The 56,278-nt window shown below is 64.8% G+C and carries 53 protein-coding genes and 4 riboswitches (1 of these 57 running past the window's edge); of the genes, 32 read left to right on the forward strand and 21 right to left on the reverse strand.

Annotation, left to right across the window (positions count from 1 at the left end; genetic code table 11):
• From AWB65_RS04205 to AWB65_RS04220, 4 genes are all read left to right on the forward strand, one after another.
• Positions 1–226 carry the 3' portion of an efflux RND transporter periplasmic adaptor subunit gene (locus tag AWB65_RS04205; protein WP_087665935.1) on the forward strand. It extends 959 nt beyond the left edge of the window, so 226 of the gene's 1,185 nt are visible here — the last part of the coding sequence; the start codon falls outside the window, past its left edge; its stop codon occupies positions 224–226.
• A gap of 54 nt (positions 227–280) precedes the next feature.
• On the forward strand, positions 281–3,478 hold the full coding sequence (locus AWB65_RS04210) for an efflux RND transporter permease subunit (protein ID WP_087654265.1): 3,198 nt from the start codon (positions 281–283) through the stop codon (positions 3,476–3,478).
• Between the two features lie 8 nt (positions 3,479–3,486).
• Positions 3,487–4,998 (forward strand): efflux transporter outer membrane subunit, encoded by a 1,512-nt coding sequence (locus tag AWB65_RS04215; RefSeq protein ID WP_087666041.1) that lies wholly within the window; start codon positions 3,487–3,489, stop codon positions 4,996–4,998.
• A 114-nt stretch (positions 4,999–5,112) separates the two neighbouring features.
• Complete coding sequence (locus AWB65_RS04220; RefSeq protein WP_200821662.1) at positions 5,113–5,325, forward strand: hypothetical protein; 213 nt, start codon at positions 5,113–5,115, stop codon at positions 5,323–5,325.
• Between the two features lie 16 nt (positions 5,326–5,341).
• On the opposite strand, the gene ppk2 is transcribed toward AWB65_RS04220, so the two are convergent.
• Positions 5,342–6,238, reverse strand: a complete 897-nt coding sequence (gene ppk2 / locus AWB65_RS04225; protein WP_087665937.1) for a polyphosphate kinase 2 — start codon at positions 6,236–6,238, stop codon at positions 5,342–5,344.
• Positions 6,239–6,418: 180 nt separating this feature from the next.
• Here ppk2 and AWB65_RS04230 point away from each other — a divergent pair, with 180 nt between their 5' ends.
• From AWB65_RS04230 to AWB65_RS04240, 3 genes are all read left to right on the forward strand, one after another.
• Entirely contained in the window at positions 6,419–7,189 is a 771-nt protein-coding gene (locus tag AWB65_RS04230) for a DUF1223 domain-containing protein (protein WP_087665938.1), read from the forward strand.
• 43 nt (positions 7,190–7,232) lie between these two features.
• Complete coding sequence (gene lhpI / locus AWB65_RS04235; protein WP_087665939.1) at positions 7,233–8,150, forward strand: bifunctional Delta(1)-pyrroline-2-carboxylate/Delta(1)-piperideine-2-carboxylate reductase; 918 nt, start codon at positions 7,233–7,235, stop codon at positions 8,148–8,150.
• Between the two features lie 80 nt (positions 8,151–8,230).
• Entirely contained in the window at positions 8,231–8,509 is a 279-nt protein-coding gene (locus tag AWB65_RS04240) for a hypothetical protein (RefSeq protein ID WP_235007497.1), read from the forward strand.
• Between the two features lie 5 nt (positions 8,510–8,514).
• Here AWB65_RS04240 and AWB65_RS04245 read toward each other — a convergent pair whose 3' ends face one another.
• Positions 8,515–9,060 carry a histidine phosphatase family protein gene (locus AWB65_RS04245; RefSeq protein WP_087665940.1) on the reverse strand — a complete coding sequence of 182 codons (546 nt, stop codon included), beginning with the start codon at positions 9,058–9,060 and terminating at the stop codon, positions 8,515–8,517.
• Positions 9,061–9,083: 23 nt separating this feature from the next.
• A riboswitch (cobalamin riboswitch) is annotated at positions 9,084–9,208 on the forward strand.
• A 40-nt stretch (positions 9,209–9,248) separates the two neighbouring features.
• Here AWB65_RS04245 and AWB65_RS04250 point away from each other — a divergent pair.
• Complete coding sequence (locus tag AWB65_RS04250) at positions 9,249–9,476, forward strand: CbtB domain-containing protein (RefSeq protein ID WP_087665941.1); 228 nt, start codon at positions 9,249–9,251, stop codon at positions 9,474–9,476.
• Positions 9,477–9,485: 9 nt separating this feature from the next.
• Positions 9,486–10,268 carry a CbtA family protein gene (locus tag AWB65_RS04255; protein WP_087665942.1) on the forward strand — a complete coding sequence of 261 codons (783 nt, stop codon included), beginning with the start codon at positions 9,486–9,488 and terminating at the stop codon, positions 10,266–10,268.
• A gap of 33 nt (positions 10,269–10,301) precedes the next feature.
• On the opposite strand, the gene AWB65_RS04260 is transcribed toward AWB65_RS04255, so the two are convergent.
• The 5 genes from AWB65_RS04260 to cobA are packed head-to-tail and all read right to left on the reverse strand — an operon-like array spanning position 10,302 to position 13,575.
• Positions 10,302–10,541: a DUF1289 domain-containing protein gene (locus AWB65_RS04260; RefSeq protein WP_087665943.1), complete on the reverse strand. Its 240-nt coding sequence runs from the start codon at positions 10,539–10,541 to the stop codon at positions 10,302–10,304.
• Positions 10,538–11,836, reverse strand: a complete 1,299-nt coding sequence (locus tag AWB65_RS04265) for a cobyrinic acid a,c-diamide synthase CobB (protein WP_087665944.1) — start codon at positions 11,834–11,836, stop codon at positions 10,538–10,540. The genes AWB65_RS04260 and AWB65_RS04265 overlap by 4 nt, the downstream gene beginning before the upstream one ends.
• 4 nt (positions 11,837–11,840) lie before the next feature.
• Complete coding sequence (cobO, locus tag AWB65_RS04270; RefSeq protein WP_087665945.1) at positions 11,841–12,443, reverse strand: cob(I)yrinic acid a,c-diamide adenosyltransferase; 603 nt, start codon at positions 12,441–12,443, stop codon at positions 11,841–11,843.
• On the reverse strand, positions 12,440–12,835 hold the full coding sequence (locus AWB65_RS04275; RefSeq protein ID WP_087665946.1) for a cobalamin biosynthesis protein: 396 nt from the start codon (positions 12,833–12,835) through the stop codon (positions 12,440–12,442). The genes cobO and AWB65_RS04275 overlap by 4 nt, the downstream gene beginning before the upstream one ends.
• A complete protein-coding gene (gene cobA / locus AWB65_RS04280) occupies positions 12,832–13,575 on the reverse strand; it encodes a uroporphyrinogen-III C-methyltransferase (RefSeq protein ID WP_087665947.1) in 744 nt (247 codons plus the stop codon). Before cobA ends, AWB65_RS04275 begins: the two co-directional genes overlap by 4 nt.
• A 138-nt stretch (positions 13,576–13,713) precedes the next feature.
• Positions 13,714–13,952, reverse strand: a riboswitch (cobalamin riboswitch).
• 55 nt (positions 13,953–14,007) lie between these two features.
• Positions 14,008–14,288: riboswitch (cobalamin riboswitch) on the forward strand.
• Between the two features lie 122 nt (positions 14,289–14,410).
• On the opposite strand from cobA, the gene cobW reads away from it, so the two are divergent.
• The 4 genes from cobW to AWB65_RS04300 all read left to right on the forward strand — a co-directional run bounded on the left by cobW (position 14,411) and on the right by AWB65_RS04300 (position 20,940).
• Complete coding sequence (gene cobW / locus AWB65_RS04285; RefSeq protein ID WP_087665948.1) at positions 14,411–15,478, forward strand: cobalamin biosynthesis protein CobW; 1,068 nt, start codon at positions 14,411–14,413, stop codon at positions 15,476–15,478.
• A gap of 4 nt (positions 15,479–15,482) precedes the next feature.
• Complete coding sequence (gene cobN, locus AWB65_RS04290; RefSeq protein WP_087665949.1) at positions 15,483–19,250, forward strand: cobaltochelatase subunit CobN; 3,768 nt, start codon at positions 15,483–15,485, stop codon at positions 19,248–19,250.
• Complete coding sequence (locus AWB65_RS04295; RefSeq protein WP_087665950.1) at positions 19,247–20,251, forward strand: magnesium chelatase ATPase subunit I; 1,005 nt, start codon at positions 19,247–19,249, stop codon at positions 20,249–20,251. The genes cobN and AWB65_RS04295 overlap by 4 nt, the downstream gene beginning before the upstream one ends.
• A 104-nt stretch (positions 20,252–20,355) precedes the next feature.
• Complete coding sequence (locus AWB65_RS04300) at positions 20,356–20,940, forward strand: vWA domain-containing protein (protein WP_087665951.1); 585 nt, start codon at positions 20,356–20,358, stop codon at positions 20,938–20,940.
• On the opposite strand, the gene cobJ is transcribed toward AWB65_RS04300, so the two are convergent.
• Genes cobJ through cobG form a run of 4 tightly spaced genes read right to left on the reverse strand, consistent with a single transcriptional unit; the run spans position 20,916 to position 25,186 of the window.
• Positions 20,916–22,574, reverse strand: coding sequence for a precorrin-3B C(17)-methyltransferase (gene cobJ, locus AWB65_RS04305; RefSeq protein ID WP_200821659.1), 1,659 nt, complete (start codon positions 22,572–22,574; stop codon positions 20,916–20,918). The genes AWB65_RS04300 and cobJ overlap by 25 nt on opposite strands.
• Positions 22,562–23,290: a precorrin-2 C(20)-methyltransferase gene (locus AWB65_RS04310; RefSeq protein ID WP_087665952.1), complete on the reverse strand. Its 729-nt coding sequence runs from the start codon at positions 23,288–23,290 to the stop codon at positions 22,562–22,564. The genes cobJ and AWB65_RS04310 overlap by 13 nt, the downstream gene beginning before the upstream one ends.
• Positions 23,287–23,913, reverse strand: coding sequence for a precorrin-8X methylmutase (locus AWB65_RS04315; protein WP_087665953.1), 627 nt, complete (start codon positions 23,911–23,913; stop codon positions 23,287–23,289). The genes AWB65_RS04310 and AWB65_RS04315 overlap by 4 nt, the downstream gene beginning before the upstream one ends.
• Complete coding sequence (gene cobG / locus AWB65_RS04320; protein WP_374729730.1) at positions 23,906–25,186, reverse strand: precorrin-3B synthase; 1,281 nt, start codon at positions 25,184–25,186, stop codon at positions 23,906–23,908. The genes AWB65_RS04315 and cobG overlap by 8 nt, the downstream gene beginning before the upstream one ends.
• 62 nt (positions 25,187–25,248) lie before the next feature.
• A riboswitch (cobalamin riboswitch) is annotated at positions 25,249–25,426 on the reverse strand.
• 96 nt (positions 25,427–25,522) lie between these two features.
• Between cobG and cbiE the strand changes: the two genes are divergently transcribed.
• Genes cbiE through cobM form a run of 4 tightly spaced genes read left to right on the forward strand, consistent with a single transcriptional unit; the run spans position 25,523 to position 29,290 of the window.
• Complete coding sequence (gene cbiE / locus AWB65_RS04325) at positions 25,523–26,719, forward strand: precorrin-6y C5,15-methyltransferase (decarboxylating) subunit CbiE (RefSeq protein WP_087665955.1); 1,197 nt, start codon at positions 25,523–25,525, stop codon at positions 26,717–26,719.
• Positions 26,719–27,816 carry a cobalt-precorrin-5B (C(1))-methyltransferase gene (locus AWB65_RS04330; protein ID WP_087666043.1) on the forward strand — a complete coding sequence of 366 codons (1,098 nt, stop codon included), beginning with the start codon at positions 26,719–26,721 and terminating at the stop codon, positions 27,814–27,816. The genes cbiE and AWB65_RS04330 overlap by 1 nt, the downstream gene beginning before the upstream one ends.
• Positions 27,813–28,568: a cobalt-precorrin-6A reductase gene (locus AWB65_RS04335; protein WP_087665956.1), complete on the forward strand. Its 756-nt coding sequence runs from the start codon at positions 27,813–27,815 to the stop codon at positions 28,566–28,568. The genes AWB65_RS04330 and AWB65_RS04335 overlap by 4 nt, the downstream gene beginning before the upstream one ends.
• Positions 28,565–29,290 (forward strand): precorrin-4 C(11)-methyltransferase, encoded by a 726-nt coding sequence (cobM, locus tag AWB65_RS04340; protein ID WP_087665957.1) that lies wholly within the window; start codon positions 28,565–28,567, stop codon positions 29,288–29,290. The genes AWB65_RS04335 and cobM overlap by 4 nt, the downstream gene beginning before the upstream one ends.
• 164 nt (positions 29,291–29,454) lie before the next feature.
• Here cobM and AWB65_RS04345 read toward each other — a convergent pair whose 3' ends face one another.
• Positions 29,455–30,219 carry a TerC family protein gene (locus AWB65_RS04345; RefSeq protein ID WP_087665958.1) on the reverse strand — a complete coding sequence of 255 codons (765 nt, stop codon included), beginning with the start codon at positions 30,217–30,219 and terminating at the stop codon, positions 29,455–29,457.
• A 671-nt stretch (positions 30,220–30,890) separates the two neighbouring features.
• On the opposite strand from AWB65_RS04345, the gene AWB65_RS04350 reads away from it, so the two are divergent.
• From AWB65_RS04350 to AWB65_RS04380, 7 genes are all read left to right on the forward strand, one after another.
• Positions 30,891–31,607: an ABC transporter permease gene (locus AWB65_RS04350; protein ID WP_087665959.1), complete on the forward strand. Its 717-nt coding sequence runs from the start codon at positions 30,891–30,893 to the stop codon at positions 31,605–31,607.
• A gap of 17 nt (positions 31,608–31,624) precedes the next feature.
• Complete coding sequence (locus AWB65_RS04355) at positions 31,625–32,527, forward strand: glycine betaine ABC transporter substrate-binding protein (RefSeq protein ID WP_087665960.1); 903 nt, start codon at positions 31,625–31,627, stop codon at positions 32,525–32,527.
• 12 nt (positions 32,528–32,539) lie between these two features.
• Complete coding sequence (locus AWB65_RS04360; RefSeq protein ID WP_087665961.1) at positions 32,540–33,193, forward strand: ABC transporter permease; 654 nt, start codon at positions 32,540–32,542, stop codon at positions 33,191–33,193.
• Positions 33,190–34,371 carry an osmoprotectant ABC transporter ATP-binding protein OsmV gene (locus AWB65_RS04365; RefSeq protein WP_087665962.1) on the forward strand — a complete coding sequence of 394 codons (1,182 nt, stop codon included), beginning with the start codon at positions 33,190–33,192 and terminating at the stop codon, positions 34,369–34,371. The genes AWB65_RS04360 and AWB65_RS04365 overlap by 4 nt, the downstream gene beginning before the upstream one ends.
• Before the next feature lie 147 nt (positions 34,372–34,518).
• Positions 34,519–35,658 (forward strand): OpgC domain-containing protein, encoded by a 1,140-nt coding sequence (locus AWB65_RS04370; protein WP_087665963.1) that lies wholly within the window; start codon positions 34,519–34,521, stop codon positions 35,656–35,658.
• Positions 35,659–35,714: 56 nt separating this feature from the next.
• Positions 35,715–36,683: an alpha/beta hydrolase gene (locus AWB65_RS04375; protein WP_087665964.1), complete on the forward strand. Its 969-nt coding sequence runs from the start codon at positions 35,715–35,717 to the stop codon at positions 36,681–36,683.
• Positions 36,684–36,737: 54 nt separating this feature from the next.
• The gene (locus AWB65_RS04380) at positions 36,738–36,911 is read left to right on the forward strand and encodes a DUF1328 family protein (protein WP_087654236.1); all 174 of its coding nucleotides are present in this window, start codon (positions 36,738–36,740) and stop codon (positions 36,909–36,911) included.
• Between the two features lie 4 nt (positions 36,912–36,915).
• Here AWB65_RS04380 and AWB65_RS04385 read toward each other — a convergent pair whose 3' ends face one another.
• The 4 genes from AWB65_RS04385 to eat are packed head-to-tail and all read right to left on the reverse strand — an operon-like array spanning position 36,916 to position 41,596.
• On the reverse strand, positions 36,916–37,929 hold the full coding sequence (locus tag AWB65_RS04385; RefSeq protein WP_087665965.1) for a helix-turn-helix domain-containing protein: 1,014 nt from the start codon (positions 37,927–37,929) through the stop codon (positions 36,916–36,918).
• A gap of 56 nt (positions 37,930–37,985) precedes the next feature.
• Positions 37,986–38,783, reverse strand: coding sequence for an ethanolamine ammonia-lyase subunit EutC (eutC, locus tag AWB65_RS04390; protein WP_087665966.1), 798 nt, complete (start codon positions 38,781–38,783; stop codon positions 37,986–37,988).
• Complete coding sequence (locus AWB65_RS04395) at positions 38,783–40,159, reverse strand: ethanolamine ammonia-lyase subunit EutB (RefSeq protein WP_087665967.1); 1,377 nt, start codon at positions 40,157–40,159, stop codon at positions 38,783–38,785. Before AWB65_RS04395 ends, eutC begins: the two co-directional genes overlap by 1 nt.
• A gap of 33 nt (positions 40,160–40,192) precedes the next feature.
• Entirely contained in the window at positions 40,193–41,596 is a 1,404-nt protein-coding gene (eat, locus tag AWB65_RS04400; protein ID WP_087665968.1) for an ethanolamine permease, read from the reverse strand.
• A gap of 217 nt (positions 41,597–41,813) precedes the next feature.
• Here eat and mnmH point away from each other — a divergent pair, with 217 nt between their 5' ends.
• Entirely contained in the window at positions 41,814–42,881 is a 1,068-nt protein-coding gene (gene mnmH, locus AWB65_RS04405) for a tRNA 2-selenouridine(34) synthase MnmH (protein ID WP_087665969.1), read from the forward strand.
• 28 nt (positions 42,882–42,909) lie between these two features.
• Entirely contained in the window at positions 42,910–43,962 is a 1,053-nt protein-coding gene (locus AWB65_RS04410; RefSeq protein ID WP_087666044.1) for a permease, read from the forward strand.
• Between the two features lie 220 nt (positions 43,963–44,182).
• Here AWB65_RS04410 and cydB read toward each other — a convergent pair whose 3' ends face one another.
• On the reverse strand, positions 44,183–45,184 hold the full coding sequence (gene cydB, locus AWB65_RS04415) for a cytochrome d ubiquinol oxidase subunit II (RefSeq protein WP_087665970.1): 1,002 nt from the start codon (positions 45,182–45,184) through the stop codon (positions 44,183–44,185).
• A 3-nt stretch (positions 45,185–45,187) separates the two neighbouring features.
• Positions 45,188–46,582 (reverse strand): cytochrome ubiquinol oxidase subunit I, encoded by a 1,395-nt coding sequence (locus AWB65_RS04420; protein WP_087665971.1) that lies wholly within the window; start codon positions 46,580–46,582, stop codon positions 45,188–45,190.
• Between the two features lie 486 nt (positions 46,583–47,068).
• On the opposite strand from AWB65_RS04420, the gene ypfJ reads away from it, so the two are divergent.
• The 3 genes from ypfJ to AWB65_RS04435 all read left to right on the forward strand — a co-directional run bounded on the left by ypfJ (position 47,069) and on the right by AWB65_RS04435 (position 50,497).
• Complete coding sequence (gene ypfJ / locus AWB65_RS04425) at positions 47,069–47,941, forward strand: KPN_02809 family neutral zinc metallopeptidase (protein WP_087665972.1); 873 nt, start codon at positions 47,069–47,071, stop codon at positions 47,939–47,941.
• A gap of 182 nt (positions 47,942–48,123) precedes the next feature.
• Positions 48,124–49,518, forward strand: coding sequence for an LLM class flavin-dependent oxidoreductase (locus tag AWB65_RS04430; protein WP_087665973.1), 1,395 nt, complete (start codon positions 48,124–48,126; stop codon positions 49,516–49,518).
• A gap of 70 nt (positions 49,519–49,588) precedes the next feature.
• Positions 49,589–50,497 carry a flagellar brake protein gene (locus tag AWB65_RS04435; RefSeq protein ID WP_087665974.1) on the forward strand — a complete coding sequence of 303 codons (909 nt, stop codon included), beginning with the start codon at positions 49,589–49,591 and terminating at the stop codon, positions 50,495–50,497.
• A gap of 15 nt (positions 50,498–50,512) precedes the next feature.
• Here the strand turns inward: AWB65_RS04435 and AWB65_RS04440 are convergent, their stop codons facing one another.
• The gene (locus AWB65_RS04440; protein WP_087665975.1) at positions 50,513–51,160 is read right to left on the reverse strand and encodes a DsbA family oxidoreductase; all 648 of its coding nucleotides are present in this window, start codon (positions 51,158–51,160) and stop codon (positions 50,513–50,515) included.
• Between the two features lie 264 nt (positions 51,161–51,424).
• Positions 51,425–52,765 (reverse strand): NAD(P)/FAD-dependent oxidoreductase, encoded by a 1,341-nt coding sequence (locus tag AWB65_RS04445; protein WP_087665976.1) that lies wholly within the window; start codon positions 52,763–52,765, stop codon positions 51,425–51,427.
• A 260-nt stretch (positions 52,766–53,025) separates the two neighbouring features.
• On the opposite strand from AWB65_RS04445, the gene AWB65_RS04450 reads away from it, so the two are divergent.
• A complete protein-coding gene (locus tag AWB65_RS04450) occupies positions 53,026–53,457 on the forward strand; it encodes an OsmC family protein (RefSeq protein WP_087665977.1) in 432 nt (143 codons plus the stop codon).
• Positions 53,458–53,510: 53 nt separating this feature from the next.
• On the opposite strand, the gene AWB65_RS04455 is transcribed toward AWB65_RS04450, so the two are convergent.
• Positions 53,511–54,431 carry a LysR family transcriptional regulator gene (locus AWB65_RS04455; protein WP_087665978.1) on the reverse strand — a complete coding sequence of 307 codons (921 nt, stop codon included), beginning with the start codon at positions 54,429–54,431 and terminating at the stop codon, positions 53,511–53,513.
• Positions 54,432–54,586: 155 nt separating this feature from the next.
• Here AWB65_RS04455 and AWB65_RS04460 point away from each other — a divergent pair, with 155 nt between their 5' ends.
• Complete coding sequence (locus AWB65_RS04460) at positions 54,587–55,432, forward strand: ureidoglycolate lyase (protein ID WP_087665979.1); 846 nt, start codon at positions 54,587–54,589, stop codon at positions 55,430–55,432.
• Between the two features lie 10 nt (positions 55,433–55,442).
• Complete coding sequence (locus AWB65_RS04465; protein ID WP_087665980.1) at positions 55,443–56,195, forward strand: SDR family oxidoreductase; 753 nt, start codon at positions 55,443–55,445, stop codon at positions 56,193–56,195.
• The last annotated feature ends 83 nt before the right edge of the window (positions 56,196–56,278 follow it).

The raw sequence follows: 56,278 nt of genomic DNA on the forward strand, positions 1-56,278 counted from the left end.
TCAGGACAAGAAATACGTGATGGTCGTCGACAAGGACAACCGCGTGCAGTACCGCGAAGTCACGCTCGGCACGCAGCAGGAAGGCCTGCGCGTCATCACGAAGGGACTTGCTCCGGGCGAGCGCATCGTCGTGAACGGTTTGCAGCGCGTGCGTCCGAACGATGTCGTGAAAGCGAACGGCGTCGCGATGGCGAACAACGCGCCGGCCCCGAAAGCGGCTTCATAAGCACCGTCAAACAAGCGGCGTCACAAGCGCTGCTCCAAGGCAAAAACAACTGTCATGAACATATCCAAATTCTTCATCGACCGCCCGATCTTCGCGGGCGTGCTATCGGTGGTGGTGCTGCTCGCGGGCGTGATCGCGATGTTCAAGCTGCCGATTTCCGAGTATCCGGAAGTCGTGCCGCCGTCGGTCGTCGTGCACGCGCAGTATCCGGGCGCGAACCCGAAGGTCATCGCCGAAACCGTGGCCTCGCCACTGGAAGAGCAGATCAACGGCGTCGAGAACATGCTCTACATGCAGTCGCAGGCGAATAGCGACGGCAACCTTAATCTCACCGTCACGTTCAAGCTCGGCACCGATCCGGACAAGGCGCAGCAGCTCGTGCAGAACCGCGTGTCGCAGGCCTTGCCGCGCCTTCCGCAGGATGTGCAGCTCCTCGGCGTCACGACGATCAAATCGTCGCCGACGCTGACGATGGTGGTCCACCTGAACTCGCCGAACGGTCGCTACGACATGACGTATCTGCGCAACTATGCGCTGATCAACGTGAAGGACCGGCTGGAGCGGATCGGTGGCGTGGGGCAGGTGCAGCTCTGGGGCTCGGGCGATTATTCGATGCGCATCTGGCTCGATCCGCAGAAGGTCGCGCAGCGCGGGATGACGGCGACCGATGTCGTCAACGCGATCCGCGAGCAGAACGTGCAGGTCGCGGCCGGTGTGATCGGTGCATCGCCGACGCTGCCGAACGTGCCCGTGCAGTTGAACGTGAACGCGCAGGGCCGCTTGCAGAACGAGTCCGAGTTCAAGGACATCGTGCTCAAGACCTCGCCTGACGGCGCGGTCACGCGTCTGCACGACGTGGCGCGTGTCGAACTTGCGGCATCGGAATATGGCTTGCGTTCGCTGCTCGACAACAAGTCGGCGGTTGCGATCGCGATCAACCAGCAGCCGGGCGCGAACTCGCTGCAGATCTCCGATCAGGTCCGCCAGACGATGAAGGAACTCAAGGCCGACATGCCGGCCGGTGTCGAGTACCAGATCGTTTATGACCCGACGCAGTTCGTGCGTTCCAGTATCGAGGCTGTGATCCACACGCTGCTCGAAGCGATTGCGCTCGTCGTGCTCGTCGTGATCGTGTTCCTGCAGACGTGGCGCGCGTCGATCATTCCGTTGCTCGCGGTGCCGGTGTCTATCATCGGGACCTTCTCGCTCTTGCTCGCGTTCGGCTTCTCGATCAACGCGCTCTCGCTCTTCGGGATGGTGCTCGCGATCGGGATCGTGGTGGACGATGCGATCGTCGTTGTGGAGAACGTTGAGCGGAACATCGAGTCGGGGCTATCGGCGCGTGAAGCGACCTATCAGGCGATGCGCGAAGTGAGCGGGCCAATTATCGCGATCGCGTTGACGCTGGTCGCCGTGTTCGTGCCGCTCGCGTTCATGTCGGGCCTGACGGGCCAGTTCTACAAGCAGTTCGCGATGACGATCGCCATCTCGACGGTGATCTCCGCGTTCAACTCGCTGACTCTTTCGCCCGCGCTCGCCGCAATGCTGCTCAAGGGCCACGACGAGCCGAAGGATTGGCTCACGCGTGCGATGGACCGCGTGTTCGGCGGCTTCTTCAAGCAGTTCAACAAGGTGTTCCATCGCGGCTCGGAAGCGTATGGCAAGGGCGTGACCAAGGTGATCAACCGCAAGGCGATCATGATGGGCCTTTATGCCGTGCTGCTCGGCGGCGCGGTGCTGATGGGCAAGGTCGTGCCGGGCGGCTTCGTGCCCGCGCAGGACAAGGAGTATCTGATCAGCTTTGCGCAGTTGCCCAATGGCGCATCGCTCGATCGCACCGAGCAGGTGGTCCGCCAGATGACGGATATTGCGCGCAAGCAACCGGGCGTGGAAAGCGCGGTGGAGTTTCCGGGCTTGTCGGTGAATGGCTTCACGAATTCGTCGAGCGCGGGCATCGTGTTCGTGACCTTGAAGCCGTTTCATGACCGCAAGACGAAGGAACTGTCGGCGGGAGCGATCGCGGGTGCGCTGAACCAGAAGTACGCGGCGATCAAGGGTTCGTTCATCGCCGTGTTCCCGCCGCCGCCGGTGCTCGGCCTGGGCACGCTCGGTGGCTTCAAGATGCAACTTGAGGATCGCGGGGCGCTCGGCTACGAAGCGCTCAACGACGCGACGCAGGCGTTCATCAAGCGTGCCTCGCAAACGCCCGAACTCGGCCCGACGTTCTCGAGCTATCAGATCAACGTGCCGCAATTGAACGTCGATCTGGATCGTGTGAAAGCGAAGCAGCTTGGCGTGTCCGTCACCGACGTGTTCAACACGATGCAGGTCTATCTCGGCTCGCTCTACGTGAACGACTTCAACAAGTTCGGCCGCGTGTATCAGGTTCGTGTGCAAGCGGATGCGCCGTTCCGTGCGAGCGCCGAGGACATCGGTCTGCTCAAGACGCGTAACGCGAACGGAGATATGGTGCCGCTGTCGTCGCTCGTGAAGGTCACGCCGACGTATGGCCCGGAAATGGTGGTGCGCTACAACGGCTACACCGCCGCCGACATCAACGGCGGGCCGGCGCCGGGCTACTCGTCGGGTCAGGCACAGGCCGCGGCTGAACGCATCGCTGCCGAAACGCTGCCGCGCGGGATCAAGTTCGAATGGACCGATCTTACGTACCAGCAGATTCTCGCTGGCAACGCGGCGCTGTTCATCTTCCCGATCAGCGTGCTGCTCGTGTTCCTCGTGCTCGCCGCGATGTACGAAAGCCTGACGCTGCCGTTCGCGATCATCATGATCGTACCGATGAGCATCCTGTCCGCGTTGCTCGGCGTGTGGCTCACCGACGGCGACAACAACATCTTCACGCAGATCGGCCTGATGGTGCTCGTGGGGCTTTCGGCGAAGAACGCGATCCTGATCGTGGAGTTCGCGCGTGAGCTGGAGATGCAGGGACGCTCGATCATGGAGGCCGCGATCGAGGCGAGCCGACTGCGTCTGCGCCCGATCCTGATGACGTCGATCGCTTTCATCATGGGCGTGGTGCCGCTCGTGATGTCGACGGGCGCGGGGTCGGAAATGCGCCACGCGATGGGTATCGCGGTGTTCTTCGGCATGCTCGGCGTCACGCTTTTCGGCCTGATGCTCACGCCGGTGTTCTACGTGCTGCTGCGCAAGCTCACGCACACGGAACACATCACGGACAAGCACGGCACGCATCCGCAGATGCGCGGTATCAAACCTTCGTACGAAGCGCAGTGAGGACAATGATGAACAAGTCGTTATCGAAACGATGGCTGGGGTTGTCGAGCCTCGTGGCCGCGATGCTGGTTGTCGCGGGCTGCTCGCTCGCCCCGACCTACGAGCGCGCCGATGTCAACGCGCCGGGCGCGTTCAAGGAAACGCCGGTTGAAACCATTTCTCCGGCCGAAGCGGGTACGTGGAAGACGGCGCAGCCGTCGGAAGAGGTGATGCGCGGCGAATGGTGGACGATCTTCGCCGACAGTACGCTCAACGATCTCGAACGCCAGGCCGCCGACGCGAACCAGAACCTGAAGGCCGCGGCCGCGCGCGTGAAGGAAGCGCGCGCGATCAACCAGACGGCGCGCGCGGGCCTCTTCCCGACGATCGATGCGGGCTTCGGCCCGACGCGCGAGAAGCTGTCGGCGGCATCGCAGCTTCAGCCGCAGGGCACGAACGTCCCGGCGCAGACGTTGTGGCGCGCGCAGGCGAGCGTGTCCTACGAAGTGGATCTGTTTGGCCGCGTCGCATCGACTGTCGATGCCGCGAAGGCCGACACGCAGCAGAGCGAGGCGCTGTTCCGCTCGGTGCAGCTTGCCCTGCAGGCGGACGTCGCGCAGAACTACTTCAACCTGCGCGAACTCGATGCCGAGATGGATGTGTTCACGCGCACCGTGACGTTGCGTGAAGAGGCGCTTAAGCTCGTGCAGCGGCGCTTCACCGAAGGCGATATCAGCGAGCTCGACGTGGCGCGCGCGAAGTCCGAACTCGCGACAGCACGCTCCGACGCGATGACGGTGCAGCGTCTGCGCGCGGCCTCGGAGCATGGTCTCGCGGTGCTGCTCGGCAAGGCGCCCGCGCAGTTCTCGATGGCGGCGAATCCGTTGAAGCCGGTCGAGATTCGCGTGCCGCCGGGCCTGCCTTCGTCGTTGCTGGAGCGGCGGCCCGACATCGCCGCGGCCGAACGCGCGATGGCGGCGGCGAACGCGCGCATCGGCGTGGCGAAGGCGGCTTTCTTCCCGTCGCTCACGCTGACGGGCGCGGGCGGTTTCGAATCGGGCACGCTCGGCGATTTGTTCCAGTGGTCGAGCCGCACGTTCCTGCTCGGGCCACTCGTCGGCACGGCGCTCTCGATGCCGATCTTCGACGGCGGCCGTCGCAAGGGCAATCTCGCGAATGCGCGGGCCGTATACGAAGAGGATGTGGCGAACTACCGGCAACAGGTGCTGGTCGCTTTCCAGGAGGTGGAGGACAACCTCTCGGACCTGCGCATCCTCGAAGGGCAGACGCAGACACAGGCGGACGCGGTGAAGTCGTCGGGGCGCGCGGCGCAGTTGTCGCGCACGCAGTACAACGAGGGCGCGGTCAATTATCTCGACGTGATCGATGCGGAGCGCACGGTGCTGCAGTCGCAGCGGGTGGCGGTGCAACTCGCGGGGACCCAGGCGGTGGCGACCGTTAACCTGATTCGCGCGCTCGGCGGCGGCTGGGGCGATGCGATGCCGACGCCGGTTGTCGAGCCGAGCCTGGCACAACGTTAAGCAGTGTCAGTTTGGCGCCATTGTTCTGAAACACGAACATATGTCTTCGTGTTGCGCGTCTTTATCGGGAGGCTCCCGCTCCGTAGAATTTGAATCATGGAATGGGAGCCTGCTATGAGAGCACTAATCGAAAGACAACTTTATCAACCGGCCATCGTCTTGCCGATGCTGGTGCTGATGCGCCTGATGGTGACACTCGATTTCAATCTGGCGCAAGTGACGCTGGTCGTGTTCGCGAAGGGATCGCAGTACGTGTTCAAGGCAGTGTTCAGGCCGCGCGCGCCGCACGCCGAATCGCGCGCGGTGTGCCGCCAATGCCACTGCTGAAGCAGGCTTTAATCGTTCAATAGATCTCCGGCACGATCATGCTCTCAGGCACGGGCTGCCGCAAATAATCATCGTTATAGACGCGCGCGGGCAGATCGATCGGGGCATGCTCGATGTCGTGATACGGCACCTGAGCGAGCAAGTGGTGGATGCAATTGAGCCGCGCGCGTTTCTTGTCCACTGCCTGCACGACCCACCACGGCGCCTCCGGAATGTGCGAGCGCTGCAGCATTACTTCTTTCGCCACCGTGTACGCCTCCCAGCGTCGCCGGCTCTCCAGATCCATCGGACTCAGCTTCCACTGCTTCAGCGGATCTTCGATGCGCGCCTGAAAGCGCACTTCCTGTTCGTCGTCGGTGATCGAGAACCAGTACTTCAGAATCTGGACGCCGCTTCGCACCAGCATTTTTTCGAACTCCGGCACCGAGCGGAAAAACTCTTCGTATTCGTCGTCGCTGCAGAAATTCATTACGCGCTCGACACCCGCGCGGTTATACCAGCTTCGATCGAACAGCACGATCTCACCGCCCGCCGGCAAGTGCGATACATAGCGCTGGAAGTACCACTGCGTTCGCTCGCGATTGTTCGGCGCGGGAAGCGCAGCGACGCGGCACACGCGCGGATTGAGCCGCTGCGTGATGCGCTTGATCGCGCCGCCCTTGCCCGCGGCATCGCGGCCTTCGAAGATCACGACGAGCCGATGCCCCGTATTCACCACCCAGTCCTGCAATTTCACGAGTTCGCCTTGCAGGCGGAACAACTCGCGGAAATAGACCTTGCGCGATTCGCGCGCTTCCTCGGAGAGCGCGCTTTCGCCATCGAGCAGGCGATCATCGACTTCCATCTCCAGTTCTTCGTCGTAACTGTCGATCAGGTCCGCTTCGAAGCGGCGCTGCCGGTCTTGCGAAATCATGGTGAGCTCCGTTGACGTTTGGGCGCACGCGGGGGTGCGGCGGTCGGCCGATTGTCCGGGTCGACGGTGTCAGGCGTGTGACATTCGCGTGACTCGGCGGCTTGCCCCAGTGCGATGATTGTAATTTCGGCTTGCCTCGCGCGACAAAGCAGTATCCCACTTTGAACGGAGGAGCATCGCATGCAGGCTTTCTTCATTCGTCTCGTGGCGGGCGCGCTCGCCGCCGTCACCGCGTGGCCGGCGCTTGCCGGCTCCTGCACGGCGACGAGCCCGGCGCATCGTGTGGCGCTCGTCGAGCTTTATACGAGCGAGGGCTGCAGCAGTTGCCCGCCCGCCGACCGCTGGTTGAGCAAGTTCGACCGTGCGCGCAAAAGCGATGCTGCCGTGCCGATCGCGTTGCACGTTGACTACTGGGACAGCCTCGGCTGGAAGGACCGCTTCGCTCAAGCGTCGTTTACGGGCAGGCAGCAGCGCCTGTCGACGCAGGGCGGGCAACGCGTCGTCTACACGCCGGAGGTGTTCGTCGCGGGCCGCGAGTGGCGCAATTGGTCGGATGGTTCGAGCGTCGATGCGCGCATCAGGCAGATGAATGCCGAAGCGCCGCTCGCCGATATCCGCATCGAAACGAGTACGCAGATTGAGGGCAGGCTCGCATTCGACGCCGCGTTCAGCGCGCGCCCGAATCTTCCCGCCGATGCCGTCGCGTACGCGGCCATCATCGAAAGCGGATTGCAGAGCCAGGTGCAGGCGGGCGAGAACCGGGGCGTGCTACTTCATCACGATCGTGTGGTGCGGCGCTGGATTGGGCCCGTGCGCATCGCCGATGGCCGCGCCAGACTGACCGGCGACTACGCGGGCGAGCCGAAGACGAAGTACAGCGTGGTCGCCTTCGTCGAAAACGCGGCGACGGGCGAAGTTCTTCAGGTGGCGGAAGCGGCATGCGGGGGTTGAGTCATCGGTAGAATGAGCCGCTGACCTACCACGCAAACCCAAGATGACCACCATCCAGAGTTTCGACGAACCCAATACAGCGCGCCTCCTGCCCTATGACCGCCTCGTGGCGACGCTCGAAGCCACGATGCTCGATTACGCCGACGGACGCATCGTGAGCCCCGAGCGCATGGTGGTGCCGCTCGCAGACGGCGCCGTGATGCTCTCGATGCCCGCGAGCGCCGCCGATCTCGCAATGCACAAACTCGTCAACGTGTGCCCGCGCAACCGCGCGCTCGGCTTGCCGACGATCCACGGCCAGGTGACGGCGTTCGATGCATCGACGGGCGTGCCGCAATTCATGCTCGACGGCCCGACGGTCACCGGCCGCCGGACCGCCGCCGTGACTATGCTGGGCATCAGATGCTTGACGGAACGCGCGCCCGGCGAGGTGCTCGTCATCGGCACGGGCAAGCAGGCGCTGCACCATGTCGAGGCGCTGGCGAGCCTTTATCCGGCGACGCGCATCCTGATTCTCGGGTCGCAGCCTGCGCGTGCCGAAGCGTTTTGCGCGGCGCATCGGGCGTTGTCGCCGACTCTCGCGCCGCTCCTGAGCCGGGATATCCCCGATTCGATCGATGTCGTCATCACGACGACCACCAGCAAGAAGCCCGTCTACACGCTCGCGCCGAAACCGGGGCGGCTCGTGATCGGCGTCGGCGCGTTCACGCCGGACGCGGCGGAAATCGCGGCATCGACGATTCTCGCGAGCGATGTCTTTGTCGACGATGCCGCCGGCGCGCGCCACGAAGCGGGTGATCTGATCCAGGCGGGGATCGGCTGGGACGAGGTGCAGCCGCTTTCGAACGTGCTGAAGAAAACGGCGCGAATCACGCGGCCCGTCGTCTTCAAGACCGTGGGATGCGCGGCGTGGGATCTCGCGGCCTGCCGCGTGGCGCGCGACGTCTTATCAGAAGAATAAGGGTGTACGCGGATTCGTTCGTCGCCTGGAATGGTCCTTGCTCGCTTCGGGTTCTTTGTTGCTTCAATCCGGACTAAACAATGAATCGTCGACAAGACACGCAGTGGGCATCACCCGCAGCTTCCTGGGCCGGAGCGCCCGCCGACCGGGCGACGCCGCCCGCCGCCTATTTCATCTCCGTGCTCGAACTCGCCACCGGCGAAAAGCTTGGCAACGACGAACGTCTGCGCGCCGTCGCGATGCTCGAAGCGCAGTTCGGCACGGGCCGTCCGCGCACGCTGTCGGAGGCGGTGCGCATCTGCGCGGGCGCCATCGACTCGTCGACGCTTCAGCGCATGGCGCGCGGCGCCAAGGCGTAGTTTCTTCACACGCTGGTAAGAATCGCAGGTATACGCACGCGCCATCCGGCGTCGTGACGTGTGAGTACGAGCGTCGACAGCGGCTCGAAATCCATCGCATAGACCGATTCGAGCGGTGCATCGAGCACTCGCGCGAGCGTGACCTTGAGCGCAAGCGCATGGGTGACGATCATGTGGGAGCCGCCTTGCGCGTATCGCTCGTAGCCGCTCATGATGCGTCCGGCCAGCGCTTCGAGACTTTCCCCGCCATGCGGCGCGCTGAACGGATCGGACAGCCACGCTTCCAGTCCTATGGCGTCTTCATCGTGCACGTCACGAATCGAACGGCCGTGCCAGCGACCGTAGTCGAGATCATCGAACGATTGATCGATCAGCGCTTCGTCATCGAATAGCGCCGCCGTTTCGCGCGCGGCCCGCGCCGCGCTTGTCACCACTCGCCGCTTCGCCATCACGAGATCGACCGCCTCGATTGGGTCGTCCGACGTCGGGAACCTGCCCGTCTTCATCGCGTGGGTCGCGGCGTGGCAAATCAAGGTGAGTTCGGTCTTCATGCTTTACTTTGCCGTCGATCATCTTAGAATGGCAAGCTTGCAGTGCGAGGAAGTCGGTGAAAACCCGGCACGGTCGCGCCACTGTGAGCGGATGCGCCGATCGAGGCGTGCCCGCGAGTCAGACCCCCGCTGCATCCTTCCTTCGTCTTCGCTTCATCTTTGGGACGCGTCTTTCCCTGGAGAACACTATGTCCGCTTCGGCCCATCTCGCTGCCCCAGTTTCGCCCGTAATCGATGCACCCGTACCCATTCCGGTGCGTGAAGTGCTGCCGTGGGCCATTTTTCTCGGCCTCATCCTCCTGATCGCGATCTATTTCGTCGGCGCGGAGCAGGGCGCGACCGCGATCTTTTCGGGCACCTATATCCACGAATTCGTGCACGACGGACGCCATCTGCTCGGTTTCCCCTGCCACTGAGGACGCACGATGATTCGCAATCTGTTGATACGCGGCATGCTCGCGGGACTGGTCGCGGGCCTCGTCGGCTGCGGCTTCGCGAAGACGTTCGGCGAGCCATCGGTCGCGCGCGCGATCGCGTTCGAGGAGCAGCACGAACATTCGCACGATCATGCGCAAGCCAGCGCCGATGCCACGCAAGCAGCCCACTCGCACGATCACGGTGACGACGAGGAAATCGTCAGCCGCGATACGCAATCCGGGCTGGGTCTGCTGACCGGCGTCGCGGTGTTCGGCACGGCGCTGGGCGGTTTGTTCTCGCTCGTGTTCGCGTTCGCTTATGGGCGGCTTGGCGCGTTGCGCGCACGCGGGACGTCCGCGATGCTCGCGCTCTTCGGGTTCGTCAGCGTGGCCATCGTGCCGTTTCTCAAGTACCCGCCGAATCCACCGGCCGTCGGAAATCCCGAAACGATCGGGCCGCGCACCACGCTCTTTTTCAGCATGATCGCGATTTCGATCGTGGCCGCCGTGCTCGCCGTGTGGTTGCAACGGCGCCTCGACAAGCAGCACGGCGGGTGGAACGCGACGCTCATGGCAGGCGCTGCGTATGTCGTGCTGATCGCGCTCGCGCAGTTCGTGCTGCCTTCCATCGACGAAGTGCCCGCCGGGTTCCCGGCATCGCTGCTGTGGAATTTCCGGATTGCGTCGGTTGGCATTCAGGCGTTGCTGTGGACGACGCTCGGGCTCGTTTTCGGCGCGCTCGCCGCGCGTGAACTGGAGCGCGCGCCGATACGCCGTGTGGCGCACGCCTGACGTTTCAAGGTAACGCGCAACGCAAGGCGGCTGCTAACCCAGCCGCCTTTTTGCTTTGCGCTCGATGAGCGCGGGAAAGAGCGCGAGCTTGCCGGCATCGTCCATCGTCTTCCATGCCTTGATCTCCGCGCGATCCCTGAAGCAGCCTTCGCAGAGGCCCGTCGTCTGGTCGAGGCGGCACACGTTCGTGCACGGCGAGCCAATCGGTTGTTGCGACTTCGCGCGCTCGATCGTGAAGGTGAGTTCGAATATCGTCGTTGTCGTCGTGTTCATAGCGGTTCGCCGCGGAAGAGCGCAGCGACGGCAGCCGGATTCGACGGCCAGTAAGTGTGCATGTAAGTCGCGGTGATCGGTCCATGCCGATACAACGCCTCGCCCTCGGCGCCCGTCGTTGCGTGCGTCGCGATGAGGTGCGGCTGAATCGGCGTGGTCATCGACGAATAGTGGAACGTGTGACCCGTTGCCATGCCATGTGAGGTATCGATGCGCTGCATCGCGAGGCGTGCGAGGCGTTTCTGCATGGCGGCATCGCCGGGCAGGAGGCCGAGCATCGCGTGCTGCGCGCCGTCGATGGTCCGCAGCGAATCGAGCAGATACAGCATGCCGCCGCATTCGGCCACCACGGGCCTTTCGCTCCGCACATGCGCCGTGATCGAAGCCGCCGTGCGCGCGTTATGCGCAAGCGTCGCGGCGTGCAGTTCGGGATAGCCGCCGGGGAGATAGAGCGCATCCGCGCCATCGGGAACGGGATCGTCCGCGAGCGGAGAGAACGTGCTGACGCGTGCGCCCATCGTTCGCAGCAAATCGACGTTCGCGGGATAGACGAACGAAAACGCGGCATCGCGCGCCACCGCGATATGAAAGCCTTCGAGCAGAAGCGGCGCTTCGGGCAGCGCCTGATCCTCGAACTGCACGACGGGCGGCAGATCGTTTAGCGCAGTCTTCCCGATCGCATCCGCCGCGCGATCGAGACGCGCATCGAGGTCGGCGATTTCAGCCGCCTGCGTGAGACCGAGATGGCGATCGGGCAGCGCGATATCGTCCGCGTTCGACAGATGCCCGCAAAAGCGCAGGCCCTCGGGAATCGCTTCGCTCAGCATCTGCGCATGCCGTGCCGACGCCACGCGATTCGCGAGCACGCCATGAAACGGCAAGCCGGGACGATAACGCGCGAGTCCAAAGGCAAGGGCGCCAAAGGTCTGCGCCATGCCGTGCGCGCCGATCACGGCGAGCACCGGGACGCCGAACGCGGTCGCCAGATCGGCGCTGCTCGGCGTGCCGTCGAAGAGGCCCATCACGCCTTCGATCAGGATCAGGTCGGCGTCGCGCGCAGCATCGGCGAGCAAGGCGCGGCACGCGTCCACGCCCACCATCCACAGATGCAGCGAATACACCGGCGACCCCGACGCGCGTTCGAGAATCATCGGGTCGAGAAAATCCGGCCCGGTCTTGAAGACGCGCACGCGTCGTCCGAGCCGCGCGTGATGGCGCGCGAGCGCGGCCGTGACGGTGGTTTTGCCCTGATGCGAAGCCGGGGCGCTGATGAAGAGAGCGGGGCAGGCGCGCATCGGCTCAGTACTCGACGCCGCGTTGTGCCTTCACGCCCTGCTCGCGATACGGGTGCTTCACGAGCCGCATCTCGGTGACGAGATCGGCGGCCTCGATCAGCGCATCGGGCGCGTGGCGGCCGGTGACGACGACATGCAGCGTAGCGGGCCGCGCGTTGAGCACGGCAAGCACTTCGTCGAGCGGGAGGTATTCGTACTTGAGCACGGCGTTCAGCTCGTCGAGCACGACCATCTGGTACTCGCCGCTTTCGATCATCCTGCGCGCCGCGTCCCAGCCTTTGCGCGCAGTGGCGATGTCGGCGTCGCGGTTCTGCGTGTTCCAGGTGTAGCCGTCGCCCATCGTGATGAAGTCGCAATTGGCGATCGCCGCGAGGAAATCGCGCTCCGACGTATGCAGCGCGCCCTTGATGAACTGCACGACGCCGAGTTTCATGCCGTGTCCGAGCACGCGCACGGCCATGCCGAACGCGGCCGTCGTCTTGCCCTTACCGTTGCCGGTGTTGACGATCAGGAGGCCCTTCTCATGATCGGCGGCGGCCTGCTTCTTCTCGTGGCCTTCCTTGCGACGCTGCGTCATGCGCAGATGGGATTCGGGATCGGTCTTCATGCGTGGCTCTTCGATGTGTTGAGTGTGATGCGGTCGGCGGCGATCGCGACGGTCACGCCGTCCGCAACCGTCTTCGTGACGACGATGCGCCCGCCGTGCGAGGCGAGCAGCGCGCAGGGTTCGCATACGCCGCCGACGTCGAGATGTTTTTGAACGTGCGGGGATGCCGAAGTTTCGACGCCGGCGATTTGCGCGGCAGTGAACAGCCGAAGCGGCAACGCGTGACGCGTGCAGAAGTCGAGCAACGCGGCTTCGCCGGCCTTGCTCTCGATGCTCGCGATCACGCGCACATCGTCGAGCGAAAGCGCGCCGAGCGCTGCATGCACAGCCGCTTCGATCTGCGCGACGCTCACGCCGCGCCTGCATCCGATGCCGACGGCGATCGTCCTCACGTTCGGTCCCCGAGCGCCGCGACCGAGCCGATCACGACGATCGCCGGTGCCCCGAGCGACGCGGTCTTCACGGCATCGGGCAACTGTTCGAGCGGCGCGCGCAGATGTCGCTGCTCGGGACGCGTCGCGGCGGCGATGGCGGCGCTGGGCGTCTGCGGATCGAGGCCCGCGGCAAGCAGCGCCGCGACGATCTCGCCGAGCCGCCGCATGCCCATATAGATGACGAGCGTCATCTTTGTCGCGACGAGCGCGTTCCAGTCGGGCTCGCGATTGCCGGTGTCGCCGCTTGCGCCGTGGCCCGTGACGAACACGACGCCCATCGCGTGATCGCGATGCGTGACCGGAATGCCCACCGACGCGGGCGCCGCGATTCCCGCCGTAATGCCGCTGATCACTTCGACGTGCACGCCTTCGTCGGCGAGCGCCTGCACTTCCTCGCCGCCGCGCCCGAACACGAACGGATCGCCGCCCTTCAGGCGCGCGACGCGGCGCCCCGCATGGACGTGCGTGAGCATCAGCTCGAAGATGACGGCCTGCGGCGTCGACGGCTGTCCACCGCGCTTGCCGACGTACGTGATGAGCGCGTCGTCGCGTGCGAACTTGAGGACGTCGGGATTGACGAGATCGTCGACGAGCACGACGTCCGCTTCCGAGAGCGCGCGCACGGCCTTGAGCGTCATCAGCTCGACGTCGCCGGGGCCGGCGCCGATCAGGTGGACGCTGCCTGGGCGTGCGGTCATGCCGCTGCTCCGCGAGGCTGCACGCGATGGAAATCGATAGCTGGATTCATGTGATGCGGGTTGAAATCAATACGACGCCGCACATCCGTCCCTCGCGGATGCGGCGTTTCGGCGAACCGCGCCGTTGAGAAGCACGCGTTTTCGCCACTTGCGCTGGCCGGTATCCGGGCTTGCGACCTCATGCCGTTCGCCTTCCCGCGCGTGCTGCCGCGCAGTGGCCGTGAAAGGAATGCGCGGCGCTCCAAGCTTAAAAAGCGCCGCCGGTCGCGTACCGTTGCGGGGACAGCACAGGTTGGCTCTATTTTGCTCCCTGTTTCCCGTTTGACTATGCCTGCTTCGAAGCGCATGCATGAGCACCAGACGCGGGCCAAAGATATCACAGGAATGGGGCCGCATGCCCCGCGTTTCTTGACGCTCGTGCGCTTGCAGCCTAGACTTGCTCGCAATTCTGGTGCTCGCGCGCGTGGATCTCTCGCGCGCGGTTAAACGGGAAGCAGGAAGCGGTCGGTCCTTTCACGGAACGTCCGCCAACTTGCGCTGCCCCCGCAACGGTAAGCGAAAGCCGCGCGCTTCGATTCATGCGCGGCAAAGCCGGCTTCGGTGCATGTGCTTTATTCAGCACATGCATGGCTCCACTGCGCAACGTGTTACGCGCGGGAAGGTGAAGCGGCGTTTTCGTCAGCCCGGATACCGGCCAGAAAAATCGGACACTATCGAACGAATCGTCGTCGCGGGGATGCGGCGCGCGATTTCTCCTCTCATCACGCTTTCCGGCTTGCGGGCATGCTGGTTCCGCACGAGTGAAAGCGCTGGCACCATACACACGGAGCAACGGATGCAAACGCGCAAAATCCCGGTGACGGTCGTTACCGGCTTTCTCGGCAGCGGCAAAACCACGCTGATGCGGCACATCTTGTCGAACGCGAATGGTCTGCGCATTGCGGTGATCGTCAACGAGTTCGGCGAGCTCGGCATCGATGGCGAGATCCTCAAGGGCTGCGGCATCGGTTGCGAAGACGAAGCGTCGTCGGGCGAGCGCAATCTTTATGAACTTGCCAACGGTTGCCTCTGCTGCACGGTGCAGGAGGAGTTCTATCCGGTGATGGAGCAGCTTGTCGAGCGGCGCGGACAAATCGATCACGTGCTCATCGAAACGTCGGGCCTCGCGTTGCCGAAGCCGCTCGTGCAGGCGTTCAACTGGCCGTCGATCAAGAACGCGTTCACGGTCGATGCGGTCGTCACCGTGGTCGACGGACCCGCTGCCGCAAGCGGCCAGTTCGCGGCGAACCCGCAAGCCGTCGATGCCCAGCGTCGCGCCGATCCGAATCTGGATCATGAATCGCCGCTGCATGAGTTGTTCGAGGATCAGTTGGCTTCGGCCGATCTCGTCATCCTGAACAAGACCGATCTGATCGATGACACGCAGCGGGCGCGAGTCGAAACGCTGATTCGTGGCGAAATTCCCGCCGAGGTGAAGATCGTGCCCGCGCATAGGGGCCAGCTCGATCTGCATGCGCTGCTCGGTCTGGAATCGGCATCGGAGAACACGATTCACCTGCGGCAGGATCACCACGGTTCCGTCGATGCCGAAGGTCACGTCGATCATCATCACGACGACTTCGATTCGGTTGTCGTTCATGCGCAGGTGGAGTCGCGTGAGCAGATCGTTGCGGCCTTGCAGACGCTCGTTGAGAGCAACACGATTTATCGCGTGAAGGGTTTCGCCGCGCTGCCCGGCGCGCCGATGCGGCTCGTCGTGCAGGGCGTCGGACGGCGCTTCGATAGTTACTTCGACCGTCGATGGGAAGCGAACGAGGCTGCGAGCCGCTTCGTGCTGATCGGCGAGGATCTTGATCAGCCCGCGCTGCAACGAGCGCTCGCGAACGCGCTGGCCGAGGCGTAAGGCCATGCATCTGTTGCGCACGACGCCTGGCGGTTTCGTCGATGACGCAGCGGGCGTCATGCGCATCGAGCAGACGCCCGCGCCGATCGTCGTGCTGAGTTCCGCCGATACCACGCTCTCTCTGCTCGCCAGCGTGTATCCGCGGCTGGAAGCGGGTTTTCCAGCGGTGCGGCTTGCGAACCAATCGTTTTTGCGGCAACCGGCATCGGTGGATTTCTACGTCGACGACGTGCTTCGTCACGCGCGTGTCGTGATCGTCGATCATCTCGGCGGCGAGGCTTACTGGCCGTACGGTATCGAGCGCGTCGTCGCATTGGCGAAGCGCGAGAAGCAGACGCTCGTGATGTTCTCCGGCGACTTGCAGGAGGACGCGAACCTCATAGCGAAGAGCACCGCCGATCCCGCGTTGTGCCACGAGCTATGGCGCTATCTGCGCGAAGGCGGAGCGCAAAACGCCGAGGAGTTTTTGCGCTGCATCGGCCATCGCGCGTTCGGCTGGGGACGCGAAGCGCGCGCGCCGAGCGCGCTGCCGGCCGTCGCGTTGTATCACCCGGCACGCGAAGTTGCGACTATCGAAGACTGGCAGGCGCGCTGGAACGAAGGCGCGCCGGTCGTCGCGATTCTTTTTTATCGCGCGCATCTGCAATCGGGCAACACGGCCGTCTTCGATGCGCTGATCGACGCGCTGGAAGCCGAAGACATGAATCCGTTGCCGATCGCGATGTCGTCGCTAAAGGATGCGGTGAGCCGCGAAGTCGTGCAGCAGTTGTGCGCGGAACATAACGCATCGCTTGTGCTGAACACGACGGCCTTCGCGGCGGGCGTCATCGACGATCCCGCGCCGTTCGAGCTCGCAGGTGATGCGCCGGTTCTGCAAGTGATTCTGAGCGGGGGCAATCGCGACGACTGGCTGCAGGACAATCACGGTCTCAACTCGCGCGACGTCGCGATGCACGTCGCTTTGCCTGAAGTCGACGGCCGCATCATCACGCGCGCGATCAGCTTCAAGGGCCTCGCGTATCGATGCAAGCACACGCAAGTGGATGTCGTGCGCTATCAACCCGATCATGAGCGCGTGCGTTTCGTCGCGGAACTGAGCCGCCGCTGGTGCCGCTTGCGGTCGATCGGCAATGCGCAAAAACGCGTCGCGCTGATCCTCGCGAACTATCCGCTGAGCGAAGGTCGCATTGGCAATGGCGTCGGGCTGGATACGCCTGCATCGGTCGTGAATATCCTTTCGATGCTCAACGATGCGGGCTATCGCACCGGCACGATTCCCGCCGATGGCGACGCGCTCATGCAATCGCTGACCGAAGGCGTGACGAACGATCCCATCGTGCGCGACATGCGTCCCGCGCTGCAAAGCCTTGCTCTCGACGACTATCTCGACGTCTTCCGCAAGCTGCCGTTCGACGTGCAGCAGGAACTGAACGCGCGTTGGGGTCCGCCGGAAGCGGACCCGTCGGTGCGTCATGGCCGCTTCATGATCGCGGGATGGCGCAGCGGCGAAGTGTTCATCGGCATTCAACCGGCGCGCTCGCGCGAACGCGGCGACTACGCGAGCTATCACGATGCCGAACTCGTGCCGCCGCATTCGTATCTCGCGTTCTACTTCTGGCTGCGCACGCGCTTGGCCGCCGATGCGATCGTGCACGTGGGCAAGCATGGCAATCTCGAATGGCTGCCGGGCAAGAGCATGGCGCTATCCGGTTCGTGCTGGCCCGACCTCACGCTTGGGGCCATGCCGCACCTGTATCCGTTCATCGTCAACGATCCGGGCGAGGGCAGCCAGGCGAAGCGCCGCGCGCAGGCGGTGATCATCGATCATCTGATGCCACCGCTCACGCGCGCCGAAAACTACGGGCCGTTGCAGGACCTGGAGCGGCAGGTCGACGAGTACTACGAGGCGCTGATGGTCGATCCGCGTCGCGCGAAATTGCTGCGCAAGACGATTCTTGAAGGCATCGTCGCGCATCGGCTGCATGAGGAACTGGGTGTCGATACGAACGATGATGATGCACTGCTCACACGCGCCGACGCCTACCTTTGCGAACTAAAGGAAGCGCAGATTCGTGATGGTTTGCATACGTTCGGTGCTTCGCCACAAGGCGTGCAGCGACGCGATACGCTGCTCGCGCTGGGCCGCTTTCCGAGCGGCGACGCACAGGGCGCGAACGCGAGCCTGCTCGCCGCGCTTGCACGCGACCTGCAACTCGGCGATGCGTTCGATCCGCTCGATTCCGATTGGGCCGCGCCGTGGACGGGCTTGCGTCCGGCCGCATTGAATGACGTGAGCGATGCCACATGGCGTCATCACGGCGACACGCGCGAGCGTCTTGAACTGCTGGCCTCAAAGCTGCTCGAATCGCAAGACATCGACGCGCACGCATGGCCGATCACATCGCCCGTGCTGAAGCGCCTCAAAGGCGACCTGCTCGCACGGCTCGACGCGTGCGGACCCCAAGAGCTGGAGCAGCTTCGACGCGGCCTCGAAGGCCGCTTCGTGCCGCCGGGCCCGAGCGGTTCACCATCGCGCGGACGTCCCGACGTGTTGCCCACCGGCCGCAATTTCTACTCCGTCGATACGCGCGCCTTGCCGACGCAAGCCGCATGGTCGATCGGTTTGAAGTCCGCGAATCTGCTGGTCGAGCGGCATTTGCAGGATCACGGCGACTACCCGCGAGCGGTGGGGTTGTCGGTGTGGGGCACGGCGACGATGCGCACCGGCGGCGACGATATCGCGCAGGCGCTCGCGCTGATGGGCGTGCGTCCGAAGTGGGCGGCGGGCAGCCACCGCGTGACCGACTTCGAGATTTTGCCAATCACGATCTTCAACCGTCCGCGCATCGACGTGACGTTGCGCGTGTCGGGTTTTTTCCGCGATGCGTTCGCGAACCTCATGCATCTCTTCGATGCCGCCGTGCAGGCGATCGCCGAACTCGACGACGAACCAGAAGACTTGAATCCGATCCGCGCTCGCATCATGCGCGAGCGCGATGCGCACATCGCGCTCGGGCTCGATGCGAAGGAAGCGCGTCTGCGCGCGGGATGGCGCGTGTTTAGCACGAAACCGGGCGCGTACGGCGCGGGCTTGCAGGAACTCATCGACGCGAAGCAATGGCAGGACGACACCGATCTCTCGCGCGCCTATCAAAGCACGGGCGGCTACGCGTATGCGCAAAGCGGCGATGGTGTCGACGCGCGCGAGATATTCGGCGCGCGGCTCGCGAGCATCGATGTCGTCGTGCAGAATCAGGACAACCGCGAGCACGACCTGCTCGATTCGAACGACTACCACCAGTTCCAGGGCGGCATGATCGCGGCGGTGCGGCATCTCTCCGGCTCGCAGCCGCAGGCCTACAACGCCGATCACAGCAACCCGGCCGCGCCGCGTATCCGCACGTTGAACGAGGAGATTTCGCGGGTAATACGCTCGCGCGTGGTGAACCCGAAATGGATCGACGGCGTGAAGCGCCACGGCTACAAGGGCGCGTCCGAACTGGCGGCGACGGTCGATTACCTGTTTGGTTACGATGCGACCGCGCGCGTGGTGTCGGATCACCAGTACGCGCTCGTGACCGATGCCTACGTGAACGACGCCGATACGCGCGAATTCATGCAACGCCACAATCCGCATGCGCTGCATTCGATCTGCGAGCGCCTGACCGAGGCGATGCAACGCGGCCTGTGGCAGAACCCTGGCGACTATCGGAGCCAAGTCGAACAACATCTGCTCGATGCCGAACAGCAAATCGAAGGCCAACGAACTTGAACGACACCGCACTTTCCCCCGTATTTCCGTTCGCCGCGCTCGTCGGGCAGGAACCGTTGCAGCAGGCGCTGCTGCTCGCGGCCGTCGATCCCGCGCTCGGTGGCGTGCTCGTCACCGGTCCGCGCGGCACGGCGAAATCGACGGCGGCGCGCGCGCTCGCCGAACTGTTGCCCGCGGGACGACTCGTCACGCTGCCGCTCGGCGCAAGCGAGGAGCAGTTGATCGGCACGCTCGATATCGAAAGCGCGTTACGCGACGGCGGCGTGAAGTTTTCGCCGGGGCTGATCGCGAAGGCGCATCAGGGCGTGCTCTATGTCGATGAAGTGAACCTGCTGCCGAATCCGCTCGTCGACCAGTTGCTCGATGTCGCCGCAAGCGGGGTGAACACGGTCGAGCGCGATGGCATTTCGCATCGGCATGAAGCGCGCTTCGTCCTGATCGGCACGATGAATCCGGAAGAAGGCGAGCTGCGTCCGCAATTGCTCGACCGCTTCGGGCTCGCGGTGCAACTCGGCAATTGCTTCGATGCTTCGGTGCGTCAGCGGATCGTCAAGGCGCGGCTCGCCTTCGATGCCGCGCCGCACGCGTTTCGCGAGCAGCATTCGAACGCGCAGGCGGCGCTCGCTGTTCGCATCCACGACGCTCGCGCCGCCCTCGCGAATCTCGATTTCGACGATGCCGTTCACGCGCACGTGAGCGAGCTTTGCATCGCGGCGCACGTCGATGGCTTGCGCGCCGATCTCGTGATGTTGCGCGCGGCGCGTGCGCTTGCCGCATTCGATAGTGCGAGCGATGTGAGCGTCGAGCATGTCGAGCGGGTGGCCGAATCGGTGCTGATGCATCGGCGACGCGAGCACGGCGCGCCGCCTCATGCGACGCACGACGCGCCTCGTTCCTCCCAACAGCAAGCCAACGACTCCGACTGGGGCTATCTGCCGCCCGAGCCCGTCGAAACATCGACGGTCAAGAACGTGAGGCCGCTTCAGCCAAAAAAAGTCTGAGCCATCGGAGGCCGGATTCAAGCGCCGAAGCAGGGCGCCTTCGATGGCTCGAACCGCGCGCGCGGGGACGAACCGCTTCGAATGAAGGCTTCGAAAGCCGTTCGATCGATTGGACGCGCACGTTGCACGCGAAGCTCAACGCGCCTCTCGATAGAGAGCATCTGCGCTTTCGCCGCAAACGTGGCGACGCCGCCGCGCTGCATTGCTTCGTGCTCGATTGCTCGGGGTCGATGCTGGCGGGCAAACGCCTCGCGCTCGCGAAGGGCCTGCTCGTCGCGCTCTTCGATCGCGCGTATCGCGAACGCGCGGAGGTCGCGCTGGTGTGTTTCGGCGGCGGACGGGCCGAAGTGCGTCGTCAGCCGGGCGCAGCGCATTGGTGGAACGAGCACTGGGTCGCGCCGATCGGCGGCGGGGGCGGCACGCCGCTCGCGTTGGGCGTGCGCGCGGCGGGTAACGTGCTCGCGCGCGCCGCGCGGCGCAAGCCGTCGCAGGCGCGCTGGCTTTGGTTGCTGACCGATGGCCGCACGCGCGATACGCCGGAGCGTCCTGCCGACGCGGATCGCGTCTTCATCGTCGATTTCGAGAACGAGGCGGTGCGGCTCGGGCGTTGTGAGTCGCTGGCGCTCGCGTGGGATGCGGAGTATGGCAGCGCTGACCACTTTGCCTACTCGTACCAGCGGGGCGTATAAATCCACTCGCCATGCTCATCGCGAGGAAAGCCGCGCGTGGTCGATGATCCGACGATCACCATCGTGCGCATATCGACCTGATCGGAGCGAAGCGCTTCGAGCGTCGTCGTGGTGAGCGCTTCGCCCGGCCGGCCGATATCGCGTCCGAGCACGACCCGCGTCCCGCTCGCACGATACTCGCGGACGATCTCGAGCGCGCGGTCTAGCTGCCGCGGCCGCGCGCGCGACACCGGGTTGTAGAACGCCATCACGAGATCGGCCTGCGCCGCGTGGCGCAGACGCGTTTCGATGATCGACCAAGGCTTCAAATTATCCGAGAGCGACAGCATGCAGAAGTCGTGGCCGAGCGGCGCGCCCGCGCGTGCCGCCGTCGCGAGCGCAGCCGATACGCCCGGCACGATCGCGAGTTCGACGCTCGTCCACGCGCGCTCATGGTCGAGCGCTTCGAGCACGGCGGCGGCCATTGCGAACACGCCCGGATCGCCCGACGAAACCACCACGACCTTGCGCCCCTTGCTTGCGAGTTCGAACGCGTGGCGCGCGCGCTGCATCTCCTCGCGATTGTCGGTGCCGTGCACGCGCTGATCCGCACGGAAGGGCCCCGCCATGCGCACGTAGGTGTCGTAGCCGAGGATGTCGTCGGCTTCGGCGAGCGCTTGCTTGGCCGCAGGCACCATGAGTTCCGTGCAGCCGGGGCCGAGGCCGATCACAGTCAGCTTGCCGCGCGCGCGGCCGATGCTCGACGCATCGACGGGCTTCGTGGCGACCAGCAGCACGATGTCGTGCGATTCGAGCGTTTCCGTCGCATCGATTACGCTCGACGCGTCGCCGAAACGCAGCGGCACGTCGAGCGAGCGCGCGGCGCGAGCGAGCGGTTGCGAGGCCATATCGCGCAATGGCGCAAGCAGCACCGCAAGCGATTGCGCCGCGATCCCATGCTCGCGCAGCGCGACGCGCACGCGTTCCGCAATGCCATCGCGCGCAGCATCGCCGACCCACGCGATCACACTTCGCGGATGAATCAGTAAATCGCCCTCAGAGCCGCTCGCACGCGGACTCACGCGAATCGCAAGGCGCGCGTCATCGTTACGCGGCAGATCAGTCGCGTCGAGCCACGGCGCTTCGCCTTCGATGCGCGTCGTTTCACCTGCCAGCAAGTCGGAGACGAAGCGCTTGCCGTCCTCGATATTCGCCAACGCATAACCCTCGGGCGGATTCAGCAGGCACGTGCCGAAGCGCAACTCGCCGCTCGTCGTGATCGCGGGCGCGATGCCGAGCGCCGTCGCGATCTTGCGCGCCATCGCGTTCACGCCGCCGAGCCCGCCGACGAGCGGCACGACCGCGCTGCCATCGGCGGCCACGGCGAGCACCGGCGGCTCCGCGCCTTTATCGGTGAGACAGGGCGCGATTGCACGAATCACGATGCCCGCCGAGCACAGCGCGACGATCGGCGTGTTCCGCGCGTACAGGTCGCGCAAATGCTCGCCGAGTTCGTTGAACGTGACATCAGCCTGAACGCGGCCCGCGAGCCCATGCACTGTCGATCCTGAAAAAACCGCCTGAATCCGCCGTGCCGTATCGAGCGCACCCGGCCCGAGTACGACGATCGCAATGTCGGCATTCACGCCCGCCATTTTTCCCCCGGCACGACGAGCAGCGAAAAATAGGGCGACGCCATTGGATCGACTTCATCGAGCGGCACGATGCGCTGGTTCGTCATCGTCGCGCGCTCGACGTACAGCGCGCGCCTGGCAAGCCCAAGTTCCGCGAGCACGCGCCGCACCTTCTCGAAGTTGCGCCCGAGCTTCATGATCACAGCCGCATCCGACGCTTCGAGCCGCCGCCTCAGTTCATCCTCCGGCAACACGCCCGACAGCACCGACAAGCTCTGGTTGCGATATACGAGCGGCGCGCCAAGAACGGCCACGCCGCCAAGCATCGAGCACACGCCGGGCACGACTTCGGCCTCGAAGCGCGCCGCGAGCCGGTCGTGCAGATACATGTACGAGCCGTAGAAGAACGGATCGCCTTCGCAGATCACGGCGACGTCGCGGCCCGCTTCGAGATGATCCGCGATCGCGAGCGCCGATTCGTCGTAGAACGCGCTGATGATCGTCTCATAGCAGAGCGGTGGTTCGAGCGCTTCGGTCGTCACCGGATAGACGAGCGGCAGGCGCGTTTGCGCGTCGCCGAGATGCGTTTCGATGATGCCGAACGCGTTGCCTTTCTTCCCCTTCGCGACGAAGTACGCGACCACCGGCGCGGATTTCAGGAGCCGCAGCGCCTTCACCGTGATCAGTTCCGGATCGCCCGGACCGACGCCGAGACCGTAGAGACGTCCGCTCATCATTCGGCCTCCGTGGCGAGCGCGTTGACGGCGGCGGCGGCCATCGCGCTGCCCCCGCGCCGCCCATGCAGCACGACGAACGGCACGCCGCGGCTGTCAGCGGCGAGCATCGCCTTCGATTCCGCCGCGCCGATGAAACCGACCGGAAAGCCCAGGATCAGCGCGGGTTTCGGCGCGCCGGCATCGAGCAGGTCGAGCAGGTGGAAGAGGGCGGTCGGCGCATTGCCGATCGCGACGACGCTGCCTTCCAGATGCGGCAGCCACAGCTCGACCGCCGCCGCCGAGCGCGTGTTGCGGAGCGCGCGGGCGCGTTCCGGCACCGACGCATCGGCGAGCGTGCAGATCACGCAGTTGTCCGCCGGCAGCCGCGCGCGCGTGATGCCTTCGGCGACCATGCGCGCGTCGCAGAGAATCGGCGCGCCGTTCGCGAGCGCCTTGCGGCCCGCGGCGCCCGCGCCCGGCGAGAAGCGCAGGTCATCGATTGCATCGACCATGCCGCACGCGTGGATCACGCGTACCGCCAGCTTTTCGAGGTCGGCGGGGATCGCGGCGAGATGCGCTTCGGCGCGGATCGTCGCGAACGACTGGCGATAGATCTCCTGTCCATCGCGGATGTAATCAAGCATCGGTTGTGCTCCGGGCGAGCCAGTCGGCTGCCTCTTCTATCGTGATGTCGTGGGCGACGCAGCGGCCGAAGCCTGAGGCATCCGGCTGCGTGGCGTGCTGGTAAAGGTCGTAGCGGCCGGGCGCGACCGCGAGAAGCGTGTTCTCCACGCGATGCGCCGCCGCGCACGAACGCGTACAGCCGCTCAGGTGGACTTCGCCGGCGTTCGAAGGCAGGCGTTGCGCGAGTTGCAGCGCGTCGGCTTTGGTATCGGCGTGACTGCGCGCGCAGCCCGGCGACCCCGCGCACGCGATCAGGCGCGCGAGCGGGTCGCTTGCATCGGTGGCGAGGCCGAGCGCCTGTAACGTGTCGAGGACAGCCGGGGCGTCGTCGCGCGCGATGCCCGGCATGAGCACGCTCTGCCACGGCGTCATGCGCAAACGTCCCGAACCTTTCGATGCCGCGAGTTCCGCCAAAGCATGCAGGTTCGACACCGTGAGACGTCCGAGTGGCGGCTGTGCGCCTACATACATCGAAGCGTCGTTTGCTTCAAAGTGCGCGCCGAGTCGTAGCGAAGGATCGGCCGGAGGGCGGCGCCATCCGTGAACGTCACGCGTGAAAGGCAGGTCGAGCGCATCGATCGGCAACGTTTTCAGCAGATCGCGCATGCGCGTCTGTTCCGGCGTGGCGAAATCGATAAACGCGTGCAGCAGCGCATCGGCAAGCGCCACGACCTGCGCGCGCCCAACCGTACCGATCGGCGTATCGAGCGGGCATCCCGCGAGCCCGAACGCGAAGCGCTCGCCGTCATCCATCGACGCGAACCAGATGTCGTGCGGATGATCGAGCATCGCGAGCCGCTCGCCGCCATCGACGAGCAGCGCGAATTTCGGCGACAGCGCGTGCAGCCGCGTATCGCGCTGCATGCCGTCGACGATTTGCGTAGCGAGCGCCCGCGTCTCGTCCGAAGCGATCGGGCTCAGCATCACGTTGCGGATATCGTCGGCGCCGGGCGTCGCGGGGCCCAGGCCGGCATCGAGCAGCAACGCGACGATCGCGTCATCGCGCACGCCGCGCAACTGCAGGTTGGCGCGATTGGTCACCTCGATCACGCCGGACGCGTGACGCGCGGCGGCATCGGCGACGGCATGCGCGGCGGCTGCACTCAGTTCGCCGCCCATCAGACGAATGCGGCAAAGGCCGCCGTCGCGCGCGGGCACGATGCGCGCGAGCCCCGGACACGCGGAAGCCCGGGGTACCGAAGGCGCATGCGAAGCGGATGAATGTGTGCTCAAAGCGTGACCCGTGTGGGCTCGCGCGGTAATTGCGGTATCGGTACACCCCGCCCGATCGGCATGCGCAAGCATTCTCGTCGGCAGGTCTCTTGGCTGGCAGGTCGCCATCCGCGCCGGCCTTCCCGGTATAAACCAGTGGCAGTGGAGCGCGGACTCGCTGCGTACAATTGCGGGGGCAGCCACAGTTTTGCTGTGTTCCCTGTTAGGCCCGAATCGGGCACCGACGAACGAGGTATTATGCCCGCTTTTAGAGCCTGCCAGACCGCTTCGGCGTCTTGCGGCGAGGCAAGGAATGCGGCTCTCAGTCGTGGACAAATCGAAATCGAGGATCGACGGATGTCACCCTGGCTGACCGTGGTCGGAATCGGAGAGGATGGCTGGGCGGGCATCTCACGCGATGCGCGCCGCGCGCTGCTCGCAGCCGACGCCGTCTACGGCGGCGAGCGCCATCTCGCGCTCCTGCCGCCGCGCATTCGCGCGCGTCGCGTCGCGTGGCCGAAGCCGTTTTCGATCGAGCCCGTGCTGCGTGAGAGTGGCCGCGCCGTCTGCGTGCTCGCGAGCGGCGATCCGATGCTGTTCGGTGTCGGCGCGACGCTCGCGCGGCATCTGACCGCCCGCGACCTGCGCGTGCTTCCCGCGCCTTCGTCGATTTCGCTTGCAGCCGCGCGCCTGCAATGGGCCGTGCAGGATGTGGTGAGTGTCTCGCTCGTCGGGCGGCCGCTCGCGTCGCTCAACGCACAGCTTCATCGCGGCGCGCGCCTTGTCGTGCTCAGCAGCGACGGCGCGACGCCCGCCGCGATCGCCGCGCTGCTCACCGCGCGCGGTTTCGGCGCGAGCCGGATCAGCGTGTTCGAGCACCTTGGCGGCGCGGAAGAACGCCGCATCGATGCGCGCGCCGACGACTGGACGCATCCGTCGGTCGCGGCGTTGAACCTCGTCGCGATCGAATGCAAGGGCGATCCCGCGGGCCTGCCGCTCACGCCTGGCCTCCCCGACGACGCCTATCGTCACGACGGCCAGCTCACCAAGCGCGACGTTCGCGCGATCACGCTCGCGCGTCTGGCGCCCGCGCCGCGCGAGTTGCTGTGGGACGTCGGCGCCGGCTGCGGCTCGATCGGTATCGAATGGATGCGCGCGCATCCGTCGTGCCGCGCGATCGCGATCGAAGCGGACCAAGGCCGGCAGCGCCTGATCGAACACAATCGCGATGCGCTCGGCGTGCCGGGGCTGCAGCTCGTCGAGGGCGAAGCGCCCGCCGCGCTCGACGGCCTCCCCGCGCCCGACGCGATCTTCATCGGCGGGGGCGTGACGGTGCCGGGCGTGCTCGATGCCTGCTGGTCGCGCCTGCGCCAAGGCGGGCGGTTGATCGCCAACGCGGTCACGATCCAGAGCGAAGCCGTGCTCTTCACGTGGCGCGAGCAGCACGGCGGCGAATTGACGCGTATCGGCGTCGCGCAGGCCGAGCCGCTCGGCGCGTTCGATACATGGCGCCAGGCCTTGCCGATCACGCTGCTGCACGCGCGCAAGCCATGATGCGTGACGAGACGCCCGAACAGCCCGCGACGCTGAGGAGCGGCTACACCACCGGCAGTTGCGCGACCGCGACGAGCCTCGCGGCCGCACGGCTTTTGCTGTGCGGCGAGGCGAGCCAGCGGGCGGAGATTACTTTGCCGAAGGGGCAGGTCGTCGAGATGCAACTCGTGTACTGCCGGCTTTCGACGGGCGACAGCGAACTCGCGGAAGCAGCCACCGTCAAGGACGCCGGCGACGACCCCGACGTCACGCACGGCGCGATCGTCTTCGCGCGCGTGAGGCTCGCGACGAAGCCGGGCGTGCGGTTTTTCGCAGGGCGGGGCGTCGGCACGGTGACGCGCGCGGGACTCGCGCTCGCGATCGGCGAACCGGCGATCAACCCCGTGCCGCGCTCGATGATGACCGGTCACCTCGAAGCGATCGCGCGCGAATTCGGCTTCACCGGCGGTTTCGACGTGACGATCGGCGTCGAGGACGGCGAGGCCCTTGCGCAGAAAACGATGAACCCGCGGCTCGGGATCGTCGGCGGATTGTCGATACTCGGCACGACCGGCATCGTCCGGCCGTTTTCGTGCTCGGCGTATATCGCGTCGATCCATCAGGGCATCGACGTCGCGCGGGCCAACGGCCACACGCACATCGCCGCGTGCACCGGCAACCAGAGCGAGGACGCGATGCGCGCGCGCTACGCGATGCCCGACATCGCGCTCGTCGAGATGGGCGATTTCGTGGGCGCGGTGCTCAAGCATTTGCGGCGCGCGCCGGTCGAGAAGCTCAGCATCTGCGGCGGTTTCGGGAAGATGAGCAAGCTCGCGTCCGGTCACATGGACCTGCATAGCCGCACGTCGAGCATCGACTTGCCGCAGCTCGCTGTCTGGGCCGCCGATGCCGGCGCGAGCGGCGCATTGCAGGCGTCGATCCGTGCGGCGAACACGAGCCAGGAAGCGCTTTTGCTCGCGCGCGCGGACGGCATCGCGCTCGGCGACATCGTATGTGCGCGGGCGCGTGGCGTCGCGCTCGACGTGGTTCCCGGAGGCATCGACGTGGAGACGTTCGCGATCGACCGGCAAGGGCGAATCGTTGGGGCCGCGCCTTGAAGCGCGTCCTGCTGCTCGGCGGCACTGGCGACGCGCTCATCATCGCGCGGCGGCTCGGGCCCGCGCACGTCTACAGTCTCGCGGGACTCGGGCGCGTCCCGGGAGATTTGACGTGCGGCGTGCGCGTCGGTGGATTCGGCGGTGCGTCCGGGCTTGCGGCGTTCGTCCGGGAACAAGACATCGGCTTGATGATCGACGCGACGCATCCCTACGCCGCGCAGATGAGCCGCAACGCGTGCGAGGCGAGCGCGCTGACCGGCGTGCCGTGCTGGGCGATCCGGCGCGCCGCGTGGCAGCCGCAAGCCGGCGACGACTGGCGCGATGCCACGGGCTGGAGCGACGTGATCGAACGCATCGCGCTGTATCGGCGGGTGCTCTGGACGCTCGGGCGCGAACCGCTCGCGCATCTCGACGAGATTCCGCCGTCGCAGCACTGGACGATCCGCTGTCTAGACGCGCATCCGGGCAACGCGCGCGCGACTGTCATCGGCGCGCGCGGGCCGTTTTCTCTGGAAGGTGAGCGGGCGTTTTTTAGCGCGCATCGATTTGATGTCGTGGTCAGCAAGAACAGCGGCGGCAGCGCGACCGAGGCGAAGCTCGCGGTTGCGCGCGAATTGCGTGTGCCGGTCGTGATATTGCTGCGGCCGGTTTTGCCTGCTGCGACGCGCGAATTCGACAAGACCGCCGCTGCCTTGCAAGCGCTCGCGCAATGGCTCGATCCCGATCAACTTCTCACGAAAGAATCTGTATGACGGTCTATTTCATCGGCGCCGGGCCGGGCGATCCTGAACTCATCACCGTCAAAGGGCAGCGGCTTATCCGCTCGTGCCCGGTGATCCTGTTCGCCGGTTCGCTCGTGCCGGAAGCGGTTCTGGCCGGGCATCGCGCGGAAAGCGTGGTGAATACGGCCGAACTCGATCTCGACGCGATCGTCGCGCTGCTTCGGGACGCGCACGCGAAAGGACAGGACGTGGCGCGCGTGCATTCGGGCGATCCGTCGCTCTATGGCGCGATCGGCGAGCAGATTCGCCGGCTGAATGCGCTTGCGATTCCGTATGAAATCGTGCCGGGCGTGACGGCGACGGCGGCGACGGCTGCGACGCTCGGGTGCGAACTCACGCTTCCCGGCATCTCGCAGACGGTGATCCTTACACGCTATGCCACGAAGACGTCGATGCCCGAAGGCGAAGCGCTCGCCGACCTCGCCCGGCACCGCGCGACGATGGCGATTCACCTCGGTGTGCGGCATATCGAGCGGATCGTTGCTGATCTGATTCCATATTACGGGGTGGATTGTCCGGTGGCGGTGGTGTTTCGCGCGAGCTGGCCCGATGAGGAGAAGGTGATCGGTATGCTCGGGGATATCGCGGGGAAAGTGCTATCCAAGGGGATCGAGCGGACGGCGTTGATCGTCGTCGGGCGGGTGCTGGGTGCGGAGGGGTTTGCGGATTCGTCGTTGTATCAAAAGGCTTAGCTCGCGATGCGCGATCTCGATTCGCTGTTCGAGGCGCTAGGGAAGTCGGCGTTTCGCAGGCGCCTCCGGGTCGGCGCGCGCGAGTTGGCTTATTTACACGGGGAAGTCGCAGTTTTGGAGACGGCGCTGGCGATGGAGGGTGCATCGCGGTAGCGCCGTTCACATCACGCGTCGTGCGAAGCGCCCTCGAGGCGCGCCCGCTTCATCTTCGCCCTCCGCGACAGCATATTCAACCCCTCGACCAGCGCCGAGAACGCCATTGCCGCGTAGATGTAGCCTTTGGGCACGTGCGAACCGAACCCTTCCGCGATCAGCGTCATCCCGATCACGAGCAAGAATCCAAGCGCCAGCATCACGATGGTCGGATTGCGCTCGATGAACCGCGACAGCGGCCCCGCTGCAAAAAGCATCACCGTCACCGCTGCGATCACGGCGATGAACATGATCGGAATGTGTTCGGTCATGCCGACTGCCGTCACGATGCTGTCGATCGAAAACACCAGGTCGAGCACCAGAATCTGCCCGATCGCCGACATAGGCGAAAGACCCGTCGTCTTCACATCAGAACCACCCACATCTTCATCATGCGCGACGTGGTGGTGAATTTCCTTCGTCGCCTTCCACACGAGGAACACGCCCCCCGCGATCAGGATCAAGTCGCGCCACGAGAAACCGTGTCCGAACGCTTCGAAGATCGGCGTCGTGAGGCGCACGATCAGCGCAATCGTGCCAAGCAGCCCGAGCCGCATGATCAGCGCGAGCCCGATGCCGATTTTCTGCGTACGCGCGCGATGCTCGGGCGGCAGTTTGTTCGTGAGGATCGAGATGAAGATCAGGTTGTCGATGCCGAGCACGACCTCCATCACGACGAGGGTTGCGAGGGCGGCCCAGGCGGCGGGATCGCTTGCCAGTGCAAGGAAATAGTCCATGTGGTGCGTTCGAAGTGACGTTGAGTTGCGGGTATGTTCAGCGATGCGGGCAGCGCTGTCGAGGGCCGCCGATGATACTTGACCTTACGCAGCGATTGTAAGGTTAATGAAAAGATAAGAGGCTTGCCGTTGAAAAAAGTTCTCGACCCGTGAAAACACCTCTGCTTGCACAGGCTGTTATTTCAAAGGTGGACGTAGCCATCTCGTTTTTATATACTGCCGCCTCGCCAACAGAATCGCTGCAGTTTGAAGATAGTTGCGCGGGGTTCGCGTCAAAAAGCGCACACAAGTGCTTGACCGCATCCAGAACCCGTGCTCATACGACCGGTGCGCATACTTCGTGACGCCCTGGTCCGTTCCTTGCAGAGCGCGCCATAAGACCGGCTGCGGTCTCACTCATCGCCGTCCGCATGACGGTGTCCTGCCCATCCCGGCAAATTAAAGGCATTCAGCATCGAGCCAACGCCGGGCGGGAAACGGGTTTTCAGCTTCCGGCAGTTGATGCTTCGCCGGATGCCTGCGCCCAACGTTCGCGCCATTAGTCGCGCTGCCTCGGCAGCCGCGGTTCAGTCGAACTTTTCCGCAGCGGTTTCGCACTTATTCGCGACAGGCCGCCGCGTCGCATCGTCTTGCCGTTCAGACGATGCATCGAACAAGGAGACTCACGCTTCATGAATCATCGACTCATCAGGATCGCCGCCGCCGTGGCCGCGATCGGCATCGTCGTCGTGCTGCTCGCGCGTGCGATCGGCGCCGACGCGTTCCATCAGTACCGCGACGACCTCGTCTACTACACCGCGCGGCATCTGGCCCTTGTTGGCTATTCGATGGCGCTCGCGCTCGTCATCGGCGTGCCGGCCGGCGTGCTGCTCTCGCGGCCGTCGTTTTCGCGGCACGCCGAGCGCTTCATGCAGATTTTCAACATCGGCAACACGATTCCGTCGCTCGCGGTGCTCGCGGTCGCGCTCGGCATCTTCGGCATCGGCGACCGTCCCGCGATCACCGCGCTCTTCCTCGCCTCGCTGCTGCCGATCACGCGCAACACTTACGAGGGCATGAAAGGCGTGTCGCCCGCGCTGCGCGAGGCGGCGCGCGGTATCGGCATGACGCCGTGGCAGTCGCTCACGCGGGTGGAATTGCCCAATGCGCTCCCGATCATGGTCGGCGGAATCCGCACAGCGCTCGCGATCAACGTCGGCAGCGCGCCGCTGGCGTACCTGATCGGCGCCGACAGCCTCGGCACGCTGATTTTCCCTGGCATCTACCTGAACAACCAGCAGCAGATGCTGCTCGGCGCCGCCGGCACGGCCGTGCTGGCGCTCGCGCTCGACGCGATCGTCGCAGCGGGCAGCCGCCGCGCGCTCGCGCGACGCGGGCTCGCCGCATGACGCCTGGAGATACCACGATGAAAACTTCCAAATTCAGGCGCTGTCTCGCGCTCGCAGTCCTCGTCGGCGCAGCGATGCAGGCGGGTTCGGCCTTCGCGGCCAATCTCGTGATCGGCGCGAAAAACTTTACCGAGCAGTACGTGCTCGCCGAAATCACGACGCAATATCTGCGCGCGAAGGGCTACACGATCGACGCGCGCACCGGCCTCGGCAGCGTGCTGCTGCGCAGCGCGCAGGAAAACGGCCAGATCGACGTGACGTGGGAATACACGGGCACGGCGGCGCTCGTCTACAACAAGATCACGGAAAAGCTCGATCCGAAGACGATGTACGAACGCGTCAAGGAGCTCGATGCCAAGCGCGATCTCGTGTGGCTGAACGCCTCGCCGCTGAACAACACGTACGCGCTCGGCTTGCCGCAGCAGGTCGCGGAAAAGACGGGCATCCGCACGATTTCCCAGCTCGCCGCGAAGATCAAGTCCGAGCCGGGCAAGAAGCACGTTTTCGCGATGGACGCCGAATTCGCGAATCGTCCGGACGGTCTGAAGCCGCTCGAAGCCGCCTACGGCATGGATTTCAGCCGCCCCGAAGTGCGCCAGATGGACCCGGGCCTCGTCTACACGGCGCTGCATAACGATCAGGTCGCAATCGGCCTGATCTACACGACCGATGGCCGCGTGAAGGGCTTCGACATCGTTCCGCTCGAAGACGATCGTCACTATTTCCCGGCCTATAACGCGACGCCTGTCGTCCGCAAGCCGATCCTCGATCAGAACCCGCAGCTCGCGGCGCAGTTGAACGCGCTGTCGGCGGCGCTGAACAACGATGTCGTGCTGGACATGAACAAGCAGATCGACATCGACGGCAAGCCGGTGCCGGCCGTCGCCGCCGAGTTCCTGCGCACGCACAAGCTGCCATAAAGGGGCCGAAACATGAACGTATTCGACTATCTATCGGCCAACTGGCCGGAACTGCTTCAACTGACCGCGCAGCACGTCTATCTGGTAGGAATCGCGGTGGGCTGCGCGATTCTCGTCGGCGTGCCGCTCGGCATCTTCATCAGCCGTCACGAATGGCTGGCGGCGCCCATGCTCGGCGTCGCGACTGTCATCCTCACGCTGCCGTCGATCGCGCTCTTCGGCCTGATGATTCCGATCTTTTCGCGCTTCGGGCAGGGCATCGGCGCGGTGCCGGCGATCGTCGCCGTGTTCCTGTACTCGCTCCTGCCGATCATCCGCAACACGTATCTCGCGCTGCGCAACGTCGATCCGGGCATCAAGGAAGCGGGCGTCGGCATCGGCATGACCTACTGGCAGCGGCTGCGCCTCGTCGATTTGCCCCTCGCCGTGCCGGTGATTCTCGGCGGCGTGCGCACGGCGGTCGTGATGAACATCGGCGTGATGACGATCGCGGCCGTGATCGGCGCGGGCGGGCTCGGCAGCCTGATCATTCGCGCGATCGGCCAGAGCAGCATGATGAAACTCGTTGTCGGCGCGGTGCTCGTGAGCGTGCTCGCAATCGTCGCCGATATGGCCCTGCAGGCGCTGCAGCGCCTCCTGACCCCCAAGGGAGTGCAAAAAGCATGATCGAACTCGACCAACTCACCAAGACTTTCACACAAAAGGACGGCCAGAAAGTGACCGCCGTCGATTCCGTGAGCCTCTCCGTCGGCGAAGGCGAAATCTGCGTGTTTCTCGGACCGTCGGGCTGCGGCAAGACGACGACGCTCAAGATGATCAACCGCCTGATCGCGCCGAGTTCCGGCCGGGTGCTGATCAACGGCGAAGACACGATGTCGCTGAATGAAGTCGAACTGCGCCGGCACATCGGCTACGTGATCCAGCAGATCGGCCTGTTCCCGAACATGACGATCGAGGAAAACATCACGATCGTGCCGCGCCTCATGGGCTGGGACAAGAAGCGCTGCCGCGAACGCGCGACCGAACTGATGTCGATGGTCGCGCTCGATCCCAAGCTGTATCTGAAGCGTTATCCGAAAGAATTGTCGGGCGGCCAGCAGCAGCGCATCGGCGTAATTCGTGCGCTGGCGGCGGACGCGCCCGTGCTCCTGATGGACGAGCCGTTCGGCGCTGTCGATCCGATCAACCGCGAGTCGATCCAGAACGAGTTCTTCCAGATGCAGCGGCAACTGAAGAAGACCGTGATCATGGTGAGCCATGACATCGACGAGGCGATCAAGCTGGGCGACCGCGTCGCCGTGTTCAAGCGCGGCAAACTCGTGCAGTACGACCATCCGGACACGCTGCTCGCGCATCCGAAGGACGAATTCGTCGGCGCGTTCGTGGGCGCGGACAGCACGCTCAAGCGCCTGTTGCTGATCAAGGCCGGCGACGCCGCGACACAGCCCGAAACGGCGCGTGCGGAGACGCCGCTCGCGGCCGCGTACCAGATGATGGAAGAGAGCGACAACCGCTACCTGACCGTCCTTGGCGACGATCGTCGCGCGCTCGGCTACGTGCAGCGGCGCGTGGCGCGCAACGGGCAGGGCGCGTGCGCCGACCAGTTGCGGCCGTTCGCGAGCACGGTGTCCGTCGAGGACAATCTACGAATCGTGCTCTCCAAAATGTATCAATTCAATTCATCGTGGATGCCTGTCATCGACGGCGATGGTCAATATGTGGGAGAAGTAACCCAGGATTCGATCGCCGATTACCTCAGTTCGGGCCGCTCGCGCCGCCAGACGGGGCAGGCGGCGATTGTGTCCCCGGCGGTGGCGGCGGCCGAAGCGGCGGCAAGTGTGTAAAAGCGTGAAATACCTTCGTGCGGCGTTTTGCATGTTGCGATGCGGCAATTAGGGTAAACTCCACCCTCTTCAGAGCCGCCCGTTGCACGCGGCTTCGCCTTGATTCCGCGCCTGTTTTTTGAGCAGGCGCCACGAGAAAGCCGCCGCATGCAGGGAAAATCTCAACGCTTCGCCGAACTCGACTTCTTTCGCGGTCTGGTTCTGCTGATCATCGTCGTCGATCACATCGGCGGCAGCATGCTGTCGCGCTTCACGCTGCACGCATTCGCGCTCAACGACGCCGCCGAAGTGTTCGTGTTCCTCGGCGGTTTCGCGACGGCGACCGCTTACGCGGCGCTTGCCGCGCGCCAGTCGGAAAGCGTCGCGCGCGGGCGTTTCTTCAAGCGTTCGTTCGAAATTTACCGCGCGTTCGTCGTCACGGCCGCGCTGATGCTGCTGGCCAGCTTCGTGCTGCGACCCTTTTACGGCCACGCGCCGAATCTCGCGCTCCACGATCTCGACAGTCTCCTGAGCGCGCCGGTCGCTACCATTTCCGAGATCTTGCTGGTCCAGCGTCAGCCGTATCTCTCGGCCGTGCTGCCGATGTACGCGTTTTTCGCACTCGCTGTCCCGCTCATCGTTCCGCTCGCGCGCTCGAAGCCGTGGCTGCTGCTCGGCGGTAGTGTCGTGCTGTGGGCGCTTGCGCCGCAACTGGGCGAATACCTCCCTTCCGTCGACGACAATCTTTGGGACTTCAACCCTGCCGCCTGGCAACTGATGTTCGTGCTCGGCGTGCTCGCGCGCTGCCAGCCGATCTATCAGCGGGTTTCGTCGAACCGGTTCGGTTGGGTGGTCAGCGTCGGGGCGGTCGCCGTCGTTGCGGGAATGGCTTATTACAAGCTGCTCGTTTTGCCGCCCGTCTTCGATAGCGACTTCAAGCGCAATCTTGCTGGCGCGCGCATCGCGAATTTCCTGGCCGTCGCCTGGATCGCAGCGAATTTCGTGCGCTATGGCGTCGTCGCGAAGATCGCGGCTCGTTTGCCGTGGATCGGCGCGATCGGGCGCGACGGGATGGTGTGCTTCGTCGCGGGGACGGTGATTTCGCTCGTCGTCGATTCGGTGCTGTTCACGCTGTCGGGCGGGCTGATAGACGTGCCGCTCGGCCTCGCCGCCGATGCCGTCGCGATCTCGCTCCTGCTCGCCGTGCCGCAACTACGGCGCCCGATACTGCACGCAATCAAGCCGAAACCGGCGATTTCGCCGAAACCAGTGCTCGAAAGCGGCAATCGCGCCAGAAGCGCGCGCTGAAAAATTCTTCCAGGCCGTGCCGTCAAACGCGCGGCTTTTTTAACGACTGAAGCTCTATGCCCTTCGCCCAAAGACTCGCGCCGCGCGTCAGAACGCTACTAACGGTCAGCTTTACGGCCGCCGGTGTGACGGCGGCCGCTTACGCGGCGCCGCAGGCCTTGTCGGCAGGGGCGAGCGGGACGATCGTGAAAAGCGGCGCCGAGTCCGTGAAGCAGGCGAAGCCGATCCCGCCCGTCATCACCTCTGCGGCAGGCAGCAAGATCGTCGCGCGGACGATGCACTCCGAAGCCCTCGACCGCGACTGGCCCTACGTCCTCTACCTGCCGCCCAACTACACGGCGAACGGCGAGCGCTATCCCGTGCTGTATCTGCTGCACGGAAACAACGGCGACGCGTACGACTGGATCACGCAAGGGCATCTGCAAGGCATCGTCGACGGATTGATCGCGCGGCGCGAGATTTCGCCGCTCCTGATCGTGATGCCGCAGGGCGGCACCGACTGGTACGTCGATCGCAAGGAGCCGATCGAGACCGCGTTCTTCGAGGAACTGCTCCCGGAGATCGAAACGCAGTACGCCGTTGAGACGCAGCGCGAGGGCAGGGTGATCGGCGGGGTATCGATGGGCGGCTTCGGCGCGCTGCGCTATGCGATGACGCGTCCGCAACTCTTTTGCGGTGCGTTGCTGCTCGGCCCGGCGATCTATTCGGGCGATCCGCCGGTCGGCTCGGCGGCGCGCTACGTCCACGTGTTCGGCGACCGGCAATTCGATCCGCGCGTCTGGCGCTCGCTCAACTATCCGGCGCAATGGCAGGGATTCATCGGCGGCGGATATCGCGTGCCGATGTTCATCGCCGCCGGCGACGACGACCTGCGCATTCAGGCCGAAGCCTCGCAGCTCTACACGCATCTGCGCGAAGCGCATCAGCCGGCGGAGCTGCGGATCATCGATGGCGGCCATACATGGGCCGTGTGGAGCGCGGTGTTAGCGGAAGCGCTCAAATACACGCTGGCCTGCACGCGATGAATGGGCACATGCCTTGCTTGAGCTATCGACTTCAATCAAAAGAACGGATTCGTCATGCTCAAGCTCGCTATTCTTTTCGCGATCATCTCGGTGATCGCCGGTTTCTTCGGCTTTGGACGCGTGTCGTCGGGCGCCGCTGGCATTGCGAAGATCTTTTTCTTCATCTTCCTGGTGCTGTTCGTGATCTTCCTGATCGTCGCGATTTCGGCCGGGTCGCTCGTGTTGTAGCGCCCTACGCTGCGCGCACGCCGATGGCGTCGCGCAGCGTGTCCGACGGCCTTTCGCCAAATAGCTTCCGGTAGTCCGCCGAAAACTGGCTCAGATGCCAGAATCCCCACGCGGCGGCGATGTCCTGCACGCTGACGGCCTTGACTCTCGCTCCTTCCCGCAATGCCCGCCGCACGCCGTTCAGCCGAATCGCGCGCAAGTACGCGACCGGCGTCATCCCATAAAACTCCTGGAAGCAATACTGCAGCATCCGGCGGCTCACGCGCAATTGCGCGCACAACTCGGGCACGGCGACCGGCCGGTCACGATGCGCGAGCACATACGCGCGCGCCGCCTCGACGATCCACTTGCGATGCGGCTTCGACGCGAGCGGCGCCGGATGCGCGCGATCGGTCACGCACAAGTCGAAGAGCGACGCGAGAATTTGTGACTGAAGGTTGTCGCGCGCGGCGGGGGAAAGCGGCATTGACGCATGCGGGGTATCGGCGAGGATCGCGTTCAGTGCCGCGCAGAGCCGCGCCTTGCGCGCGCTGCCGATCGACATGCTTTCATCGGCGAAGAGCAGTTCGCCCGACGCGATGTGCTCGACGTCCGACGCATGCCGCAGCAGCACCGAATGCTTCACCACGATCCCGAAGATGCGATAGCGCGCTGGCGTTACGAGTTCGAACTCGACGCTGCCGGGCTTGAACGCGAGCGCGTCGGCGGCGATCGCGCGCGCGCCGATCCGGCCGCAATCCGTGTCGCCCGCCGGGATGCCGAACCAGTACGCGTCGGGACGCACTTCGCAGGTCTGACGCAGCGCGTGGCTCGTGCTCTCGGCGAAGAGATGCACGTGATCGAGGCAGAGTTCGGTGAGCGCGCCTTCGAACGCGCCGGGCGTCAACTGGTCGTATTCCTGCGTCCAGCCGGTGATGGCGCGCGCCTGGTCGTTCGCATCGTGGACGACGCGGCGCTCGACACAGAACGGACCGCTCCATGCGGTGTCCTGCGCGTCGGGTTCGGCGGGAGAGGTCATGGCGGGTGCGGATCGTGGATGCGCAATGTGCCGACTATAGCCCGCCAAAATATCGGTCAATTTTCGAGCGCGTCCGGATTTGCGGACGTCGCAAGCAGCGCATCGCTTTCGTCCTTCAGCCCGACGCCCGTCAGTTTCAGCCGCCGTGCTTCGTTCAGCAGGTAGTGCAGCTTGAACGCGGCCGCTTCGTACGTGAGGCCCTCCGGCCGCACGTTCGAGATGCAGTTGCGCTCGGCGTCGCTGCGGCCGGTGCGCGGCTCGTAGGTCAGGTAGATGCCGAGGCTGTCCGGAGAACTGAGCCCCGGCCGCTCGCCGATCAGCACGACGACGATCCGCGCCCGTAAAAGCTCACCGATGCCGTCGCCGAGCGCGACGCGCGCCTGGCGTGCGACCACCACCGGGCCGATGCGCCAGCCGTCGAGCTTTGGGCGCAGCGTCGTGAGGAACGGCACGGCGTGGCGCGCGGCGGCGAAGGCGGAAAGCCCGTCCGCGACGACGAACACGATTTCCGGTGGCTCGCTCGTCGCGCCGGCGTGAGCTGCGATCGATGCCGCGCTCGTGTCGCCCAGCTTGCGGCCGAGATCGGGCCGGCGCAGATAGTGATCGCGATCGGGCGCGGCGCTCGCGGCATCGAGTGTCTCGAAACCGGCCGCGCGCAACGCGTCGTGCAGGACTGCGGTATCGAGCGGCTGGTGGACGGCGTCGCGCGCCTGCGCATGCGAGAGATTGAACGCGAGGAGCGGCGCGGTCGGCAGACTGCTGCCCGCGCGTCCCAGCGCGATGCGCGCGTTCGTGAAACGGCGCAGCGCGTCCCACGGGTTGTCGTCGACGGGTGGAGCGGGTTGGTCGGCCATCACGCGTTCATCCATTCGATCAGCGGCTGCGTCGCCTGGGTAAGCAGCGAGCCGCGCGTGTCGGTGATCCGCATCGATTCGAGCCACGCCTCGAATTCGGGCGCGCGTTTCAAGTCGAGCACGCGGCGCACGTAGAGCGCGTCGTGAAACGACGTGCTCTGATAGTTGAGCATGACGTCATCGGCGCCGGGGATACCCATGATGAAGTTGACGTTGGCCACGCCTAGCAGCGTGAGCAGCGTGTCCATGTCGTCCTGATCGGCTTCGGCGTGATTCGTGTAGCAGATGTCGCAGCCCATCGGCACGCCGAGCAGCTTGCCGCAGAAGTGATCCTCCAGACCCGCGCGGATGATCTGCCGCCCGTCGTACAGATATTCCGGGCCGATGAAGCCGACCACCGTGTTCGTCAGAAGCGGCTCGAACTTGCGCGCGACCGCGTAGGCGCGCACCTCGCACGTCTGCTGATCGACGCCATGATGCGCGTTCGCCGAGAGCGCGCTGCCCTGGCCCGTCTCGAAATACATCAGGTTGTCGCCGACGGTCCCGCGCTTCATCGACAGCCCCGCCTCGTGCGCCTCCCGCAAGAGCGCGAGCGACACGCCGAAGCTCGCGTTCGCCTTCTCCGTGCCCGCGATCGACTGGAACACGAGATCGACTGGCGCGCCTTTTTCGATCGCGGCGATGGTGTTGGTGACGTGCGTGAGCACGCACGATTGCGTCGGCACGTCGTAGCGCTGGCGGAATTCGTCGATCATCACGAGCAGACGTGTGATCGCGGCGAGCGAGTCGGAGGCTGGATTGATGCCGATCACCGCGTCGCCGCAGCCGTACATCAGGCCGTCGAACATCGAGGCGGCGATGCCTTTGGCGTCGTCGGTCGGATGGTTCGGCTGCAGGCGCACCGACATGCGTCCCGGCAGCCCGATCGTGTTGCGAAAGCGCGTGACGACCGGCCGCTTCTTCGCCGCGAGAATCAGGTCCTGATTGCGCATCAGCTTCGATACCGCCGCGACCATCTCCGGCGTGAGGCCTGCCGTGACGCCGACGAGCGCGTCGGTGCCGGTGCTGTCGGCGAGCAGCCAGTTGCGGAAATCGCCGACCGTCAGATGCGAGACCGGCGCGAAAGCCTCAGGAGAATGATCGTCGACGATGAGGCGCGTGACTTCGTCGTCTTCGTAGGGAATCACCGCTTCGTTCAGGAACGTGGAGAGCGGCACGTTCGCGAGCGCCATTTTGGCGGCGACGCGTTCCTCCTCCGTCGCCGCGGTGACGCCCGCGAGCTGGTCGCCGGAACGCAGCGGGCTCGCCTTCGCCAGCAGCGTTTTCAGGTCGTCGAAGCGGTACGTTCGCGCACCGATGGTCTCGTGATAGGTCATCGCGCCTCCTTGCTCTTTCCGACGATTTTGCGCTCAGTCTTCGAGCAGCGCATCGGCGGGCGCGATGTCGCGCTGATGCCGCGTCGCGAGGAAGTACACATAGCCGAGCGCGAGGAACGCGGCGAACACGAACGCGACGAGCAAGTTGAAGTAAATCATCGTCCCGAGGCGCACGACGGCCGCGCCCAGCGCGAACGCCGGAAATATCGGAAACAGCGGCGCCTTGAACGGCCGCTCCATGTTGGGCTGCGTTTTGCGCAGCTTGAAGAGCGACATCATGCTGATGATGTACATGACGATCGCGCCGAACACCGACATCGTCACGATGTTCGCCGTGAGCGTCTGGCCGCCGAACTGGATCAGGTTGTCGCTGTAGATCGCCGCGATGCCGACCACGCCGCCCGCGATGATCGCGCGATGCGGCGTCTTGAAGCGCGGATGCACCTTGGCGAGGAACTCCGGCAGATAGCCCGCGCGGGCCAGCGCGAAAATCTGCCGCGAGTAGCCGAGGATGATGCCGTGAAACGACGCGACGAGCCCGAACAGCCCGAGCCACACGAGCATGTGCAGCCAGCCGCTGTTATCGCCGACGATGAACTTCATCGCTTGCGGCAGCGGGTCGTTGATGTTCGCGAGCTTGGTCCAGTCGCCGGCCGCGCCCGCGAACACCATCACGCCGATCGCGAGCAGCACGAGCGTGATGATGCCCGCGACGTAAGCGATCGGAATCGAGCGCTTCGGGTTCTTCGCTTCCTCGGCCGCCATCGCGACGCCTTCGATCGCGAGAAAGAACCAGATCGCGAACGGAATGGCCGCGAACATGCCGGTGAACGAGCCGACCGAGAAGGTGTCGGAGCCGGACCAGCCGCCCTTGACGAAATTCGCCCACTGAAACCCCGGCGCCACGACGCCCATGAACACGAGCAGTTCGAAAATCGCGAGCAGCGTGACGACGAGTTCGAAGGTCGCCGCGATCTGCACGCCGACGATATTGAGCGCCATGAACACGAGATACGCGCCCATCGCGGCGTGCTTCGGATCGAGGCCGGGGAATTGCACGTGCAGATAGGCACCGATCGCGAGCGAGATCGCCGGCGGCGCGAACACGAATTCAACGAGCGTCGCCGCGCCCGCGATATAGCCGCCGACCGGCCCGAAGGCCTGCCGCGCGTAGGCGAACGGGCCGCCGGCGTGGGGAATCGAGGTCGTGAGTTCGGTGAAGCTGAAGATGAACGTCGTATACATCGCCGCGATGAAAAGCGCGGTCACGACGAAGCCGAGTGTGCCCGCGCCCGCCCAGCCGTAGCTCCAGCCAAAGTATTCGCCGGAGATCACGAGGCCGACGGCGATGCCCCAAAGCTGCCAGGTGCCGAGCGTTTGCCTCAATTCGTGATGGCTGACGACGCCCGCATGCTGATTCGTCGATTGCGTGCTCATGGGAAGGCTCCCGCGAAAGGTGAGTGGAGTGCGCCGCTGGCGACGCGGAAGTCCACTGTAGTGAGCCAAAAACGCGGGGCGTTATCGAAAATCGGCACGATTTTGAGGGATTTTCGTCGGCGATCTGTAATGTTTGGCGACGGCACAGGGCGGTCGGCCAAACGATCGCATGCGATAATTCGGGTCCCGATCCATTTGCTGTCGACGCGCCGCCACCTTGAAAAACCTGCTCGCAGACCTGAGCCGCATCCACGATTTCGACGAGATCGTCGATGTCCGCACGCCGCTCGAATTTGCCGAGGATCACATTCCCGGCGCGCTCAACGCGCCTGTTCTCTCGAACGAGGAGCGCGTGATCATCGGCACGATGTACAAGCAGGTGTCGCCGTTCGAAGCGACGCGCGTCGGCGCGGCGATGGTCGCGCGCAACATCGCCCATCATCTCGACACGACCTTCGCCGATCGTCCGCGGAACTGGAAGCCGCTCATCTATTGCTGGCGCGGCGGCAAGCGTTCCGGCTCGATGACGACGTGGTTCAACCTGATCGGCTGGCAGGCGCGTCAGCTCGATGGCGGCTACAAGACCTATCGGCGCGCGACGCTCGAATTGCTCGATACGCTACCCCGACGTTTTCGCTATGTCGCGCTCGTCGGGCACACCGGCAGCGGCAAGACGCGGCTGTTGCAGGCATTGCGCGCGGCGGGCGCGCAGGTGCTCGATCTCGAAGCGCTCGCCGCGCATCGCGGGTCGCTGCTCGGCGCTTTGCCGGGCGAGCCGCAGCCGTCGCAGAAGGGTTTCGATTCCGCACTGGCCGTGGCGTTGCGCAGCTTCGACGTGACGCGGCCCGTATTCGTCGAGGCGGAGAGCCGGCGCATCGGCGCGATCACGCTGCCCGAGTCGCTATTGACCACGTTTCATCAAGCCGCGTGCGTCGAAGTTGAAGCGAGCCACGACGACCGCATCGCGTTTCTGCTGCAGGACTATGGCCATCTGTTCGATGAACCCGCGTTCTTCAAGGAACAGTTGTCGAAGCTGATCGGGCTGCATAGCCGCGAGCGCGTGACGCGCTGGCATCGGCTGATCGACGAAGGCGGGCGCGCTGAACTGTTCGCAGAATTGATCGATTTGCACTACGATCCCGCTTATGCGCGCAGCAGCGGGGCGCACTTCAGCGAACTCGCCCGCGCGACGCACATGCTGTTTCGTCCGAACGATGCCGACAGCGTCGAGCAAGCGCGCTCGCTCCTCGCGCAAATCAGTGAAACGGTCGGTGCGATCGGCTGACTTTCCGCAATATCACCACAAGAAAACCATGAGCACCATTCGACAACCGCGTTTCGCACTGGGTATCGTCACGTTCGTGCTGATCGCCGTGATCGGCCTCTTCTACGTGAAGTGGTTTCCGTACTACAACCGCGCATTCGTCGCGGCGAGCCAGCATTCGATCGGCAAGTCGATCCTGATGGGCACCGCCGCCAGCGCGCCGGCGCCGTCGTGGCAGGCCGCGCTCGACTACGCGCTCGCGTACGGCAAGGCGATCTGGCAGGCGATGGTGCTCGGCCTCCTGCTCGGCTCGGCCGTGCAGGCGCTCATTCCGCCGCAGTGGGTGGCGCGCGCGCTCGGGCGCAGCGATTTCGGCAGTGTCGTGAACGGCGGGCTGATGTCGCTGCCGGGGATGATGTGTACGTGCTGCGCGGCGCCGGTCGTCGCGGGGTTGCGCGCGCGGCAGGCGGCTCCGGGCGCGGCGATCGCATTCTGGCTGGGGAATACGGTTTTGAATCCGGCCGCGCTGGTTTTCATGGGCTTCGTGCTCGGCTGGCAGTGGATGGGTCTGCGGCTCGCGCTCGGTGTGCTGATGGTGTTCGGGCTAGGCTATGCCGCGAACCGGATGGTGACGCCGAAGGAAGCGGAGGCATCGCGCGATGCGCTGCGGCAGATGATCGATGAAGACGCGCCGGGGAGTGCGTTTTCGCGCTGGCTCAAAATTTTGGGCCGAATGACGTTGCGGCTCGTGCCGGAGTACATCGTGCTCGTGCTGTTGCTCGGCGCAGCGCGCGCCTGGCTGTTTCCGCATATCGGGCCGGATGTCGATAACAGCCTGTTGTGGATCGTCGCGTTTGCGGTGGCGGGGATGCTTTTTGTTATTCCGACGGCGGGCGAAGTGCCGATCATTCAGGCGATGCTTTCGCTCGGAATGGCGGCCGGTCCCGCCGGGGCGCTTCTGATGACTTTGCCGCCGATTAGCGTGCCTTCCCTGGCTATGCTGGGGAAATCGTTTCCGCGACGGGTGCTGGCGTTTGTCTCGGTGTCTGTCGTGGGGTTCGGAATCGTAGCCGGACTGCTGGCCGTCGCGTTGGGATTCTAGGCAGGTATGCTGGGTTCTTTGCGGTCTGTCAGCGGTGCCCTCGTTCGGGGCGACCCTGCCGACAGCAAAGTGAACAACTTGAGCACGGCAAACGGCTGACAAACCGCGCTAGGTACCCGCTCGAATGAGCAACTTGAATGGCAGGGCCAGCAGCATCGCCCCGCCGACTCCGGCGACCCAAAGCGCCACGAACCAGAACACCTGCGCGAAGCGTCCTCGCTTAATGATAGTGATGTTCGCCATGCCGCACCTTCCCTCTGAAGACCCAATATCCCAGCGTGGTGTAAGTCACGATCACAGGCAAAATCACCGCCGCTCCGACGATCGTGAACAACTGGCTCGATCGCGGCGCCGCTGCATCCCACAGCGAAACGCCGGGCAGAATCTCATGCGGTGAAATGCTCGCCACGAGCCCGACGAACCCCAGCAGCACGAAACCGAGCGCCATCACGAAAGGCCGCGTCTCGTGCTTCGACCGGATCGAGCGCCGCATGATCCATGCGCAGGCGACGACCAAAACCGGCACCGGCAACAGCCGATAAAACAGCGGCGAATCGAACCAGCGCATCGCAATGCCCTGATCCTGAAACGGCGTCCAGACGCTGACGACGGCGATCGTCGCGAGTTGCAGCACGGTGAGTGGCCACACGATCCGGTAAAAGCGCCGCTGCAGATCGCCCTCGGTTTTTGCGATCAGCCAGCAGCACCCGAGCAGCGCATAAGTCACGACGAGCGCGCCGCCCGTGAAGATGCTGAACGGCGTGAACCATCCGAAGGCATCGCCGGAAAAGCGGCCGTCGGTCGTCTGGATGCCGTCGAGGAACGCGCCCAATGCCACGCCCTGAAAGAACGTCGCCCCCGCCGATCCGCCGATGAACGCAAGGTCCCAAAGATGTTTCGTGCGCGACGCCTTCGCACGAATCTCGAACGACACGCCGCGAAAGATCAGGCACACGAGCATCAGCACGAGCGGCAGATAAAGCGCCGAAAGTACCGTCGAATACAGCATCGGGAACGCAGCGAACAACCCTGCGCCGCCGAGCACGAGCCACGTCTCGTTGCCGTCCCAGACGGGCGCGACGGTGTTCATCATGACGTCGCGATCGTGTTCGTCGGGGAAGAGCGGGAACAGGATGCCGATGCCGAGATCGAAGCCGTCCAGCACGACATACAACAGCACGCCCAACGCGATGATCGCGGCCCAGGCCAGGGTGAGATCCATGAATTACGCTCCTTCGATCGATTGAGTGACAGCGCTCAACGGGCGCCGCGCGGTGTGATTGGCGTCGTCCGCGGAGCCGGGCAGCGCCGGGCCGTGCTTCAGCAGCTTGAGCAGGTAGTAGATGCCGGTGCCGAACACGAGCGTGTAGACGATCACGAACACGAAAAGCGACACGCCGACCTGCTGCGCGGTTACGGGGGACACGGCATCGGCGGTACGCATCACGCCGTACACGACCCACGGCTGGCGGCCGACCTCCGTCGTCACCCAACCGGCAAGCAGCGTGATGAAGCCGCTCGGACCCATCGCGAGGGCGAAGCGCTGGAACCAGCGCGAGTCGTAGAGGCGGCCTTTGCGGCGCAGGAACCACGCCGCCACCGACAGCACGATCATCAGCACGCCCAGCCCCGCCATGATGCGAAAACTCCAGAAGACGATCGTCGAGTTCGGCCGATCCTCCTTCGGAAACGACTTCAGTCCGCGAATCTCGCCGTCCCAGCTATGCGTGAGGATCAGGCTGCCGAGATGCGGGACGGACACTGCGTACTTCGTCGTCTCCGCCTCCATGTCGGGGAGGCCGAACAGGTTGAGCGCCGTGCCGCCTTTCTCGGTTTCCCACAGACCCTCGATCGCGGCGATCTTCGCGGGCTGATGTTCACGCGTGTTGATGCCGTGCGCATCGCCGACGATCGCCTGCACCGGCGTGAGCACGAGCAGGAGCCAGAGCGCCATCGAGAACATCTTTTTGATCGCGGGGTCGCGGCGGCCCTTCAGCAGATGCCACGCGCCGGTCGCGGCCACGACTAGGCCCGCGACGATGAACGCCGCGATCGCCATGTGCGCGAGCCGGTAAGGAAACGACGGGTTGAAGATGATCGCGAACCAGTCGACGGGCACGACATGATCGCCTTCGATGCGAAAGCCCTGCGGCGTCTGCATCCAGCTATTGGACGCGAGGATCCAGAACGTCGAGATCAGCGTGCCGATCGCGACCATCAACGTCGCGCCGAAGTGCGCCTTCCTGCCGACCTTGTTCCAGCCGAAGAGCATGATGCCGAGGAAGCCCGCTTCGAGGAAGAACGCGGTCATCACTTCATACGTGAGGAGCGGCCCCGTGATCGGCCCGGCGAAACTGGAGAAGCCGCTCCAGTTGGTACCGAATTCGTAGCTCATGACCACACCCGACACAACGCCCATGCCGAACGCGACCGCGAAAACCTTCGACCAGAAAAGACACAGTTCCTTGTAGACGGGCTTGCCGGTTCTGAGCCAGGCGCCTTCGAGCACGGCGATGAAACTCGCGAGTCCGATGCTCAGTGCCGGAAAAATGATGTGGAATGAAACGGTAAAGGCGAATTGGATTCGCGCGAGATCCAGCGCTTCCGGAGTCGAATGCATGATGGTCTGGGCGCGTCGCGCTGTACGCTGCGGCGCTGTGGGCTAAAGGGTTGCGGGTTTGTGACGAACGAAGCTTAGCGAGCTTCCAGGGCGCGTGTTGCGTCGCGTCATGATTTGCGCATTGCGCGCAAATGCCGCAGTTTCAAGGACCTGGCGCGCATAACGAACTGAATCGATTGAATTTTCGGAATGCGCGCGTGATCTCGCCAACGCGCCGCAAGCGCGATTTCCGCGACAATCGACCGCACTGCGTCACGGCCTGCGCCCGCGTGTCGCAGGCGGGTTTATAGCGCTTATAAAAGCGATTCGATTTATTCGCACTGTTCGAAATAGAACTCCAGGTGCGCGAAATGCTTGCCGCATAATTCAAGGACGGCAACTGTGCAATGTCGTCACGGCGGCGCACGTGTCCAGCGACCGCGCCGGTAACATGGCGGGTTTTTTGCCGCGCTCACGCGCCACGCCCTCAATACAAGGAGAACAACCATGCGCCTCGATGACGAAGCGGAAAGCAGAAATGTCGAAGACCGCCGGGGCGGCGGGGGATTCCGCATGGGCGGCGGCAGCATCGGGATCGGGACGATCGTCGTGGCGCTCGCGGCGTCGTATTTCTTCGGCATCAATCCGATGGTGATCATCAACGGCGCGCAGCAGATGCAGACGCAGGCGCCGCAACAGCAAGCGGCGCCGTCGAACCAGCCGCCCGCTAACGATGCCGGCGCGGTCTTCGTGCGCCGCGTGCTCGGCAATACCGAGCGCACGTGGCAGGAAATCTTCCGCACGCAATTCAATCAGGACTATCCGGCGCCGAAACTCGTGCTTTTCAGCGGCGGCACGCAGACCGGCTGCGGCATGGGCGACGCGGCGATGGGCCCGTTCTACTGTCCCGCCGACCGCAAGGTCTATATCGACTTGTCGTTCTATCGCGAATTGCGCGATCGCTTCGGCGCGAGCGGTGACTTCGCGCAGGCCTACGTGATCGCTCATGAAGTGGGGCACCACGTGCAGAACGTGCTCGGGATTTCGTCGAAGGTCGATGCCGCGCGTTCGCGCATGTCGCGCGAGCGGGCGAACGAGTTGTCGGTGCGGGTCGAATTGCAGGCCGACTGCTACGCCGGCGTCTGGGCCGCGACCGCGCAGCGCGACAACGCGAAGCTGATCGAGCCAGGCGATTTCGCGGAAGGCCTGAACGCGGCCGGCGCGATCGGTGACGACCGCCTGCAGAAGCAGACGCAAGGACGCGTCGTGCCGGAAGCGTTCACGCACGGCACGAGCGCGCAGCGTCAACGCTGGCTCCAGCGCGGCTTGCAATCCGGCGACATTCGACAATGCGACACGTTCGGGGCATCGACGCTTTGATGTTCTTCATGGCCGCCGCGCGCGGCCTTCGCTTTATCTGCCGCACCCCGCAAACGTTATGCGCATAAAGCCTGCGCGGGGCGGCCCGCAACACCGCCGTTCATAAGCAAAGCAGAAATGCTCGGTTCCGCGCCGCGCGATGCGTCGCTACGCTAGCGATTCGTCCGCTCGAAGGCCCCGACATGCCCAAACAAATCCTGCTGAACGCCTTCAACATGAACTGCGTCGGCCATATCAACCACGGTCTCTGGACGCATCCACGCGATCAATCCGCGCGCTACAAGGACGTCACATACTGGACCGAACTCGCGCAACTGCTCGAACGCGGCTTGTTCGACGGACTTTTTCTCGCCGATATCGTCGGCGTGTACGACGTCTATCAGCAATCGGTCGATCTGCCGTTGAGAGAATCGATCCAGCTTCCCGTCAACGATCCCTTGCTGACGATCTCCGCGATGGCCGCCGCGACGCGCAACCTCGGCTTCGGCGTCACCGTGAACCTGACCTATGAGGCGCCGTATCTGCTCGCGCGCCGCTTCTCGACGCTCGATCACCTGAGCAACGGCCGAATCGGCTGGAACATCGTCACCGGATATCTCGAAAGCGCGGCGAAGGCGATGGGCCTCTCGCAGCAGATCGAGCATGACGAACGCTACGATCGCGCGGAAGAGTTTCTCGATGTCACGTATTCGCTGTGGGAGCGAAGCTGGGAGGAGGGCGCGGTGCGTGCCGATCGCGCCAATCGCGTCTATGCCGATCCGGCGCGCGTGCATCGAATCGAACATCACGGGAAGTATTACGACGTCGAGGGGTATCACCTTTCGGAGCCGTCGCCGCAACGCACGCCGGTGCTGTTCCAGGCGGGGTCGTCGGGACGCGGGCAGGCATTTGCCGCGCGCCACGCGGAGTGCGTATTCGTGTCGCAGCAGGAGCGCGGCGCGCTGCGCAAGCTCGTGTCCGGCGTGCGCGGCGATGTCGAGCGCGAAGGCCGCCAGCGCGACGACATCAAGTTTTTCATGGGCATGTCGATCGTGACCGCGCCGACCGAGCGCGAAGCCCGCGAAAAATACGACGACTACGTGCGCTACGCGAACCCCGAGGCGGGTCTCGCGCACTACGCGAGTTCGAGCGGCATCGACTTCTCGCGCTACGCGCCTAACGAACCGATCCGCTATGTCAAGAACAACGCAATCCAGTCGGTCGTGAAGAACCTGACGGCGGCCGGCCGCGAACGCACCGTCGCCGATATCCTGAGCCAGGAGCTGCAACTCGGCGGCCGCTATCCGACGCTGGTCGGCAGCGCGTCGCAGGTCGCGGACGAACTCGTCGCGTGGATCGAGGACACCGGCATCGACGGCTTCAATCTCGCCCGCACCGTGACGCCCGAGTGCTACCGGGATTTCGTCGAACTCGTCGTGCCGGAATTGCAGGCGCGCGGCGCGTACAAGACGGAGTACGCCGAAGGGACGCTGCGCGAAAAAATCTTCGGCGCGGGCCGTGCGTATTTGCCGGACGCGCACGCCGGAGCAGCAAAGCGGCACGAACACGACAAATCTTCAGTCAAGCGGACGGCCTGACCGGCGCAGCACTTGACGGAATAGGACGCAGACAGGACGATTGCACGAATCGTCCTAAACCGTCCGAACAATGACAATAGAATCGGTTATCGCGCCGTTGCTGCCTGCACTCGTCCGGTTGGGGCCGGACGACATCCCCTTACAAACGCCGCTGGAATGGCCGATCGTCGCCGCCGACGGGACGCTGCTTTTCGACGCGGGTGTCACCGTGCCGAACGAGGCCGCGCGCGAGTTCATCTTCCGCCAGTTCGAGCCGCACCGGCGACGCGAGAGCGCCAACGCCGGGGAATTCACCGAAGAGCAGGGCAAGAACGACAGCGCGCCGCTGACACTCGACGACATCGGCTTGGCCATCGGCGCGCGCGTCGGATTGCGCGGCGCGGTCGGCCCCGGCTCGGCGATGTACGCGAGCCGCGTGATCGGTGTTTCGTCGGGGCGGCGCACCGGCGAGCGCGCGCTATTTGTCACGCAGCCCGTGATGGCGGGCTTCGACGCATTGGAACTCGTGCGCGGCGAGCAGGTGGAGATGGTGGCGCTGTCGGGGCGCGGCGTGTTCCGCTTCGCCTGCACGGTCGATGCCGTCGCCCGCGAGCCGTTCAACTACGTCGTGCTGTCCGAGCCGGGCGGTATCCGGCGCCTGCGCACGCGCAAGTTCGCGCGGATGCCGACGCGCCTCGCCGCGCGCTATTCACCGGAGGGCGGCGCGGCGCTCACGCAGGTCGGCCGGGTATGCGACATCAGCCCGTACGGCATGTCGCTCGCAGTGGTCGACGCCTGCGCGCAACTGGGCGACCGCCTGCGCGTGTCGTTCCACTTCAACACCGACGACGTCGACGTCCACATCGACACGCACGCGATCGTGCGCCACGTCGGCAAGCCCGGCGAAAGCAATCAGAACGCGACGTACGGGCTCGAATTCGAGGCGCTGGAGTCGTCGCACCGCATCGCGCTGAAGTCGTTCATGGCTGAGCACGGGTAGAGGGCGTTTTCGCCTTCAGCCCGGAAAGCCGTCGGGAAAGAGCCGCTCGACGGCCGCTTCGAAGTGCTGCACGGGCGCGGCTCCGCGCAACGCGATGGGCGGCGGCGGTTCCTCGCCCGGCGCGGCTTCGCGGGAGAGCACGGCGAACGGCACGCCCGTCACGCCGATCGACTTTGCGAAGTCTTCGTCCTCGATCACGAGATCGGTGAATTCGCCCTCCGCGAGCGACTCTTCCAGCAGCTCCGGGTCGATCCCGCAGGTCGCGGCGATGTCGAGCAGCGCGTCGGTATCGCCGATGTCGATGCCGTCCTCGAAATACGCCTTGAAGATCGCGCGATGCACGAGGTCGTAGCGATTCGACTCGCGCGCGAAGATCGCGGTCTCGAACGCCTTGCGGCTGCGCGGATTGACGGTCGGCAGGCGCAACGTCATGCCGCGCTCGGTCGCGAGCGGATAGACCGATTTTTCCCAGGTGTCGATGAGGGCATCGCTGTTCGCGTTGGGCAGCGGCGTCGGCTCGGGGCGCAACTCGAACGCGTGCCAGCGAATCTCGACGGCATCGCCGTAAGCGTTGCGGAGCTGGTCGAGCACGGGCGTCTGCAGGTAGCAGAACGGGCACACGAAATCGGACCAGACGTCAATAAAGAGCTTGGGGCTTGTCATATAGCAAAAACCCCGCTGCGCGGGGGCTTCCTTGAGAGTGGGAGTGCGGTTAGGCGGCGCGATTCTGATGTCGCCGCGTTCCGTCAGCCGTCATTTTCGTCGATTTTCGCGTCGCGGTCTTTCGCGGACTTTTTCCAGGGGGCGCTGCCATGCCGGTCAAACCCGTCACTTCTGCGTGCGGTTGTGGCGGCTGCTGGCCTGAAATTCGCCGACGATGGTGCCCGCGCATCAGGGCACGATCTTGCCACGCGATGGTCGCCGCGCTCAAAACCCTCCATCCAGCACAATCTTCGTCCCGTCGAAAAACCGCCCGAGCCTGAACGCGTGCGGATCGACGAGCGGCTTATCGTTCGCGACGATATCCGCCATCAGTCTCCCTGCGCCCGGCCCGATGCCGAACCCGTGCCCCGAGAATCCCGTCGCGATAAACACGCCGCGTTGGCGCTCCACGCCCGAGATCACCGGGACGGCATCCGGCGTCACGTCGATATAACCGGCCCACGACTGCGCCACCTTCGCCCCTCCAAGCGCCGGAAAGATCGCGCGGAACTCCGCGAGCGCCGCTTCGTTGAACGACGCCACCGGCGGTGGATCGAGTGTACGCACGGTTTCGAAGACGGTCGGCTGGTCGAGCGGCCAGCGGCGCGGCCGTCGTAATTCCTCAAAGAATCGCGCGTTGAGGCCGAGCTTGATCGACCCGAACTGGCTCTTCAACGCTGGCAGGAACTTGAAGAACAGCCGAAAACTGTCCGGCGTGACATCGCTGTAGCTGCTAAACGCGTTCGCGAGCGTATAGCCGCCGTCGAGGCGCTTGCGATAGCCCATCGCGTGATTGCAGGCGCTCACGTCCGGGCCACCCTCGATGGGCTCCGTGCGCATCACCGACGCGCGCACCATCAGTTGCGGCACGTCGATGCCGAGATTGCCCGAGAAGAGCCGCGTCCACGCGCCGCCTGCAACCACGACGCTCGCGCAGCGGATCAACCCGTATTCCGTGACGACGCCGCTCACCGCGCCGCCCGGCGTTTCGATGCCGCGCGCCGCGCACGGCGTCAGCACTTTCACGCCCCGGCGCCGCAGTGCGTTCGCTATCGCTGGCGCGGCGCGCTGCGGTTCGGCGCGCCCGTCGCTCGGCGTGTAAATACCGCCCGCGAAACGCCGCGCGGCGCCTTTCATCAGCGCGGCGGTCCCTTCCGCCGATACGATGCGCGAATCGATGCCATCACGCCCGACCAGCCGCTGCGCCCGAGCGAGCCAGTCCTCATGCTCGGCGAGGGCTTTCTGATCGTCGGCGGCGTAGAGGATGCCGCACTCGCGAAAGCCCGTATCGATGCCGAGCTTCGCGTCGATCTCGCGCCACAGCTTGAGGCTTTCCAGGCTCAGTTCGAGCTCGCGCAGGTCGCGATGCGTCGCGCGGCACCAGCCCCAGTTGCGGCTCGACTGCTCGCCGGCGATCTGGCCTTTCTCGCAGAGCGCCACCGCGAGCCCCTTCTCCGCGAGAAAGAGCGCGGTGCTCACGCCGATGATCCCGCCGCCGATCACGACGACATCGACTTTCTCGGGCAACGCCCGGTCTTCGGCTACTTGTTCGACTTGCGGACCCATCCACGCTCCAAAAAACGACAACGCGATCACGAAACCCCGGTGCCTGCGCGCCGCACGCCGATCCGCTAGGATGAAGAGGGCGCCGGTCGTGCATCGCGTCGGGGCGAAACCCCCGATGATAAGTGTCCATTTAACGGCCGTCGACCGTCCGGGCATCGCGCGTGCTGGCTAGTTCCCGTTCGCGCGCAGGACGAAAGCTGAAACGCGCCGCGTGGCAGCCAGTCGTGGCTATAACCCCTTACATTTTCTGGAGAACACTCGTGCAAAAGACAGCATCGGCAAAATGGAGCGGCGGCATCAAGGACGGCAAGGGTTTCATCTCGACGCAAACCGGCGTGCTGAAGGACGCGCCTTACGGTTTTCAGTCGCGCTTCGAAAGCGGTCCGGGCACGAACCCGGAAGAACTGATCGGCGCGGCGCACGCGGGCTGCTTCACGATGGCGCTCTCGCTGCAACTCGAACAAGCCGGCATGAAGGCCGAAAGCCTCGAAACCAAGTCGACCGTCACGCTGGAAAAGGACGGCGACGGCTTCACGATCACCGCCTGCCAGCTCGACCTGAAGGCAAAGATTCCGGGCGCCGACAAGGCGGCGTTCGACAAGGCCGCGGCCGCGGCGAAGGAAGGCTGCCCGGTGTCGAAGCTCTTCGCCAACAACGCCAAGATCACGCTGAACGCGGAACTCGAATCCTGATTCTGCGTTCGATCGGATGAAAGGCGCGGCCGCTTTGTGGCCGCGCTTTTTCGTTAACGCGTAAGTTCGTCGATCATCAGCTTCGTCGCCGCCGAAAGCACCGCCCCTCGCCGCGTGACGATCCCATACGGCTCGGTACGTGAGCGGACCGCAATCGCGAGGCGCTTCGCCAGCCGGTGCTCGGTGAGGAACGCGGCCATGTCGAGCGGCATCAGCGAGACGAGCGTCGGGTCGCGTTGCAACAGAAGGACGGTCGTGATCGTCGACGACGTCTCCACCGGATGCAGCGGCAGCGGCAAGCCCGCTTCCTTGAACTCGCGCTCGAAAAGACTGCGCAGCGGCATGATGCTCGGGTACACGATCCAGCGGCTCTGTGCGAGATCGGCCAGCGTGACCGCGGGCGCATCGACGAGCGCATGCGCGACGCCTGCGACGATCGCGAGCGGCTCGTCGCGCAACTCCACGTAATCGTAATGTTCCGGCTGGCGCGCGACGCTCGCGCGGCAGATCGCAAGATCGAGCCGCCCCTGATCGAGCAGCGCCAGGAGTCGCGCGCTCGTGTCCTCCACCACTTCGACGGTCAACGCCGGCTGCTTTGCCCGCAATCGCGTGAGCGCATCGACGAGCACGCCCGACACCGCGCCCATGATCGACCCGACCGCGAGCCGTCCGCCCGTGCCCTGCAGGATGCCCGCCATTTCCTCGCGCAGGTGCGCGACGTCCATGTGAATCAGTCGCGCATAGCGGATCACGCAGCGGCCGAGCTCGTTTGGCTGAATGCCCTGCGGCGAGCGTGTGAACAGTGTCGAGCCGAAGGTCGCCTCGATCTCGCGCAGCGCCTTCGTCGCGCCCGGCTGCGTGAGCGCCATTTCGTCGGCGGCGCGATGCAGGGACCCGTGCTCGTCGAGCGCGATGAGAAGGCGCAGTTGCTTCAGGCGCAGACGCGCGGCAATCGAATCGACGTTCGGGAGCATGGTTCGGAGGAGGGGAGGGATAACGCGAAGATAACGGAAAGTTATCACGCGAGCAGCAGCTTTCATTATTCAAGGCGGCGCGAATTCCCTACATTTGCGGCAGACGCGGGCCGAGGCTCGCGAAAATTTGACGACCAAGCATTGAAGGAGACTTGATGAAACTGCTGCGATACGGCGCCCCCGGCCAGGAAAAACCTGGCTTGCTCGATTCGACCCACACGATCCGCGACCTCTCCGGCGTAATCGACGATGTCGCGGGCGCGGCGCTCCTGCCGGAATCGCTGAACCGCCTGCGCGGCATCGATCCGAAGACGCTGCCCGCCGTGCCGGCCGGCGAGCGTATCGGTCCGTGCGTCGGGCGCATCGGCAAGTTCATTTGCATCGGGCTGAATTATGCGGATCACGCCGCCGAATCCGGCTTGCCGGTGCCGGCCGAGCCGGTCGTGTTTAACAAGTGGCTCTCGGCCGTCGTCGGCCCGAACGACGACGTGCGCATTCCGCGCGGCTCGAAAAAAACCGACTGGGAAGTGGAACTGGGCGTCGTGATCGGCAAGGGCGGCGTCTATATCGACGAAGCCGATGCGCTCGATCACGTCGCGGGTTACTGCGTGATCAACGACGTCTCCGAGCGCGAGTACCAGATCGAGCGCGGCGGTACATGGGACAAGGGCAAGGGTTGCGACACGTTCGGCCCGATCGGCCCGTGGCTCGTCACGAAGGACGAAGTGCCCGATCCGCAGCATCTTTCCCTATGGCTCGAAGTCGACGGCAAGCGCTATCAGAACGGCAGCACGAGCACGATGATCTTCAACGTCGCGCATATCGTGTCGTATCTCAGCCGCTTCATGAGCCTGCAACCCGGCGACGTCATCTCGACCGGCACGCCGCCGGGTGTCGGCATGGGGATCAAGCCGGAGCCGGTCTATCTGCGCGCCGGACAGACGATGCGTCTCGGCATCGAAGGGCTCGGCGAGCAGCAGCAACGTACCGTCGACGCCTGAGGAGCACGCGATGAACCAATACGACTTCAGCAAGCGCGGCGCGGTGGTGACAGGCGGCGCGCAGGGCATCGGCTATGCGGTCGCGGAGCGGCTGTTGCAAGGCGGCGCGTGCGTTGCGCTGTGGGACCGCGACGAAGCGGCGCTCGCCGCCGCGAAGCAAAGCCTCGCGCAGTTCGGCGACGTAGCGACGTTCGCGGTGGACATCACGCAGCGCGATGCCGTGCAGCAAGCCACCGATGCAACCGTCGCGCGCTTTGGCGCGATCGATATGCTCGTACATAGCGCGGGCGTCGCGGGTGCGAACGCACCGCTCGCCGACTACGCGCCCGAGGAATGGGCGCGCGTGATCGACGTCGATCTGAACGCGACCTTCCACGTCAACCAGGCCGTTGTGAAGACGATGATCGCGCGCGGGTACGGACGCATCGTGAATATTGCGTCGATCGCGGGGAAGGAGGGGAATCCGAACGCGTCGGCATACAGCGCGGCGAAGGCGGGCGTGATCGCGCTGACCAAGAGCCTGGGCAAGGAAACGGCGGCGCTCGATATCGCTGTGAACGCGATAACGCCAGCGGCGGCGCGCACGAAGATCTTCGATCAGATGGCGCAGCAGCATATCGACTACATGCTTTCAAAGATCCCGCGTGGACGGTTTGTCGAAGTGAGGGAGATTGCGTCGATGGTGGCGTGGCTTGTTTCCGAGGAGAACTCGTTTACGACGGGCGCGGTGTTCGATTTGTCCGGGGGAAGGGCTACGTACTGAACGCGGCTGAAGCGCAACAAGAAATAGAACAGCAACTTCGTTGCATGGGACGAGAGTACGGCGCTAAAGGGCCGCCTCTCGTC

It is taken from the genome of Caballeronia humi (genome assembly GCF_001544475.1).
Classification (GTDB): domain Bacteria; phylum Pseudomonadota; class Gammaproteobacteria; order Burkholderiales; family Burkholderiaceae; genus Caballeronia; species Caballeronia humi.

Coding starts and splice junctions, on each gene's coding strand:
- AWB65_RS04210 (WP_087654265.1), top strand. CDS start 281: ATGAACATATCCAAATTCTTCATCGACCGCCCGATCTTCGCGGGCGTG.
- AWB65_RS04215 (WP_087666041.1), top strand. CDS start 3,487: ATGAACAAGTCGTTATCGAAACGATGGCTGGGGTTGTCGAGCCTCGTG.
- AWB65_RS04220 (WP_200821662.1), top strand. CDS start 5,113: ATGAGAGCACTAATCGAAAGACAACTTTATCAACCGGCCATCGTCTTG.
- ppk2 (WP_087665937.1), bottom strand. CDS start 6,238: ATGATTTCGCAAGACCGGCAGCGCCGCTTCGAAGCGGACCTGATCGAC.
- AWB65_RS04230 (WP_087665938.1), top strand. CDS start 6,419: ATGCAGGCTTTCTTCATTCGTCTCGTGGCGGGCGCGCTCGCCGCCGTC.
- lhpI (WP_087665939.1), top strand. CDS start 7,233: ATGACCACCATCCAGAGTTTCGACGAACCCAATACAGCGCGCCTCCTG.
- AWB65_RS04240 (WP_235007497.1), top strand. CDS start 8,231: ATGAATCGTCGACAAGACACGCAGTGGGCATCACCCGCAGCTTCCTGG.
- AWB65_RS04245 (WP_087665940.1), bottom strand. CDS start 9,060: ATGAAGACCGAACTCACCTTGATTTGCCACGCCGCGACCCACGCGATG.
- AWB65_RS04250 (WP_087665941.1), top strand. CDS start 9,249: ATGTCCGCTTCGGCCCATCTCGCTGCCCCAGTTTCGCCCGTAATCGAT.
- AWB65_RS04255 (WP_087665942.1), top strand. CDS start 9,486: ATGATTCGCAATCTGTTGATACGCGGCATGCTCGCGGGACTGGTCGCG.
- AWB65_RS04260 (WP_087665943.1), bottom strand. CDS start 10,541: ATGAACACGACGACAACGACGATATTCGAACTCACCTTCACGATCGAG.
- AWB65_RS04265 (WP_087665944.1), bottom strand. CDS start 11,836: ATGCGCGCCTGCCCCGCTCTCTTCATCAGCGCCCCGGCTTCGCATCAG.
- cobO (WP_087665945.1), bottom strand. CDS start 12,443: ATGAAGACCGATCCCGAATCCCATCTGCGCATGACGCAGCGTCGCAAG.
- cobA (WP_087665947.1), bottom strand. CDS start 13,575: ATGACCGCACGCCCAGGCAGCGTCCACCTGATCGGCGCCGGCCCCGGC.
- cobW (WP_087665948.1), top strand. CDS start 14,411: ATGCAAACGCGCAAAATCCCGGTGACGGTCGTTACCGGCTTTCTCGGC.
- cobN (WP_087665949.1), top strand. CDS start 15,483: ATGCATCTGTTGCGCACGACGCCTGGCGGTTTCGTCGATGACGCAGCG.
- cobJ (WP_200821659.1), bottom strand. CDS start 22,574: ATGGCGGGCGTGAATGCCGACATTGCGATCGTCGTACTCGGGCCGGGT.
- AWB65_RS04310 (WP_087665952.1), bottom strand. CDS start 23,290: ATGATGAGCGGACGTCTCTACGGTCTCGGCGTCGGTCCGGGCGATCCG.
- AWB65_RS04315 (WP_087665953.1), bottom strand. CDS start 23,913: ATGCTTGATTACATCCGCGATGGACAGGAGATCTATCGCCAGTCGTTC.
- cbiE (WP_087665955.1), top strand. CDS start 25,523: ATGTCACCCTGGCTGACCGTGGTCGGAATCGGAGAGGATGGCTGGGCG.
- AWB65_RS04330 (WP_087666043.1), top strand. CDS start 26,719: ATGCGTGACGAGACGCCCGAACAGCCCGCGACGCTGAGGAGCGGCTAC.
- cobM (WP_087665957.1), top strand. CDS start 28,565: ATGACGGTCTATTTCATCGGCGCCGGGCCGGGCGATCCTGAACTCATC.
- AWB65_RS04345 (WP_087665958.1), bottom strand. CDS start 30,219: ATGGACTATTTCCTTGCACTGGCAAGCGATCCCGCCGCCTGGGCCGCC.
- AWB65_RS04350 (WP_087665959.1), top strand. CDS start 30,891: ATGAATCATCGACTCATCAGGATCGCCGCCGCCGTGGCCGCGATCGGC.
- AWB65_RS04355 (WP_087665960.1), top strand. CDS start 31,625: ATGAAAACTTCCAAATTCAGGCGCTGTCTCGCGCTCGCAGTCCTCGTC.
- AWB65_RS04360 (WP_087665961.1), top strand. CDS start 32,540: ATGAACGTATTCGACTATCTATCGGCCAACTGGCCGGAACTGCTTCAA.
- AWB65_RS04365 (WP_087665962.1), top strand. CDS start 33,190: ATGATCGAACTCGACCAACTCACCAAGACTTTCACACAAAAGGACGGC.
- AWB65_RS04370 (WP_087665963.1), top strand. CDS start 34,519: ATGCAGGGAAAATCTCAACGCTTCGCCGAACTCGACTTCTTTCGCGGT.
- AWB65_RS04375 (WP_087665964.1), top strand. CDS start 35,715: ATGCCCTTCGCCCAAAGACTCGCGCCGCGCGTCAGAACGCTACTAACG.
- AWB65_RS04380 (WP_087654236.1), top strand. CDS start 36,738: ATGCTCAAGCTCGCTATTCTTTTCGCGATCATCTCGGTGATCGCCGGT.
- AWB65_RS04385 (WP_087665965.1), bottom strand. CDS start 37,929: ATGACCTCTCCCGCCGAACCCGACGCGCAGGACACCGCATGGAGCGGT.
- eutC (WP_087665966.1), bottom strand. CDS start 38,783: ATGGCCGACCAACCCGCTCCACCCGTCGACGACAACCCGTGGGACGCG.
- AWB65_RS04395 (WP_087665967.1), bottom strand. CDS start 40,159: ATGACCTATCACGAGACCATCGGTGCGCGAACGTACCGCTTCGACGAC.
- eat (WP_087665968.1), bottom strand. CDS start 41,596: ATGAGCACGCAATCGACGAATCAGCATGCGGGCGTCGTCAGCCATCAC.
- AWB65_RS04410 (WP_087666044.1), top strand. CDS start 42,910: ATGAGCACCATTCGACAACCGCGTTTCGCACTGGGTATCGTCACGTTC.
- cydB (WP_087665970.1), bottom strand. CDS start 45,184: ATGGATCTCACCCTGGCCTGGGCCGCGATCATCGCGTTGGGCGTGCTG.
- AWB65_RS04420 (WP_087665971.1), bottom strand. CDS start 46,582: ATGCATTCGACTCCGGAAGCGCTGGATCTCGCGCGAATCCAATTCGCC.
- ypfJ (WP_087665972.1), top strand. CDS start 47,069: ATGCGCCTCGATGACGAAGCGGAAAGCAGAAATGTCGAAGACCGCCGG.
- AWB65_RS04430 (WP_087665973.1), top strand. CDS start 48,124: ATGCCCAAACAAATCCTGCTGAACGCCTTCAACATGAACTGCGTCGGC.
- AWB65_RS04435 (WP_087665974.1), top strand. CDS start 49,589: ATGACAATAGAATCGGTTATCGCGCCGTTGCTGCCTGCACTCGTCCGG.
- AWB65_RS04440 (WP_087665975.1), bottom strand. CDS start 51,160: ATGACAAGCCCCAAGCTCTTTATTGACGTCTGGTCCGATTTCGTGTGC.
- AWB65_RS04445 (WP_087665976.1), bottom strand. CDS start 52,765: ATGGGTCCGCAAGTCGAACAAGTAGCCGAAGACCGGGCGTTGCCCGAG.
- AWB65_RS04455 (WP_087665978.1), bottom strand. CDS start 54,431: ATGCTCCCGAACGTCGATTCGATTGCCGCGCGTCTGCGCCTGAAGCAA.
- AWB65_RS04460 (WP_087665979.1), top strand. CDS start 54,587: ATGAAACTGCTGCGATACGGCGCCCCCGGCCAGGAAAAACCTGGCTTG.
- AWB65_RS04465 (WP_087665980.1), top strand. CDS start 55,443: ATGAACCAATACGACTTCAGCAAGCGCGGCGCGGTGGTGACAGGCGGC.